The 57,671-nt window shown below is 72.4% G+C and carries 40 protein-coding genes (2 of these 40 cut by a window edge); 22 read left to right on the top strand and 18 right to left on the bottom strand.

What is annotated here, in order from left to right:
* Both uvrC and ACK8GG_RS07630 read left to right on the top strand, forming a co-directional pair.
* Nucleotides 1-1,353 carry the 3' portion of an excinuclease ABC subunit UvrC gene (uvrC, locus tag ACK8GG_RS07635; RefSeq protein ID WP_440349003.1) on the top strand. Its footprint begins 639 nt before the window's first position, so 1,353 of the gene's 1,992 nt are visible here — the last part of the coding sequence; its start codon lies off the left edge, out of view; its stop codon occupies nt 1,351-1,353.
* Between the two features lie 106 nt (nt 1,354-1,459).
* Complete coding sequence (locus tag ACK8GG_RS07630) at nt 1,460-2,125, top strand: class I SAM-dependent DNA methyltransferase (RefSeq protein WP_440349002.1); 666 nt, start codon at nt 1,460-1,462, stop codon at nt 2,123-2,125.
* Between the two features lie 70 nt (nt 2,126-2,195).
* Here ACK8GG_RS07630 and ACK8GG_RS07625 read toward each other — a convergent pair whose 3' ends face one another.
* The 9 genes from ACK8GG_RS07625 to ACK8GG_RS07585 all read right to left on the bottom strand — a co-directional run bounded on the left by ACK8GG_RS07625 (nt 2,196) and on the right by ACK8GG_RS07585 (nt 24,523).
* Complete coding sequence (locus ACK8GG_RS07625; RefSeq protein WP_440352808.1) at nt 2,196-3,251, bottom strand: methyltransferase; 1,056 nt, start codon at nt 3,249-3,251, stop codon at nt 2,196-2,198.
* Nucleotides 3,252-3,280: 29 nt separating this feature from the next.
* Nucleotides 3,281-4,735 (bottom strand): MFS transporter, encoded by a 1,455-nt coding sequence (locus ACK8GG_RS07620; protein ID WP_440352809.1) that lies wholly within the window; start codon nt 4,733-4,735, stop codon nt 3,281-3,283.
* Nucleotides 4,732-9,318, bottom strand: a complete 4,587-nt coding sequence (locus tag ACK8GG_RS07615; protein WP_440355920.1) for a non-ribosomal peptide synthetase — start codon at nt 9,316-9,318, stop codon at nt 4,732-4,734. Before ACK8GG_RS07615 ends, ACK8GG_RS07620 begins: the two co-directional genes overlap by 4 nt.
* Entirely contained in the window at nt 9,315-12,647 is a 3,333-nt protein-coding gene (locus ACK8GG_RS07610; RefSeq protein WP_440355919.1) for a non-ribosomal peptide synthetase, read from the bottom strand. The genes ACK8GG_RS07615 and ACK8GG_RS07610 overlap by 4 nt, the downstream gene beginning before the upstream one ends.
* Nucleotides 12,644-13,333 carry a DUF6875 domain-containing protein gene (locus ACK8GG_RS07605; RefSeq protein WP_440352812.1) on the bottom strand — a complete coding sequence of 230 codons (690 nt, stop codon included), beginning with the start codon at nt 13,331-13,333 and terminating at the stop codon, nt 12,644-12,646. Before ACK8GG_RS07605 ends, ACK8GG_RS07610 begins: the two co-directional genes overlap by 4 nt.
* Nucleotides 13,327-14,712, bottom strand: coding sequence for an FAD-dependent oxidoreductase (locus ACK8GG_RS07600; RefSeq protein WP_440352813.1), 1,386 nt, complete (start codon nt 14,710-14,712; stop codon nt 13,327-13,329). Before ACK8GG_RS07600 ends, ACK8GG_RS07605 begins: the two co-directional genes overlap by 7 nt.
* Nucleotides 14,709-18,020, bottom strand: coding sequence for a non-ribosomal peptide synthetase (locus tag ACK8GG_RS07595; protein WP_440355918.1), 3,312 nt, complete (start codon nt 18,018-18,020; stop codon nt 14,709-14,711). Before ACK8GG_RS07595 ends, ACK8GG_RS07600 begins: the two co-directional genes overlap by 4 nt.
* Nucleotides 18,021-23,846 (bottom strand): non-ribosomal peptide synthetase, encoded by a 5,826-nt coding sequence (locus tag ACK8GG_RS07590; RefSeq protein ID WP_440355917.1) that lies wholly within the window; start codon nt 23,844-23,846, stop codon nt 18,021-18,023.
* A gap of 467 nt (nt 23,847-24,313) precedes the next feature.
* Nucleotides 24,314-24,523: an MbtH family protein gene (locus ACK8GG_RS07585; RefSeq protein ID WP_440348993.1), complete on the bottom strand. Its 210-nt coding sequence runs from the start codon at nt 24,521-24,523 to the stop codon at nt 24,314-24,316.
* A gap of 360 nt (nt 24,524-24,883) precedes the next feature.
* Here ACK8GG_RS07585 and rapZ point away from each other — a divergent pair, with 360 nt between their 5' ends.
* The 7 genes from rapZ to secG all read left to right on the top strand — a co-directional run bounded on the left by rapZ (nt 24,884) and on the right by secG (nt 31,454).
* Nucleotides 24,884-25,801 (top strand): RNase adapter RapZ, encoded by a 918-nt coding sequence (rapZ, locus tag ACK8GG_RS07580; RefSeq protein WP_440348992.1) that lies wholly within the window; start codon nt 24,884-24,886, stop codon nt 25,799-25,801.
* Complete coding sequence (locus ACK8GG_RS07575) at nt 25,798-26,772, top strand: gluconeogenesis factor YvcK family protein (protein WP_440348991.1); 975 nt, start codon at nt 25,798-25,800, stop codon at nt 26,770-26,772. Before rapZ ends, ACK8GG_RS07575 begins: the two co-directional genes overlap by 4 nt.
* Before the next feature lie 54 nt (nt 26,773-26,826).
* Nucleotides 26,827-27,807 carry a DNA-binding protein WhiA gene (whiA, locus tag ACK8GG_RS07570; RefSeq protein WP_440348990.1) on the top strand — a complete coding sequence of 327 codons (981 nt, stop codon included), beginning with the start codon at nt 26,827-26,829 and terminating at the stop codon, nt 27,805-27,807.
* Between the two features lie 254 nt (nt 27,808-28,061).
* The gene (gene gap, locus ACK8GG_RS07565; protein WP_440348989.1) at nt 28,062-29,066 is read left to right on the top strand and encodes a type I glyceraldehyde-3-phosphate dehydrogenase; all 1,005 of its coding nucleotides are present in this window, start codon (nt 28,062-28,064) and stop codon (nt 29,064-29,066) included.
* A gap of 43 nt (nt 29,067-29,109) precedes the next feature.
* Entirely contained in the window at nt 29,110-30,309 is a 1,200-nt protein-coding gene (locus ACK8GG_RS07560) for a phosphoglycerate kinase (RefSeq protein WP_440348988.1), read from the top strand.
* Nucleotides 30,310-30,314: 5 nt separating this feature from the next.
* A complete protein-coding gene (gene tpiA, locus ACK8GG_RS07555; RefSeq protein ID WP_440348987.1) occupies nt 30,315-31,106 on the top strand; it encodes a triose-phosphate isomerase in 792 nt (263 codons plus the stop codon).
* A gap of 93 nt (nt 31,107-31,199) precedes the next feature.
* Nucleotides 31,200-31,454, top strand: coding sequence for a preprotein translocase subunit SecG (secG, locus tag ACK8GG_RS07550; protein ID WP_440348986.1), 255 nt, complete (start codon nt 31,200-31,202; stop codon nt 31,452-31,454).
* A 108-nt stretch (nt 31,455-31,562) separates the two neighbouring features.
* On the opposite strand, the gene pgl is transcribed toward secG, so the two are convergent.
* From pgl to tkt, 6 genes are read right to left on the bottom strand one after another with little or no spacing between them, the layout of a single operon-like run.
* The gene (gene pgl, locus ACK8GG_RS07545) at nt 31,563-32,333 is read right to left on the bottom strand and encodes a 6-phosphogluconolactonase (protein WP_440348985.1); all 771 of its coding nucleotides are present in this window, start codon (nt 32,331-32,333) and stop codon (nt 31,563-31,565) included.
* A gap of 31 nt (nt 32,334-32,364) precedes the next feature.
* The gene (locus ACK8GG_RS07540) at nt 32,365-33,381 is read right to left on the bottom strand and encodes a glucose-6-phosphate dehydrogenase assembly protein OpcA (RefSeq protein ID WP_440348984.1); all 1,017 of its coding nucleotides are present in this window, start codon (nt 33,379-33,381) and stop codon (nt 32,365-32,367) included.
* A gap of 22 nt (nt 33,382-33,403) precedes the next feature.
* Nucleotides 33,404-34,918, bottom strand: coding sequence for a glucose-6-phosphate dehydrogenase (gene zwf, locus ACK8GG_RS07535; RefSeq protein WP_440348983.1), 1,515 nt, complete (start codon nt 34,916-34,918; stop codon nt 33,404-33,406).
* A 36-nt stretch (nt 34,919-34,954) separates the two neighbouring features.
* Nucleotides 34,955-36,610 carry a phosphoglucose isomerase-related protein gene (locus tag ACK8GG_RS07530; protein ID WP_440355916.1) on the bottom strand — a complete coding sequence of 552 codons (1,656 nt, stop codon included), beginning with the start codon at nt 36,608-36,610 and terminating at the stop codon, nt 34,955-34,957.
* Nucleotides 36,607-37,785: a transaldolase gene (gene tal / locus ACK8GG_RS07525; protein WP_440355915.1), complete on the bottom strand. Its 1,179-nt coding sequence runs from the start codon at nt 37,783-37,785 to the stop codon at nt 36,607-36,609. The genes ACK8GG_RS07530 and tal overlap by 4 nt, the downstream gene beginning before the upstream one ends.
* A gap of 16 nt (nt 37,786-37,801) precedes the next feature.
* Complete coding sequence (tkt, locus tag ACK8GG_RS07520) at nt 37,802-39,940, bottom strand: transketolase (RefSeq protein WP_440348980.1); 2,139 nt, start codon at nt 39,938-39,940, stop codon at nt 37,802-37,804.
* A gap of 270 nt (nt 39,941-40,210) precedes the next feature.
* On the opposite strand from tkt, the gene ACK8GG_RS07515 reads away from it, so the two are divergent.
* Together ACK8GG_RS07515 and ACK8GG_RS07510 are read left to right on the top strand one after the other, a co-directional pair.
* Nucleotides 40,211-41,164 carry a heme o synthase gene (locus tag ACK8GG_RS07515; protein WP_440348979.1) on the top strand — a complete coding sequence of 318 codons (954 nt, stop codon included), beginning with the start codon at nt 40,211-40,213 and terminating at the stop codon, nt 41,162-41,164.
* A 260-nt stretch (nt 41,165-41,424) separates the two neighbouring features.
* On the top strand, nt 41,425-41,760 hold the full coding sequence (locus tag ACK8GG_RS07510) for a hypothetical protein (RefSeq protein ID WP_440348978.1): 336 nt from the start codon (nt 41,425-41,427) through the stop codon (nt 41,758-41,760).
* Between the two features lie 206 nt (nt 41,761-41,966).
* Here ACK8GG_RS07510 and ACK8GG_RS07505 read toward each other — a convergent pair whose 3' ends face one another.
* Nucleotides 41,967-42,899, bottom strand: coding sequence for a COX15/CtaA family protein (locus ACK8GG_RS07505; protein ID WP_440356083.1), 933 nt, complete (start codon nt 42,897-42,899; stop codon nt 41,967-41,969).
* Nucleotides 42,900-43,070: 171 nt separating this feature from the next.
* Between ACK8GG_RS07505 and ACK8GG_RS07500 the strand changes: the two genes are divergently transcribed.
* From ACK8GG_RS07500 to ACK8GG_RS07455, 10 genes are all read left to right on the top strand, one after another.
* The gene (locus ACK8GG_RS07500) at nt 43,071-43,853 is read left to right on the top strand and encodes a helix-turn-helix transcriptional regulator (protein WP_440348977.1); all 783 of its coding nucleotides are present in this window, start codon (nt 43,071-43,073) and stop codon (nt 43,851-43,853) included.
* Complete coding sequence (sufB, locus tag ACK8GG_RS07495) at nt 43,850-45,280, top strand: Fe-S cluster assembly protein SufB (RefSeq protein ID WP_440352818.1); 1,431 nt, start codon at nt 43,850-43,852, stop codon at nt 45,278-45,280. Before ACK8GG_RS07500 ends, sufB begins: the two co-directional genes overlap by 4 nt.
* Nucleotides 45,281-45,336: 56 nt before the next feature.
* Nucleotides 45,337-46,479, top strand: coding sequence for a Fe-S cluster assembly protein SufD (gene sufD, locus ACK8GG_RS07490; RefSeq protein ID WP_440352819.1), 1,143 nt, complete (start codon nt 45,337-45,339; stop codon nt 46,477-46,479).
* Nucleotides 46,479-46,808 carry a non-heme iron oxygenase ferredoxin subunit gene (locus ACK8GG_RS07485; RefSeq protein ID WP_440348974.1) on the top strand — a complete coding sequence of 110 codons (330 nt, stop codon included), beginning with the start codon at nt 46,479-46,481 and terminating at the stop codon, nt 46,806-46,808. Before sufD ends, ACK8GG_RS07485 begins: the two co-directional genes overlap by 1 nt.
* Nucleotides 46,805-47,569, top strand: a complete 765-nt coding sequence (gene sufC / locus ACK8GG_RS07480) for a Fe-S cluster assembly ATPase SufC (RefSeq protein WP_440348973.1) — start codon at nt 46,805-46,807, stop codon at nt 47,567-47,569. The genes ACK8GG_RS07485 and sufC overlap by 4 nt, the downstream gene beginning before the upstream one ends.
* Nucleotides 47,570-47,597: 28 nt before the next feature.
* Nucleotides 47,598-48,896 (top strand): cysteine desulfurase, encoded by a 1,299-nt coding sequence (locus ACK8GG_RS07475; protein ID WP_440355914.1) that lies wholly within the window; start codon nt 47,598-47,600, stop codon nt 48,894-48,896.
* A complete protein-coding gene (gene sufU, locus ACK8GG_RS07470) occupies nt 48,896-49,375 on the top strand; it encodes a Fe-S cluster assembly sulfur transfer protein SufU (protein WP_440348971.1) in 480 nt (159 codons plus the stop codon). The genes ACK8GG_RS07475 and sufU overlap by 1 nt, the downstream gene beginning before the upstream one ends.
* On the top strand, nt 49,372-49,737 hold the full coding sequence (locus ACK8GG_RS07465) for a metal-sulfur cluster assembly factor (RefSeq protein ID WP_440348970.1): 366 nt from the start codon (nt 49,372-49,374) through the stop codon (nt 49,735-49,737). Before sufU ends, ACK8GG_RS07465 begins: the two co-directional genes overlap by 4 nt.
* A 560-nt stretch (nt 49,738-50,297) precedes the next feature.
* The gene (locus ACK8GG_RS07460; RefSeq protein ID WP_440355913.1) at nt 50,298-53,912 is read left to right on the top strand and encodes a reprolysin-like metallopeptidase; all 3,615 of its coding nucleotides are present in this window, start codon (nt 50,298-50,300) and stop codon (nt 53,910-53,912) included.
* 417 nt (nt 53,913-54,329) lie between these two features.
* Entirely contained in the window at nt 54,330-55,199 is an 870-nt protein-coding gene (locus ACK8GG_RS07455; protein WP_440352822.1) for a sulfurtransferase, read from the top strand.
* On the opposite strand, the gene ACK8GG_RS07450 is transcribed toward ACK8GG_RS07455, so the two are convergent.
* Nucleotides 55,139-56,137 (bottom strand): DMT family transporter, encoded by a 999-nt coding sequence (locus ACK8GG_RS07450; protein ID WP_440352823.1) that lies wholly within the window; start codon nt 56,135-56,137, stop codon nt 55,139-55,141. The genes ACK8GG_RS07455 and ACK8GG_RS07450 overlap by 61 nt on opposite strands.
* 154 nt (nt 56,138-56,291) lie before the next feature.
* Here ACK8GG_RS07450 and ACK8GG_RS07445 point away from each other — a divergent pair, with 154 nt between their 5' ends.
* Nucleotides 56,292-57,194: a LysR family transcriptional regulator gene (locus ACK8GG_RS07445; RefSeq protein WP_440355912.1), complete on the top strand. Its 903-nt coding sequence runs from the start codon at nt 56,292-56,294 to the stop codon at nt 57,192-57,194.
* A gap of 35 nt (nt 57,195-57,229) precedes the next feature.
* On the opposite strand, the gene ACK8GG_RS07440 is transcribed toward ACK8GG_RS07445, so the two are convergent.
* A protein-coding gene (locus ACK8GG_RS07440; protein ID WP_440355911.1) for a penicillin acylase family protein crosses the window boundary here: on the bottom strand, nt 57,230-57,671 show its 3' end. 2,786 nt of this gene lie beyond the right edge of the window; the window shows 442 of its 3,228 coding nt (coding positions 2,787-3,228); the start codon falls outside the window, past its right edge; its stop codon occupies nt 57,230-57,232.

The raw sequence follows: 57,671 nt of genomic DNA, 5'->3' as shown, positions 1-57,671 counted from the left end.
ATGGAGCGGGAGATGGCCGAGGCCAGCGAGGCGCTGGAGTTCGAGCGGGCGGCCCGGCTGCGCGACGACATCGCCGCCCTGCGCCGCGCGATGGAGAAGCAGACGGTCGTTCTCGGCGACGGCACCGACGCCGACGTGGTCGCCTTCGCCGAGGACCCCCTCGAGGCCGCGGTGCAGGTGTTCCACGTTCGTGGTGGACGGGTCCGGGGCCAGCGCGGCTGGGTGGTCGAGAAGACCGAGGAGCTGGAGACCGGCGACCTGGTGCACCACTTCTGCACCCAGGTCTACGGCGACGAGAGCGGCGAACAGCACGTCCCCCGTGAGCTGCTGGTGCCGGCGCTGCCGGCCGACGCCGAGGCGCTCACCGACTGGCTCTCCGCGCGGCGGGGCAGCCGGGTGCACCTGCGGGTGCCGCAGCGTGGCGACAAGAAGTCCCTGATGGAGACGGTGGGACGCAACGCCGCCGAGGCGCTCAACCGGCACAAGCTACGCCGGGCCGGTGACCTCACCACCCGCAGCCAGGCCCTCGACGAGATCGCCGACGCGCTCGGCATGCCCACCGCGCCGCTGCGCATCGAGTGCTACGACATCTCGCAGAACCAGGGCACTGACGTGGTCGCCAGCATGGTGGTCTTCGAGGACGGGCTGCCGCGCAAGAGCGAGTACCGCCGCTTCATCATCCGCGGGGCCACGGACGACCTCTCCGCGATGTCGGAGGTGATGCGCCGCCGCTTCGCCCGCTACCGCAGCGGCGGCGACGACGCGCCGCCACAGCCGGCCAGCCCTGCCGCGGCGGACGCGTACTACACCACCGAGGCGGGGGAGCAGACCGCCGAGGAGCCACCGGCGGGCGAATTGCCCGGGATCGATCCCACCTCCGGCCGGCCGCGCCGGTTCGCCTACCCGCCGCAGCTGGTGGTCGTCGACGGTGGCCAGCCACAGGTCGCCGCGGCCGCCGCCGTCCTGGCCGAGCTCGGCATCACCGACGTGGCGCTCTGCGGGCTGGCCAAGCGGCTGGAAGAGGTCTGGCTGCCCGACGACGACTTCCCGGTGATCCTGCCACGCACCTCCGAGTCGCTCTACCTGCTGCAACGGGTACGCGACGAGGCGCACCGCTTCGCCATCACCTTCCACCGGCAGCGGCGGTCGAAGCGGATGACGGAATCCGCGCTGGACCACGTGCCGGGGCTCGGCGAGGTACGGCGCAAGGCGCTGCTGAAGCACTTCGGCTCCCTCAAGCGGCTCTCGGCGGCCACCGTCGAGGAGATCACCGAGGTGCCGGGGATCGGCCGGCGCACCGCTGAGGCGATCGTCGCCGCGCTCGGCGGCGGGTCACAGCCCGCCGCGTCCTGAGGCGGCGTCGACATCGGGCGTCGACCGGGCGGGGGAACAGCCGGGTAGCCGCAACTGTCGGGTTGAGGACGCCCCTGCCGGAGCGCCGTGGATAACGTGCTCGCTCATGGACGTCACCCTCGCCGCCGACGACGCCCGGTCGCGCCATCGCCACGAGCCGGCAGCAGCCTTCGACCTGATCGGTGCGCGGTACCAGGAGGCGTTCGCCCGCAACGACGGGCAGCAGGACGTTGTCGAGTTGCTGCTGGGGCGGCTGCCGGCCGGGGCCCGGGTTCTCGACGTCGGCTGCGGCAGCGGGCTGCCGACGGCCCGTGCTCTCGTTGACGCCGGCTGCGCGGTCACCGGCATCGACATCTCGCCGGTGATGCTCGAACTGGCACGCCGCAATGTTCCGGAGGCGACGTTCCTGCAGTGCGATGTGCGCGACGTCGACCCGCGGCTGGGGCCCTTCGATGCGGTCGTGGCGCTCTTCACCCTGCCGATGCTGCCCCGGGTGGAGATCCGGCGGGCCCTGGCCCGGCTCCGTGAGTGCCTGCGCCCCGACGGGCTGCTGGTCCTCGCGATGGTGGAGACCGACGCCGACGACGAGCCCTTTTCCTTTCTCGACGTGCCGGTACGGGTCAGCGGCTGGCCGCGTCAGCAGCTGCGCCGGGTGCTCGCCGACGCGGGCTTCACGGTCTGGGTCGAGGATGTGCGCCTCTACCAGCCGGCCGCCCCGACCCCCGGGGAGGTGCAGATCTTCCTCACCGCCGAGGTCACCCCCGACCCGTGAGCCGTGCCGGCCCACCTGTGCGGACCGGCTTCGTGGCCCCCGGCCGGGCCAGTCGCGGCATCGCCCCCGGTCAGTCGGCCCGGACGGCGAGGACGAGGTGGTCGGCCTCCGAACCGCGCAGCAGGTGCTGGGTCACCTGCGTGAAGCCCGCAGCGGTCAGCAGTTCCGACAGTTCGGTGAAGCTGTACGCGCGCCCGCCCTGGGTGTGGAAGAGGTTGAGGCTGAATGCCCGCACGAACGAGTCGGCCGTCCCCGCCGGCCGTTGCGGCACCTCGGCCAGTGGTTCCAGCAGCGCCACCCGGCCGCCCGGGCGCACCGCGGCCGCCACTCGCTTGAGCAGCGCGCCGACCTCGGTGTCCGGGTAGCCGTGCACGATGTTGAACAGCAGCGCCAGGTCGTGGTCGGCGCCGAGGTCGACGGTTGACAGGTCGCCCGGCAGGGCGGTGATCCGTTCGGTGAGTCCGGCTGCGGTGATCGCCGGGGCGCCCTGGGCCAGCGCGCCGGGCAGGTCCAGCACCGTTGCCCGCAGCTTCGGGTAGCGCCGGCAGAAGGCGATGCTGTAGCCGGCGTGCCCGCCCCCGATGTCCAGCAGTCGGCCCGCCGGCGGCGGCGCCGGGATCAGCTCGACGATCTCCGGGGCGAGCCAGGCCGCGAGTCGGCGCAGCATCGTCTGGAAGTCGGCGAGGGTTTCCGGCCGTTGCTCCAGCCACGGGTAGAAGTCCCGGCGCGGCAGGCCGCTGCGCATCGACTCCTCCAGGTCGGTCCAGCGTTCGGTGACGACCGCCCCCCAGAAGGCGAGCACCGGCGCGAAGCTCTCCGGCGCGTCGCGTAGCAGCCACCGGGTGGTGTTGGCGCTGTTGGCGTACCCCGTGGCGGAGCCGGTGAGGTAGCCGAAGCCGACCAGGGCGTCGGCGAGCAGCCGGAGGGCGTACGCGTCGGTGCCGGTGCGGCGGGCCAGGTCGGCCACGGGCAGCGGCCCGGCGGCCAGGGCCTCGAAGACCCCGAGCCGCAGCCCGGCGACGGCGCTGCGGAAGCCGAGGGCGTTGAGCAGGTCCAGGTGCGCGGCGGGCGCCTGGTCGGTGACGGTGAACTGGCGCAGCTCCTCGGGCTGGACCGGGACCGGCATGTCGGCTCCTTAGCAGTGGGGGCGAGGGATCAGCGGGCGCCGGCGTCGCCGCCGGGCACGCTCGCGGTCTCCGATGCGGCCGGGGCCGGTTCAACCGTGGGCTCGGCGGGGACCGGTTCAACCGTGGGATCGGCCGGGAGCGGTTCAACCGCGGGCTCGGCCGGGACGGGTTCGGCCGGGGCCGGCGGCACGGGCTCGGCGTCGGGCAGATCGTCGACGCGCCGCAGCGCCGGGCGGGTCAGGCCGATCGCCACGACCACCACCATCAGCACCCCGGTCACCGCGAAGACCAGCGCGGTGCCCCGCCCGTCGCCGGTGCCGATCACCGACCCCACGGTGGCGGCCAGCGCGCCGTCGGGGCGCATCAGTGGTTCGAAGATGCCGTCGGCGATCGGGCCGGCGAGCACGTACGCCAGTGGCACTGTCGACTCGCCGACCAGCCGGGCGGCGGCCAGCACCCGGCCGAGCACCTCGGGCTCGGTCTTGGTCTGCAGCAACGTCATGGTGGAGCTGTTGACAACCGGCAGGGTGGCGAGGAAGAGCGGCGCCACGACGGCGATCAGCCAGGGCGACGGGGCCAGCGAGTGCAGGGCGAGCGCGACACCGCCGAGCGCCAGACCACCGAAGACGGTGTGGATACGGCGGCGGGTTCCGCCCCAGGCCCCCATCACCAGGCTGCCGGCGAAGAGTCCCGCCCCGCCGGCGAACATCAGCACGCCGAGGGTGTCGGGCGAGGAGAAGGAGAGGATCAGCGGCTGCACCAGCACCCCGGCGATGCCGAAGAAGAAGTTGTAGCCGGCGAAGAGGACCATCAGCTGGAACAGGCCGCGGCGGCGGCGCAGGTGCTGCCAGCCGGCCAGGGCGTCGGGCAGCAGCGGCCGGCGCTCCCGCGGGGCGGCGGGCCGGGTGATGGTGTCGGGCAGCCGGACCAGCAGCAGGATCAGCCAGCCGACGGCGAAGGTGCCGAGGTCGATCGCCATCACGCCGGCGACGCCGATGGTGACGACCAGGGTGCCGGCGATCAGCGGCGCGGCGATCTGCACCGCACGCGATATCTGCATCAGCCCGTTGAACCGGGCCAGGTGCCTGCGCCCGACCAGGGCCGGGGTCATCGACTGGTAGCTGACCTGCTGCACCGTCGAGCAGGCGGTGCTGATCGCGGTGATCAGATAGATGTGCCAGACGGCGAGGTTCCCGGTGGCGACCAGCGCGGCGAGGATCGCGGTGCCGGTCGCCGCGCCGAAGTCGCTGACGAGCATCAGCCGCCGCCGGTCGTAGCGGTCGGCGAGCACCCCGGCGAGGGGGGCGGTGAGCAGCACCGGCAGCGACGACGCCAGGAAGATCAGCGAGAACTGGGTGACCGACCCGGTCCGCTGGTAGACCCAGACGCCGAGCACGAAGCCGGTCAGGCTGGACCCGATCAGCGAGACGAGCTGACCGAGCCAGACGGTGATCAGCAGGCGGAGGTGGACCGGCGGGGTCATCGGGGCTCCGGGGTTCGGGGACGGGGGACACGTGCCGGCGGGCGGTCGAGCAGTCCGGCCCGCACGCACCAGTCCAGATAGGTGTGGATCAGCCGGGCATCGGCGGGCGGGCAGACCAGGCCCGCCGGGGCCAGCGCCGCCTCGGTCGTCGTGCAGTCGAACGTGGGCTGGGTACGCGGTGGCGCCTGCGGCCCGAAGAGCGGGGTGAAGGGCGCCAGCGGCAGGTCCGGCCGGTTCAGCAGCGCCGCACGCCACTGTGGATAGGGCGACAGTCGCACCGGGAAGCCGTACGTGCGCAGCGCCTCCGCCAGCTCGGCGAAGGAAATGGTGCGGTTGTTGTAGAAGTGGAAGTCCCGCCCCCAGTGGCGCGGTGAACGGCTCAGGTGCCCGATCCCGGCGGCGACGTGATCGACGGGCGCGAGGTCCAGCGGGTCGTCGGTCAGTTCCGGTACCGCGCCGAGCCCCACGAAGCTGCGCAGCAGCCGGGTGAAGTAGTCGTCGGCGTTGCCGGCCCCTGTCACCGCGTGGCCGGTGATCCGGGCCGGCCGGTGGACGGTCACCGCCAGCCCGCGGTCGCGGGCCGCGCGGGCCAGCGCGTCGGCCGCCCACTTGGCGGCGTTGTAGCCGTCGCCGAGGCCGGTGCAGTCGTCCGGGGAATCGGTCTCGCGTACCACCGCGGCGGTGCGGTCCGGGGTGAGGAACACCCCGAGTGTGGAGATCAGGTGCAGCGCGGTGGGGCGACCGGCGCCGGCCAGTCGCAGCACCTCGAGGGTGCCCCCGACGTTCGCCGCGCGCAGCCGCTCGTAGGGCGCCAGGAAGTTGACCAGGCCGCCGTTGTGCACCACCGCGTCGACGGAGTCGGCCAGCTCTGCGAAGTCCCGGGCGCTCAGGCCCAGCCGAGGTGAGCCGAGGTCGCCGGGGACACCGACCAGGCGGTCGGCCCAGCGGTCGTCCCAACGGCCGTACCGGGTGAGGTTGGCCCGGACCCGGTCGAGGGCGGCCTGCGCGGAGCCGGCCCGGACCAGGCAGTGCAGCACCGCGTCGCTGTGGGTGAGCCAGTCGGCGAGCAGGTGTGCGCCGAGGAAACCGGTGGCGCCGGTCAGCAGCACCGACTGCGCCTCGGCGGCCGGTGCCGCGGCGGGCAGGGCGGCGCAGACGTCGTCGGGAAGCATGGCGTCGGCGCGTACGCCGGGGGCGGTGGAGGCTCCGCTGCGGGCGGGACCGGCCGCACCGGAACCGCCCGCAGCGCCGGCGGCGTCGATCGCGGCGGCCATGGTCGCGAGGTCGGGGGTGTCGAAGAGCGCCCGCACCGGCAGCCGTACCCCGAGTGCCTCGGTGATGCGGGTGGTCAGCGGTCCGGCGAGCAGTGAGTGTCCACCCAGGTCGAAGAAGCTGTCCCGGCGTCCGATCGCGGCGCCGTCGCGTGGCCCGCCGGGCAGCAGCGTGGCCCAGATCCCGGCCAGGACCCGTTCGGTGCCGGTGGCCGGCGGCAGGTGCTCGCCGCCGGCGTCGTACGCCGGTGGCGGCAGGGCCCGCTCGTCGACCTTGCCGTGCCGGTTGAGCGGCAGCTCCGGCAGGAGCGCGTAGCCGGCCGGCACCAGGTGGGCGGGGAGCCGGCGGCGCAGCGCGGCGCGCACCTCGGCCGCGCCGACGGTCGCCTCCGGGAGGGGGACCAGGTAGGCGACCAGCCGGGCTCCGCTGCCGTCGTCGTGGACGGTTACCAGCGCCCGGCTGATCTCCGGCTGCTCCAGGCAGGCCGCCTCGATCTCGCCGACCTCGATGCGGTGACCGCGGATCTTGACCTGCCGGTCGGTGCGGCCGAGGAAGTCGAGGGTGCCGTCGGAGCGCCGGCGGGCGAGGTCGCCGGTGCGGTAGAGGCGGGCTCCGGGCGCGCCGAACGGGTCGGGGACGAAGCGTTCAGCGGTGAGCGCGGCCGCGCCGAGGTACCCGCGGGCCGGTGCGGCGCCGCCGAGGTGGACCTCGCCGGTCGCGCCCACCGGTACCGGGCGCCCGGCGGAGTCGAGCAGGTGCACGGTGACGTTCGGCAGCGGCGTGCCGATTGGCAGCTGGTGCGCGCCGGCCGGCTCGGCGCCGTCGCGGGTGCGGTAGGTCGTGGCGCAGACGGTGCCCTCGGTCGGCCCGTAGTGGTTGTAGAGGGGCACCCGCCCGCCGGTGAGCCGCGCCCAGCCCCGGACGGTCGCCGTCGGCGCGGCCTCACCGCCGATCATGACCCCGCGCAGCCGGCCGGTGTCGACGCAGGTGCCGCCGTCCGTCGCCGCCGGGTCGAGGTGCCGGCCAGCGGACGCGGCGACGTGCTCGGCTTCCAGGTCGGCGGTCCAGCGGGCCCAGAGCGCCGCGGCGGTGTCCACCAGGGTGATCTGCTCGGCTGCGGCGAAGCGCAGCAGCTCCGGGCCGGTCAGCTCGGCGGGCCGGGGGTGCAGCACCAGCGTCGCCCCGCTCACCAGCGCCGGGAAGAGGTCGCCGACGGAGGCGTCGAAGCTCAGCGGCGGCAGCATCAGCAGCCGGTCGGCGGGGGTCAGGGTGTGCGCCTCGATGAAGGAACAGGTCAGGTTGACGGCGTTGCGGTGCGGCACCACCACGCCCTTCGGCCGGCCGGTGGAGCCCGAGGTGTAGACGACGTACGCCGCCTGCGCCGGATGGCAGGCCGGCAGCGGGACGGGCTCGACCTGCGCGCCGTCGGCACTGTGGCCGGCGGGGGTCAGCACGATCAGTTCACCCCGGTACGCGCCGAGCCGCCCGGCGTGTGCCGGGTCGGTCAGGACCAGCGGCGCGCCGGCGTCGGCGAGCAGTGCGGCCAGCCGCTGTGGCGGACTCCCCGGGTCCAGCGGCAGGTACGCGCCGCCGGCGTGGAGGACGGCGAGGATGCCGACCACAGCGGCGCGCCCGGACGGCAGCACCAGCCCGACCGGTACCTCGGGGCCGACGCCCGCGGCCCGCAGCCGGTACGCCAGCCGGCGGGCCCGCGCGTCGAGTTCCCGGTAGGTGAGCGCGCCCTGCTCGTCCCGGACGGCGGTGTGGTCCGGATGGGCGCGGGCGGTCGCGGAGACCAGTTCGTGCAGCCCTCGGTCGACCGGGTGGTCGCGGGCCGGCCCCTGCCAGCCGGCCAGCTCCGCGCGCTCGACTGGGCCGGTCAGCTCCAGTTCGGAGAGGCGCCGGTCGCGGTCGCCGGTCAGGGCCCGCAGGGCGTGGGTGAAGCGTTCGGCGAAGCGGGTGACGGTTGCCTCGTCGAAGAGGTCGGTGCGGTAGTCGATCCCCCCGACCAGCTCGGGGCGGGTCTCGAAGAGCACCAGGGTCAGGTCCAGCCGGGCGGTCCGGCGCCCGATTCCCACGGGAGTGGCCGTCAGCCCGTCCTGTACCCCACCTGCCTGTGGCGGGGCGACCACGCACATCACCTGGAAGAGCGGGTTGAGCCCCGGGTCGCGGGGGGCGTCGGCGAGCCCGACCAGCTGCTCCAGCGGCACGTCCACATTGCTCATCGCGTCGACGCAGGTGCGGCGTACCCGATCCAGGACGGTGGCGAGGGTCGGGTCGGCGGAGAGGTCGGTGCGCAGCGGGAGGCTGTTGACCATCAGCCCGACCACCGACTGCAGGGCGTCAGTGGCACGGGTGGTCACCGGCGAGCCGACACAGAGGTCGTCCTCTCCGGTCCAGTGCCGCAGCGCGATCTTCAAGGCGGCCATCGTGATCATGAACAGGGTGCAGCCGGTGCTGCGGGCGAGGGCCCCGACCGCCGCGCTCAGCTCGGCGTCGAGGCGGAAGGGGAGCGTCGCCCCCACGAAGGCCGGTGCCGCCGGCCGGGGCCGGTCCAGCGGGAGCGCCAGCAGCCCGGAGATGCCCGCGAGCTGCTGCTCCCAGTACGCGCGTTGCCGGTCCAGGCCGGCCGCGCTGCTCTCGTGGTGCCGCAGAACGTGGTCCGGGTACTGCACCGCCACCGGTGGCAGCGGCGCCTGCCCGGTGACCAGCCGGTGGTGGCTGTCGAGGATCTCGCCGAGCACGATCTGCAGGGACCGCTCGTCGGCGATGATGTGGTGCAGGACCAGCACGAAGAGGTGGCTGTCGGGCCCGAGCCGGATCAACCGGGCCCGCAGCAGCGGGGCGGCGCCGAGGTCGAAGCCGGTCTCGGCGTCACGGTCGCGCAGCAGCGCGGCGCGGCTTTGCGGGTCGGGATCGTCGCTCAGGTCGTCGAAGACGACCAACCCGCGGCAGGCGGGATCATCCGCCGGCAGCACCACCTGCTCGGCCCGGCCGTTCGCGTCCGCGACGATCGCGGTACGCAGCGCCTCATGCCGGGCGACCACCGTCTCCACGGCGGTGGCGAACACCGCCGCGTCGAGCGCGCCGGTGAGCCGTGCCGCGGTCGAGATGAGGTACGCCGCGCCGCCCGGCGCGAGGCGGTCGAGGAACCAGATCCCCTCCTGCAGCGACGAGAGCGGCACCCGGGCACCCGCCGGACGCACCGGCACCGCCGGGGTGCTCCGGGTGGTCCCGACACCGCGGCGGGCGAGCAGCTCGCGGATCAGCCGCTCCCGGTCCACCGCGCCGGCGCTGGTCGAGTCCGTCACCGCGGCGCCCCCTCTCCGCTCGTCGGTTCCGCGGACGCCAGCAGCGCCTGCAGTTCCTCGGTGGAGAGACCGGCCAGCTCACGCCGGAGCCGGGCGACGGACTCGACGTGCCCGGGCGTGGGTTCGGCCCGGGTCAGCGCGGCGGCGAGCCCGGCGACGGTCGGTGTCTCGAAGAGCAACCGGATCGGCACCTCCATCTCGAAGATCTCGGCGAGGCGGCCGAGCGCCCGGGTGGCGAGCAGGGAGTGGCCGCCCAGGGCGAAGAAGTTGTCGTCCGCGCCGACCCGCGCCACCCCGAGCACCTCCTGCCAGACCTCGGCGAGCACCTCCTCCGCCGGGGTGCGTGGCGCGACCGGCTCGGCGTCGGCCGCCGCGCGCCAGTCGGGCGGGGGCAGAGCGCCGCGGTCGGTCTTGCCGTTTGCGTTGAGCGGCAGCGCCGGCAGCAGCATCAGCACCGACGGGATCAGGTACGCCGGCAGGCGGGAGGCGAGCCAGTCCCGCAGCTGCTCGTGCAGCCCGTCGGCCGGCTCGTCACCGGCGGGCACCAGATAGCCGACGAGCCGTACGTCCTCCGGGCCGGCCGACCAGGTGGTGACAACCGCGTCGGCGACGCGCCCGTGGGCGCGCAGCGTCTCCTCGATCTCGCCGAGTTCGACCCGGAAGCCGCGCACCTTGACCTGGTGGTCGGCGCGCCCCAGGAACTCCAGCCGGCCGTCGGCGCGGCGCCGGGCCAGGTCGCCGGTGGCGTACAACCGGGCGCCCGGCCGGTCACCGAACGGGTCCGGCACGAAGACCCCGGCGGTACGCCCGGCGCTGCCGTGGTAGCCGCGGACCACGCCGTACCCGCCGATGTGGACCTCGCCCACGATCCCGGGCGGAACGGGCCGGCCGGCCGCGTCGAGCAGGTAGATCTCGGTGTTGGCGATCGGTGGGCCCAGGTCGACCAGCCCGGCGCCGGTGGTGCGGGTGGTGGTGGACCAGACCGTGGTCTCGGTCGGGCCGTAGCAGTTCCACAGCGCCGCGCCGTCGGCGGCGAGGGCGTCGGCCAGGTCGCGGGGGAGGGCCTCACCGCCGCAGAGGCGTACCCGCAGCGCCGCCGGTGTCCCGCCCGCCGCCAGCAGCAGCCGCCAGGTCGCCGGGGTGGCCTGCATGGCCGTGACGCCCTCTTCGGCCAGGAGCCGGCGCAGCGCGGCGCCGTCGGCCGCCACCGCGCTCGCCACGATGACCAGCTGGGCGCTGCTCACCAGCGGCAGCAGCAGTTCCAGCACCGAGATGTCGAAGGAGAGGGTGGTCACCGCCGCGAACCGGTCGGCCGGGGTGAGTCCCAGCTCATCGCCGAAGGCCGCCAGGAGGTTGACCACGCCCCGGTGTGGCACGGCGACCCCCTTGGGCCGCCCGGTCGAACCCGAGGTGTAGATCAGGTAGGCGAGCGAATCCGGATGCATCGGCTCGGCCGGGGTGTCGGCGGGCGCGGCGGCCAGCTCCGCGGCGTCGTCGTCCAGGCAGATGAGCACCGGCGCGGTCGCCAGCGTCCCGGCAAGCTTGTCGCGTACCGCCCGCCGGGTCACCACCACCCGCGCCCCGGAGTCCTGCAGCATGTACCGCAGGCGCTCGGCCGGCAGCGCCGGGTCCAGCGGCAGGTAGCCGGCACCGGCGTGCCAGCTGCCGAGTACGGCGCCGAGCATCTCCACACCCCGGTCCAGGCAGATCCCGACCGGGGTGTCCGGTGCTACGCCGCGGCGGCGCAGCAGCGTCGCCAGCCGGGCGGCGTCCTCCAGCAACCGGCGGCCGGTGACCTTCCCGTCCGGGCCGGTCACCGTCGAATCGCCCAGCTCCTGGGCCGCCTCGATGAGGTCCAGCGCCGTCGCCGCCGGTGGCAGCTCACATCCGGTGGCGTTCCAGTCGAGCACCGTCTGCCAGCGCTCGGCGTCACTGAGCAGGCCGATCTCGGCGACCCGCCGGCCCGGGTCGGCCACGGCCGCCTCCAGCAGGGTGCGCAGATGCCGTCCGAAGCGCTCGACCGTCGCGGCGTCGAACAGGGCGGTGTCGTACTCCATCGCGAGCCGCATCGCGTCCTCGCCGCCGACCTCGGCGACCAGCGACAGGTCGAACTTGGCGGTGCCGCTGTCGACGTGCAGCGAGGCGGCGCGGGTGCCCGCCAGGTCGAGCGCGCCCTGCGGGGTGTTGAGCACGATCAGCTGGGTCTGGAAGACCGGGGCGTGGCTCATGCTCCGCTCCGGCCGCAGCTGCTCCACCAGCTTCTCGAACGGCAGGTCCGCGTTGGCCAGACCGCCCAGGGCCGCCTCCTTCGCCCGGCCGAGGACGGTCCGGAAATCCGGTGCCCCGTCGGTGCGGATCCGCAGTGCGAGCGTGTTGACGAAGAACCCGATCAGCGGCTCCAGGTCCGGATGGGACCGGCCGGCGATCGGGGTGCCGACGACGACGTCGTCCTGACCGCTGTAACGCGACAGCAGCGCGGCGAAGCCCGCCAGCAGCGTCATGAACATGGTGACGCCCTGCTCCTGGCTGAAGCGGCGCAGTCGTCGTGCCAGCGGGGCGTCGAGGGTGAAGTAGTGCACCTGCCCCCGGTACGACGCGATCGCCGGCCGCGGTCGGTCGGTGGGGAGCGTCAGCAGCGCCGGGGCGCCGGTGAGCTGACCGCTCCAGTAGTCGAGCTGGCGGTGCAGCGTCTCATCGGAGAGCTTCTCCCGCTGCCAGCGGGCGAAGTCGGCGTACTGCGCCGGCAGTGGGTCCAGCGTGGGAGGAGTGCCTGCGCGCAGCGCCGCGTACGCGGCACGCAGTTCGGCGAAGAGCACGCTCAACGACCAGGCGTCGCAGATGCAGTGGTGCAGGCAGAGCGAGAGGTAGTGCTCCTCGGCGGCGACCCGGATCAGCCGGGCCCGCAGCAGCGGCCCCGCGGCCAGGTCGAAGGGCGCTCGCGCCTCCGCCCGCACCAGTTCGACCGCGCTGAGACGCCGGCCGGCCAGGTCCGGCCCGTCGGGCTCGACGAGGTCGAGTTCGCAGCTCAGGCCGGGATTGACCACCTGCACCGGCTCCCCGGCGACCTCGGCGAAGGTGGTGCGCAGCGTGTCGTGCCGGGCGACGACCAGCCGCAGCGCCTCCCGCAGTGCCGCCACGTCGAGCGGTCCGTCGACCCGGTAGGCGACCGGGATGTTGTACACCGGGTTGCCCGGCTGGAACCGGTCGAGGAACCAGAGCCGCTGCTGACCGTACGAGGGCGGGTAGCGCCGCGGGCGGGCGTTGCGGGTGGTCAGCAGCCGGGCCAGCCGGGCCCGCTTGGCGGCGGCGCTGTCGTCGGGCTCGCTCATCCGATCTCCTCCGGGGTGAGGCCCAGCCGGTGGGCGGCGGCAGCGGCGCGTTGCCGCAGGACGGCCGGGGTGCCGGTGCCGAAGCGCTGCAGGTAGCTGCGCAGCGCCGCGGCGTCGTCGGTCAGGAACGGCAGGTCGGTGGCGACCATGTGCCGGATCGCCAGCAGCGGCACCGGTGATCGCAGCGGACGGAAGTCCGGGTTCCACAGGCCGCCCTTGTCCGGCGGGCCGGCGTGGAACTCGCCGATCATCAGCCCTTCGGCGACGTACCGGGGCTTGAGCCGGGCCTGGGTCTCGTCGACCACCGCCTGCGCCCACTGCGGCGCCAGGTCCGGGAAGGTGAGCAGGACAGTCTTGAACTGGGCCGCCGGGCCGGTCACCGGCGGCAGCTCGCGGAACCAGTCCCGGTAGATCAGCAGAGTCTCCGCGAGCGTCTCCGGGGTGGGCGCCTCGCCACGGTGGACGGCGAGGAAAAAGGTGCCCCGCTCCAGTGACCCCTGCGCGAACGGGCAGACCGGGCCCTTGCGGCCCAGCTCCGGATGGGGGCCGCAGAGGTACTCGCGCGCCCACTCGAGTACCGCGCGCAGTTGCGCGGCGACGTCGGCCACCGGCGCGGGCACGTCGGCGGTGAGCAGATCCCGCTGCTCGACCAGGACGTGCTCCGGGTGGCGGGCATGGGTCAGCATCCCGGCCCCCGCGACCGTCGACGGGCCACCGCCCGCGCCGCGCCGGCGAGCGCCGTCACCCCGGCCGCGGCCGCGCCGGTCAGGGCGGCAGCCAGGAGCCGGTCCTGGCGTTTCGCCCGGGCCACCGCCTCGGCGTACGGCGTGGTGGTGTGCGCGACCATCGTGTACAGCGGGACCCACGCCTCGGGGGCGAGGCGGGTCAGCGTCTGGTCGGCGAGGCTCCGCAGGTGGTAGCCGGGCCGGTGCACCCGGTCGCGCAGCTCCACGAAGTTCCGGGTGGAGAGCTCGGCCAGGGTGTCGGTGTGCGGGCGGCGCGTGGCTTCGAAGGCGGCGAGCGCGCCCGCCGGGTCCGGCTCCCGCGCCAGGCAGCGGTCCAGCACCAGGCAGTCCTCGAACGCCGCGTTCATGCCCTGCCCGTAGAAGGGGTAGACGGCGTGGGCGGCGTCGCCGATCAGCACCACCCGTCCGGCGTGCTGCCAGGGCGTCGTCCGGACGGTCACCAGCTCGCCGGTGGGGTGGCTGGTGAATTCATCCACCAGGCGGGGCAGCAGCGCCGTCGCGTCCGGCATGTACCGGGCGATGAAGCCCCGGATCGCCGCAGGGGTGTCCAGGGCGGTGAAGCCGGTCGGCCCGTCGAACGGCAGGAAGAGCGAACAGGTCAGCGAGGCGTCCCGGTTGGGGTGGGCGACCATCAGCCCCTGTTCGGCGGGCCAGACGTGCAGCGCCTCCAGGCGTACCCGGGGGCGACCCTGCGGATCGGGCGGGATGGTCAGCTCCTTGTAACCCCAGTCCAGCACCGTCTGGGAGTGGCTGCCCCGCAGCCCGTGCTGCAGCATCCGGCGGGTGGCCGAGAAGGCCCCGTCGGCGCCCACGACGAGGTCCGCCGCGACCGTGACCGGGTCGCCGCCGTCGACCGGCCGTACGGTGACGGCGGGGGAGTCCCGGTCGAGCAGCTCCAGCCGCCGGCCGAAGTGGAACCGCACCCCGGGTTGCGCGTCGGCGGCGTCGACCAGCAGGGCGATCAGCTCGTCGCGCAGCACCGAGTGCAGGATGTGGTGCTCGGCCACCCCGTACGGCTGGAACCGGACCGTGCCGTCGGGACGGTGCACGACCCGGCCGCGCATCGGCACTGAGCGTTTGAGCACCTCGTCGAGGAGCCCCACGTCGCGCAGTGCCCGCATTCCGCGGGCGGAGAGCCCGAGGTTGATCGAACGTCCGGCCACCCCGGCCGGCGCCGCCCGTGGATCGGCACGCCGTTCGAAGACATCCACCTGGTAACCGCGCCGGGCCAGGAAGCAGGCCGCCAGTGACCCGGCCAGTCCCGCACCGACGACGACAGCCCGCTGCTGCTGCCCCCTTGGCGTACGGCCTGAGCTCATGACTCCTCCTCGGCGATCAGGGTGTCGAGCAGTTCGTCGATCTGCTGGTCGGAGAGGGTGTCGAGCGAGGCCAGCAGGTCCGGACCGGCTGGGCCCGCGATGCGCTCGGCCGGTCCGGTCGCGCCGGCGGCCGCCTCGGTGAGCAGGACGGCCAGTGCGGCGACGGTCGGTGCGGCGAAGAGTGAGCGCAGCGGCAGTTCCACGCCGAACTCGGTGCGGATCCGGGCGGTCAGCCGGGTGGCGGTGAGCGAGTGCCCGCCGAGGGCGAAGAAGTTGTCGTGCACACCGATGCGCTCCAGCCCGAGCACCTCCCGCCAGAGCTCCGCCACCGAGCGCTCCACGGGATCACGCGGGTTGACGTACCGGTCGTTGACCGCTTCCCGCCAGGTCGGCCGGGGCAGGGCCGCCCGGTCGACCTTTCCGCTCGCGGTGCGGGGCAGCTGCGGCAGCGCCACCACCGTCGCCGGGATCATGTACTCGGGCAGCCGGCGCGCCAGCGCCGTGCGGATGCCGGGCCAGAGCGCGGCGAGGTCGACCTCGGCGGAGAAGGCGTCGCCCGTGGACGTGGTGCCGGCTCCGGCGGGCACCACGTGCGCGGCCAGGCGGGCGTCGTCCTCGTCCTGCCAGAGCGTCACGACCGCGTCGGCGATCCCCGGCTGCTCGCGCAGGGCCGCCTCCACCTCGGCGGGCTCGATCCGGTATCCGCGCAACTTCACCTGGTGGTCGATGCGGCCCAGGTGCTCGAGGGTGCCCCCCGGCAGGCGGCGCGCCAGGTCGCCGGTGGCGTAGAGCCGGGCACCGGGCCTGCCGCCGAACGGGTCGGGACGGAACCGGTCGGCCGTCATGGCGGCCCGGCCGTGGTAGCCGCGGGCCAGGCCCGCGCCGCCGATGTGCAATTCACCGATCACCCCGGGAGGGACCGGCCGGCCGGCCGGGTCGAGCAGGTACAGCCGGGTGCCCTCGACCGGGTCGCCGAGGTCGACCGGACCGTTCGTGCCCACCGCGCCGATACTGGAGTAGACGGTGGTCTCGGTGGGGCCGTAACCGTTGAGCAGCACCGCATCCTCGGCTCGCAGCACATCGGCCAGGTCCCGTGGCAGCGCCTCGCCGCCGCTGATCCGGATCCGTACTGTCGGCGGCACCCCGCCGGCGGTCGCCAGCATCCGCCAACCGGTCGGGGTGGCCTGCACGGCGGTCACGCCGCGGGCCGCGAGCTCGGCGCGCAGCGCGGCGGCGTCCAGTTTGGTCGCCGCGTCGATGATCTCGATCCGGGCGCCCGCCAGCAGGGGGAGCACCAGCTCCACCACCGAGATGTCGAAGGCGGCAGTGGTGATCGCCGCGAACCGGTCGGCGGGGGTGAGCCCGAGCCGCCGGCCGGTCGCGGCGAGGAGATTGGCCACCGACCGGCGGGTGACCGCGACGCCCTTGGGCGTCCCGGTGGAGCCGGAGGTGTAGAGCAGATAGGCGAGCGCGGCGGGGTGGGCGGCGACCTGCGGCGCAGTGACCGGCCGCGCCGCCAGGTCCACCGAGTCGAGTCGCACCAGCCGGGTCCCGGCCGGCAGATCGTCCGGCAGGCTCGGCGCGGCGAAAGCGTCACTGACCACCACCGCCGGGCGGGCGTCGTCGAGCATCAGGGCGATCCGTGCCGCCGGCAGCCCCGGATCCAGCGGCAGGTAACCGGCCCCGGCCTTCCAGGTGGCGAGGATCGCGGTGACCAGGTCCGGACCCGCAGGCAGGCAGATCCCCACCACGACGTCCGGCCCCGCGCCGTCGGCCCGCAACAGCTGGGCAAGCTGGTTGCTGCGCACCTCCAACTGCCGGTACGTCAGCGCCGCCCCCGACGCGGTGCCCACCGCGACCGCGTCCGGGCCGGCCGGCGGCTCGGCGCCCGGCAGGTGCAGCCGCTCCGCGCCCGGCGCGAGGTCCACCTCGTCCCCGGCGTCGTCGCGGCGGCGCAGCAGCGACTCGATCGCCGCCGGGGCCAGCAACGGCAGCTCGGCGACCGGAGTGTCCGGCCGCTCGGTCGCCCCGGCCAGCAGTGCCCGGTACGCCTCGGCGAGGTCCCGCATCCGTGCGACGTCGAAGAGCTCCCGGCGGTAGGTCAGCCGTCCCCGCAGCCCTTCCGGCCGGTTCTCCACGGTGAGGGTCAGGTCGAACTTCACCGTGCCGTTCTCGCGCAGCCGCGGGGTCATCCGCACGTCGCCGGCCCGCATCGGCTCCGGCGGCTCCTCCAGCGCGAACATCACCTGCACCAGCGGCGCGTAGGCGAGGCTGCGCGGCGGGTTGAGGGCGTCGACGAGCTGTTCGAAGGGCGCCTCCTGCCGGGCGGTGGCGGCGATGGCCGACTCCCGGGCGGCGGCGAGCAGCGCCGCGAAGGTCGGCGCGGTGTCGAAGCGGGCCCGCAGCGCCAGCGTGTTGGCGAAGAAGCCGACGACCTGCTCGGTCTCCGGTCGGGTCCGCCCGGAGACGGGCACCGCGACCAGCAGATCCTCCTGGCCGGTGACCCGGTGCAGCAGCGCCTGGAAGCCGGCGAGCAGCACCGCGAAGACACTGGTGCCGGCGGCCTGGGCGGTGGCGCGTACCCGCGCGGTCAGGTCGGCGGGGAGCGCGAAGGTGACCAGCCCGCCTTCGGGGCTCTGCTCGGTCGGACGGGGACGGTCCGCGGGCAGCTCCAGCAGGGCCGGGGCGCCGGTCAGCTCCTGCCGCCAGTACTCCAGGTCGGCGGCGAAACCGCCGGCGGCGAGCTGTTCGCGTTGCCAGGCGGCGAAGTCGGCGTACTGGATCGGCGGGGGCGGCAGGTGCGGTGTCCGCCCGGCCACCAGCTCGCCGTACGCGTGGGCCAGCTCCGCGAAGAAGGTGCCGAAGGACCACCCGTCGGCGACGATGTGGTGCACCACCAGAATCAGCAGGTGCTCCTGCGCGCCGGTGCGGACCAGGTGGCAGCGCAGCAGCGGCCCGGTGGACAGGTCGAAGGGGCGGCGTCCCTCGTGGTCGGTGAGCTCGGTCAGGCGGCGGGCGCGGGCCGGTTCGGGCAGGTGGGTCAGGTCGGTCACCGCCGGGCGGACCGGCCGCGGCGGGTGGATGACCTGTGAGGGTTCGCCGTCGGTGGCGGTGAAGGTGGTCCGTAGCGTCTCGTGCCGCCCGGTGAGCCAGGTCAGCGCGTCGGTCAGCGCCGCCACGCGCAACGCTCCGGTCAGCCGCACCGACCAGGCGATGTTGTACTCGGGTGTGCCGGGGGAGAGCCGGTCGAGCATCCAGAGCCGGCGCTGCGTGGAGGAGGCGGGCAGCACGAAGGTCTCGCTGGTCATCTAGCGCGGTCCTTCCTCACCGGCTGGGCCGGTCGACGGGGTGCGGGTGTCCACCGCGACCATCCGGAGCTCGGCGGTGTGCCGGGCCCCGTCCGGTCCGGTCAGCCAGAGCTGGTCGGGGCCGGGCAGCATCTCGCTCAGCCGCAGGGTGGCGTCGGCGCCGGCCCCGTCGACGGTGCGCCGTACCGCGCGGGCGAACCCGTCCACCGCCGGCAGGCTGGCGAAGTCGAGCAGGAACGGCTTCTTCTCCACCGGGGTCTTGACGAAGACGTACCGGGGCAGGTCGGTCTCGCGCTGCCAGCGGCGCACCCGGCGGAACCGTTCGGCCTCGTCGGCGATGCGGGCGAAGTCGAGGTCGGCGGCGCGCAGCCGCCAGCTCTCCCGGGCGATGACGACCCGGCCGACGGTCACCCGGGGCTGGTGGGCCGCGCGCGGCAGGATGTCGAAGCGCTGGATCAGGTGCAGCATCACCGCCTCACCGACCACTTCGGCCAGTGGCAGGCTGTGCCGCCCGTCGGTGCTGCGCACCACGAGCGCACCGTCGTGCTCGGTCAGCACGCAGTCGCCGACGGCGAGCGCCGTACGCGGATCCAGGCCGCAGCTGTCGTGGCCGAAGACCAGTCGCAGGTCCCGATCGGTGACGAGCTTGTCGGTGAGCCGGGCGGGGGCGCCGCCCTCCTCGCCGGTGGCGGCGAGTGCGACGCGCGGGCCCGGCAGGTCGGCGGTCATCGCCGCGCGCAGCTGCTCCGGGTCGGGGTGCTCGGCGACGAAAAGCGCCGAGCGCAGCGTGTTCACCCCCGGGTGCACCTCGCCGACGACCCACTGGAACTCGCCGCGGTTGACCGCATCGAGGCTCTCGGCGACCAGCATGACGTCGGGGCTGTGCTGGTACGCCCCCACCCAGCCGGGCCGTGGTGCGGCGAATGCCTCGGCGGCGGCGGTGCCGACGGTGTCCGGGTCGAGCTGGACGCGCCGTTGGCCGGGCTCCGGCCGCAGGATGCGGGCCCAGCGCTCCTGCAGCCCTCGCTCCAGGGGCGCCAGCAGCTTCTCCGGCGCTTCGAAGAGGAGGTCGTTGGCCCAGAGCCAGAAGTCGGCGAAGGGCACTGTCGGTGAGCCGCTGCGTCGTACCAGCTCCCGGTAGCGTTCGGTGAAGGCCCGGCGGAACAGCGCGGCGCCGGCGAAGGTGAACCAGCGGGCGCTCTCCAGCAGCGGGGTCAGCCCCGGCCAGAGGGTGCCGGCGAGCTCGGGGGAGAGGCTCACCTGCGAGCCCGAACGGCAGTCCTCGTAGACCAGGGTGCGACCGGCGTAGACCTGGCCTGCGCGGCGTACCGCGGTGCGCCCGGTGAGCGCGGTGAAGGTCTGCTCCAGCGACTCCAGGGCGGTGTCCAGCCGTGCCGGGTCGCCGGCGGCGGCGGCGACGGCGGCGCGGGCGCCGAGCAGCTGCCGCAGCGCCGACAGGGCCGGCCCGCGGACGGCCGGGTCGTCGACCGCGCGAAGCCGCCGGACCAGCGCCCGTTCCGGGAACAGGTCCTCCTTCGGCACCTCCAGCGACCAGGTCACCCGCCGGTCGTCGCGCAGCCGGGCCAGCAGGTCGTAGACCTGCCCGGCGTCGCCGGCCGCGCCGTCGGCGACCAGCTCCGCGGCTATCTGACCGGCGGTACGGCTGCCGTCGCAGGCCCGCAGCAGCCGGGCGACCAGCGACGGCAGGGCGACCGGCTGGCTCAGCGGCAGCGCCAGGGCGCCGTCGCGGACCGTGAGGAAGGGCAGCCGGCGCGGTACGAGCCACGGCCGCAGCCCCGGTAGTTCGGCGGCGAGTGTCTCGGCGAGCTCGGCGATGGCCCAGTTCTCGAAGTAGACGGTCCGGCGGCTCAGCGGTTGTGCGTCGTGGCGTACCCGCAGCGCCTGCGACTGCGGTGTGACCTCGGCCCAGTTCACCGGGCCGAAGAAGCCGATGGTGTCGTTCTTGGCCCGGTAGCGCTGCAGGTAGGTGGCGACCAGGCTTTCGTGCTGGCGCTGTTTGGAGCTGCGTGGGCGGCCCGCGCCGGCGACCAGCGGGTCCAGCCCGGTGCGCAGCGCGTGCCGGTTCTGCCAGGTGACCGCCTCGCGCAGCAGCGGATCGGCGGCCTGCCGGCGCAGGGCTTCGCTGGCGCGCCCGACGGCGCGGTGATGCGACCCGGTGAATGCCGCCTCCGCGCCGGCGTGCCGGTCGCGGGCCTCGGCGAGCGCCGCCAGTGCCGTGTCAAGTGTGCCGTCGTGGCCCGGCACGGGCAGGGTCCGCGGCTGCCGTCCCTGCCGCACGTCGCGTTCGGCCCGGTTCCAGGCGCCACGGTCGCCGCGGTCGCCGGCCAGCCGGGCGCAGCGGAGCGCATCCAGGACCTCCTGCTCTGCCCGCAGCAGGAGGTCCTCGGCGGCGAGTAGCTCGTCGGTGACCGCCACGTGAGCCGGGTCGCCGAGCCGGGTCAGCTCCTCGATTCCGAAGCCGGCGGCGCGCAGCCCGACCCAGCGCCACATCGCCCACGGACCGGGGGCGGGCCGCACCAGGTGGGCGGGGGCGTGGCGGTAGGCCGTCCGGTCCCGGGCGGTGATCGGCGCCGCCGGGCGCCCGCCGGTGGAGATCCGCCGGTCGATCTCGGTGGCGAGGGCGGTCAGCCCGGGGTTGTCGTAGACCCGGCGCAGCGGCAACTCCACGCCGAACCGTTCGGTGACGAGGAAGGTCATCCTGGTGGCGAGCAGCGAGTTGCCGCCCAGGGCGAAGAAGTCCGCGTCGGCCTCCCGTGCGGGTGTGCCCAGCAGGTCGCCCCAGAGCCGGGCGAGCCCGGCGACGGTCGACTCGGCCGCCGGGGCGGCCCCGGCGGGCAGGGCGGCCGGCGGCGCATGCCGGGCGACGGCGGCGGGGTTCGCGGCGGTCAGGGCCGCCCGGTCCAGCTTGCCGTTGGCGGTCAGGGGCAGCACCGGCAGCAGGTGGTAGAGAGCCGGACGCAGATGCCCGGGCAGCCGCTCCTCGGCCCAGGCCCGCACCGCGGCGACATCGGTGCCGGCGTCCGCCCCGGCGTCGCCGTGGTCCGCCGGCGTGAGGTAGGCGACCAGCCGGCGCTGCTCGCCGGTGCCCGCCACGACGACGGCGACGGCGCCGACCTGCGGGCAGCCGCGCAGCACCGACTCCACTTCGGCCGGCTCCACCCGGAATCCCCGGATCTTGACCTGGCGGTCGGTGCGCCCGAGGAATTCGAGCGTTCCGTCGGGCCGCCAGCGGGCCCGGTCGCCGGTGCGGTACATCCGGGCACCCGCTTCGGCGGCGAACGGGTCGGGCAGGAAACGGTCGGCGGTCGCGGCGGCGGCGCCGTGGTAGCCGCGCGCCACCCCGTCGCCGCCGGTGTAGAGCTCGCCCGGTACACCGACCGGCACCGGGCGCAGGTCGGCGTCGAGCAGGTGCACGCTGCTGCCGCGCACCGGCCGCCCGATCGGCACCGGGTTGCGGACCTGCGCCGGTGTGGTCATCGGGTGGCAGGAGGTGAAGGTGGTGTTCTCCGTCGGGCCGTACCCGTTGATCACCGGGCGTCGGCCCCGCAGGTGCAGGGCGGCGCGTACGGAGTCGGGGTCCAGCACGTCACCGCCGGCCAGCAGCTGGCGGACCCCCGCCAGACCCGCCGGGTCGTGTTCGACCATCTGGTGGAAGAGCCCCGCGGTCAGCCAGAGGACGGTGATCCGTTCGGCGCGGACCAGGGCGACGATCTCCTTGGGACCGAGCGGTCCGGCGGGGGCGACGACCAGCCGGGAACCCGTCAGCAGCGCGCCCCAGATCTCCAGGGTGGCGGCGTCGAAGCCGGCCGGGGCGAGCTGCAGGACCCGCTGACGCGGCCCGAGGCGCAGGTAGCCGGGTCGGCGCACCAGCCGGGCGACCGCCCGGTGCGGCACCGCCACCGCCTTCGGCGCGCCGGTCGACCCGGAGGTGTAGCTGAGGTAGGCGAGGCTTTCGGGGGCGGCCGCTGGTGGGGGAGCGGTGGTCGGCTGTGCGGCGGTGTCGGCGGCGATCTCGTCGAGGTCGAGCACCGGATGCCCGGCGGGCACGCCGTCGCGGCCGGCGCCCGCCAGCAGGGTCAGGGCGGCGCCGCTGCGGGCGAGCAGGTCCCGGTTGCGGGCCGCCGGCGCCGCCGGGTCCAGCGCCAGGTACGCCCCGCCGGCCTTGACGATCGCCAGCAGGGCCACCACCAGGCGTACCGAGCGGGGCAACGCCACCGCGACCGGAGTGTCCGGGCGCAGGCCGTGGCGGATCAGCAGGTGCGCCAGCTGGTTGGCGCGGGCGTCGAGTTCGGCGTACGTCAGCGCGGCGTCCGGCCCGGTGACGGCGACCTTGCCGGGTCGGCGGCGGACCTGGTCGGCGAAGAGCGACCCGATGGTGGTGCCGGCCCCGTACGCCGGGCGTCGCCGTGACCAGGCGGCGAGCTGTGCGGTCTCGGCGGGGCCGGCCAGCGGCAGGTCGGCCACAGGGGCGTCGAGTCCGGCGGGCATCGCCCGCAGCAGCGCGGTGAACTGGCGCAGCAGGTGGTCGGCGGCGGTGTCGTCGAGCCGCCGCCGGTCGTGGTAGAGCTGGATGCGCATCCGGGTGTCACCGAAGACGCAGCAGGTGACCGCGCTGCTGGGATGCCGGTGGATGCGCACCCGCCCGTCCCAGTCCGGCACGGTCTCGGTGAGCAGGCTCTGCAGCTCCCGGTGGTCGTACATCAGCACGGTTTCGAAGAGCGGTTCCTGCACCGGCCGGCCGGCTGCGGCGGTGATCTCCGCCAGGGACGTGGCCTGGTGCGGCCGGATCCGCCCCACCTGTCGGCGGACGTCGCGCAGCCACTCGCGCAGCGGGCGGCGCGGGTCGACCGTCACCGGCAACGGCACGGTGTTGATCAGTAGGCCGATGCTGCTCTCGGCTCCCTCGACGCTGTCGCGCCGGCAGCTGCGGACGGTGCCGAAGCAGACGTCGTCGGCGGCGCTGTGGCGGTGCAGCAGCAGCGCCCAGGCGGCGGTCACGAGCGTCGCCGGTGAGACGCCGGCGTCGGCCGCGGCCTGGCGCAGTGCCGTGCCGGCCGCCGGGTCGAGCAGCGTGCCGGTTTCCCGGACGGTGGCGGTGGTCCGGGCCGGCAGGTCGCTGGCGGGGCGCAGGGGCAGATCGCTCCAGCCTCGCCCGCCGCCGAGCAGTTCCCGCCAGAACCGGCGGTCGCCGGCGGAGTCGCGCTGCGCGTACCAGCGGGTGAAGTCGGGGTAGGGGCGGCGCGTGGGCAGCAGGCAGGCGGCGCCGGTACGCCGGGCGGTGTACTCGGCGAAGACCTCGGTGAGCAGCAGGTGCAGCGAACGGCCGTCGAGGATCGCGTGGTGGAAGGTGATCACCAGGACCCGGGGACCCGCGGGGCCGTGCAGCACGGTCAGCCGCAGCAGCGGCGCTACCGAGAGGTTGAACTCGTCGGCGCGGTCGGCGGCGAGGAATCCCGTGGGCAGTTCCCCGTCGACCACCGGGCCGGGCTGTTCCTGCTGTCGCACGGTGATGGTGACCTCGGGGGCGACGCGCTGGACCAGCCGGTCGCCCTGCCAGTCGAAGCCGGTGCGGAGCACGTCGTGGCGGGTGGTGGCGTGCTGCCAGGCCTCCGAGAGCGCCGCGACGTCGACCGGTGCGGGGAAGTCGATCACGACCTGGATCAGGTCGACGCCCGCGCCGCTGTCGTAGCGGCTGTGGAAGAGGAACCCCTCCTGTAGTGGTACGGCCTCGTGGCACCGGGATCCGGCGGCGGGATCGTGAGTCCTGCTGCCGACGGCGGGGGTGTTCCCGGTATTGGAGAGCACAGTCTATTTCCTCCTGGCGGGGCCGCTGTGGCACATTGCGCCGATGCCGTCGGCCAATGCGTTGTTCATCGCATTGCGCCGGCGGCGGTGCCGTTGTTTTCTCCGGAGGGGGAGCCCGGTGAGTGCCCAGAAAATTACGAGACCGATCCATGCGTGTCAACGGTTCGGTGAGAATGTCGTCTACGTGGTCGGCATATTCATGATCTCGGGCGATTTCGGGCCTATGAGCCGGAGGTGCTGTTCTTGTCGGACCTGCGCTGGTTGTCGGTTGCGTCACTGTCGCCGCGCTTGCCGGATGGCCTTGCCGGCAGTGTCCGCATGAGGATCTCCGCGGCTGTGGCGGGCGGCAGGCCGATGGGTGCCGGCGCCGGTAGGGGATGCATATTCCCAGTTCACGCTAGTGGTCGCTGGGCAAGCGCGACGGGCGCCGCGAGTGATCGCGGCGCCCGTCGGGGGGTCGGTCAGGGTCAGTGCCGGTCTGCCAGCCACTCCCGCAGACTGCGCGGGCGAAGGTCGGTCCAGACCTCGTCGACGTGGGCCAGGCAGCTCGCCCGGTCGCCCGTCACGCCGACGCCGCGCCAGCCGGCCGGCGGCTGCGTCTCGGCCGGCCAGACCGAATACTGCTCTTCGTCGTTGATTACCACCTGGTATTGACGGTCGTCGTCCGTAATGCTCACTTTGCACGTCCGTTCGATCGTACGGAATTCCGGGTACGGCGGATGGCTGATGCTACGGCAGCCGATTTTCCTACATCAATATCGGATGCTCGGCTTTCGGTCACAGCACAGATCGGGCAGAGAAATTGGTCTGTTTTCGCGGGCGTATGGCCGAAAGGCGGATCGCTTCCGGGTCGCAGGTGCGCCCGTACCCGCCGGTAGCGGTCGTGGTGATCGCCCGGGCCGTGCCCGCCCGGCCGGACACCACGCGCCTTGGCCGGGGGTGGTGGCGCAGACGGCTAGAGTCGAAGATCGGCCGGTCACCCCGGCTCGGGGTCCCGCGACGGCGGGCGACAGGTCACACAGGGAGTGATGGAGCGGATGAGCCAGAGCGCCGAGTCCGAAGCGACACCCGCCGGCGGGGCGCAGGCGAACCGGGCGGACACCACCCTCGTCGTCGTCACCGGCCTCTCCGGCGGCGGCCGCAGCACTGTTGCCAGGGCACTGGAGAACGTCGGCTTCTACGTGGTCGACAACCTGCCCCAGGCTCTCATGATCGAAATGGCGGAACTCGTCTTCGCCGCCGGCGGCGCCGCCCGGCGGGCGGCGATGGTCCTGGACGTACGGTCCCGGGCCTTCTCCACCGACCTGGCCGGCGCGATCCGGGCGCTCAAGGAGCGCGGATTCCAGCCCCAGGTGGTCTTCGTCGAAGCCGACGACGACGTGCTGATCCGGCGCTTCGAGAGCGTCCGCCGCTCCCATCCACTGCAGGGAGAGGGCCGCCTCGCCGACGGCATCGCCGTGGAGCGCGGACTGCTGGAGGAGGCCCGTGACCTGGCCGATGTGATCATCGATACCAGTCAGCTCAACGTCAACCAGCTGCGTCGCCGGGTCGAGGAGCTCTTCGGCGGCGAGGACGCCCGCCGGCTGCGGGTCACCGTGCTCTCCTTCGGGTTCAAGTACGGCCTGCCGCCGGACGCGGACTTCGTCCTCGACGCCCGGTTCCTGCCCAACCCGTACTGGGTGCCCGAACTGCGCGAGCACACCGGCCGGGAATCCGACGTCAGCCGCTACGTGCTGGGCCAGGACGGCGCGGAGGCGTTCGTGGAGACGTACGCCCAGCTCATCGGCGACACCAGCCCGGGCTTCGAACGGGAAGGCAAGCGCTACCTCACCGTCGCCGTCGGCTGCACCGGCGGCAAGCACCGCAGCGTGGCGATCGCCGAGGAGCTCGCATCCCGGCTGCGCGCCGCCCGGCTCGCCGCGAACGCCCAGCACCGCGACCTGGGGCGGGAATGAGCCGGATCAAGGTGGTGGCCTTCGGTGGCGGCCGCGGCCTGGCCGCCTCCCTGGGTGCGTTGCGGGGCTGCGCCGCCGAGCTGGATCTGGAGCTGACAGCTGTTGTCACCGTCGGTGACGACGGCGGCTCCAGCGGCCGGCTGCGGGCCCAGCGGGGTGGACTGCCCCCCGGGGACCTGCGCAAGGCTCTGGTGGCGCTCGCCGGGGACCGGCCACTGCACCGGCACAGCGCCCGTCTCTTCGAGCACCGCTTCGCCGCCGCCGGCGTCGGACCCGGTCCCGACGAGCTCGCCGGCCACGCCGTGGGCAATCTGCTGCTCTGCGGTCTGATGGAGCTCCTCGGCGACCCGGTGGCCGCGCTCGACCACGCCGCGTCGATGCTCAACGCCGTCGGGCGGGTGCTGCCGATGTCCCGGGAACCCGTCGGCATCGAGGCCCGGGTCCGGGGCGTCGACCCGCTCCGGCCCGACGAGGTCAGCATCGTGCGCGGCCAGCACCAGGTCGCGAGCACCCCCGGACATGTCGAGTCGGTGCGGCTGACCCCCGCGGCGCCCGCCCCCTGCGCCGAGGCCGTCACCGCGATCGGGGAGGCGGACTGGCTCGTCTTCGGGCCCGGCAGCTGGTACACCAGCGTCCTGCCGCATCTGCTGGTGCCGGGACTCGCCGCCGCGATCGTCACCAGCCCGGCCCGCCGGCTCGTGACGCTCAACCTCGCCACCGACCAGGAGACACTCGGCCTCTCCGTCGCCGACCACCTCGCCGCCCTGCGCTGGTACCTGCCGGAGCTGAAGGTGGACCTCGTGCTCGCGGATGGAAAAATGGTAGGAGATCCCACACCGGTGCAGGGTGCGGCAGAATCGCTGGGTGCCCGACTCCTGCTCGCCCAGATCGCCCGCGCCGACGGCTCCGCCCGGCACGATCCGGCAGCTCTGGGTGCGGCCCTGGTGCCTGTCCTGGGCGCCGATCGTTGAACACGTACGAAATGACCGGCGCAGTGCCGGCCCGGGTCCGGTGAGGGGACGCACATGGCGATGACGGCAGCGGTCAAGGACGAGCTGAGCCGGGTCGACGTGCCCAAGCCCTGCTGTCGCAGGGCGGAGATGGCCGCCCTGCTGCGCTTTTCCGGCGGGCTGCACATCGTCTCGGGCCGGGTGGTGGTCGAGGCGGAGCTCGACACCGGGGCGGCCGCACGGCGGCTGCGCCGGGAGATCGCCGACGTCTACGGCTACTCCAGCGAGATCCACGTGCTCGCCTCCGGCGGGCTGCGCAAGGGCAGCCACTACATCGTGCGGGTGGTCAAGGACGGCGAGTCACTGGCCCGCCAGACCGGGTTGCTCGACGTCCGGGGCCGCCCGGTGCGGGGACTGCCCCCGCACGTCGTGGCGGCCGGGGTCTGCTGCGCGGTCGCCGCCTGGCGGGGCGCGTTCCTGGCACACGGCTCGCTGACCGAGCCCGGCCGCTCCTCGGCGCTGGAGATCACCTGTCCCGGTCCGGAGGCCGCGCTGGCCCTGGTCGGCGCTGCCCGGCGGCTCGGGGTCACCGCCAAGAACCGCGAGGTACGCCAGGTCGACCGGGTGGTGGTCAAGGACGGTGACGCGATCGCGGCGCTGCTCACCCGGATAGGAGCACACTCCAGCGTGCTGACGTGGGAGGAGCGGCGGGTCCGCCGCGAGGTGCGGGCGACGGCCAACCGGCTCGCCAACTTCGACGACGCCAACCTGCGCCGCTCCGCCCGCGCGGCGGTCGCCGCGGCCGCCCGGGTGACCCGGGCCCTGGAGATCCTCGCCGACGACGCGCCGGCCCACCTGACCTCCGCGGGCGAACTGCGACTGGCGCACCGTCAGGCGTCCTTGGAGGAGTTGGGGGCGCTCGCCGACCCACCGCTGACGAAGGACGCCATCGCGGGACGGATCCGGCGGCTGCTGGCGCTGGCCGACAAGAAGGCCCGGGATCTCGGCATCCCGGATACCGAAGCTGCCGTCACGCCGGACATGCTCGTGGTCTGATAGGACCGTGGCCAAGATGCGAGCGGCACTCCGCCCCGAGTCTGCGCAGGAGGTTCCGCTCGGATAAGGTCGCAGCGTGCGGCAGCGGGGCCGGTTGTCCGGTTTTCGCCCGTCGCCGCCCACAGCCTCGGGCGGTCCGCAAACCGCGGCGAGGTGGCCGATGACCTATGTCGGCCGGCTTCACTCGTTCGGCGTACACCTGACAAGCCGACCGCGGGCTGATGCCGGCGGACCTGAATGCGAGGAGATGGGCTGTGACCATCCGGGTTGGTATCAACGGCTTCGGCCGGATCGGCCGCAACTTCTTCCGGGCCGTGCTCGCCTCCGGCGCCGATGTGGAAATCGTCGCCGTCAACGACCTCACCAGCAACGCCACGCTCGCCCACCTGCTCAAGTACGACAGCATTCTCGGCCGGCTCGGCGAGGATGTGAAGGCGAGTGAGGACGAGATCGTCGTAGGTGGCCGGACCATCAAGGCCTTCGCCGAGAAGGACCCGGCGCAGCTGCCCTGGGGCGACCTCGGTGTCGACGTGGTGATCGAGTCGACCGGCTTCTTCACCGACGCGACCAAGGCCCGGGCGCACATCGACGGCGGGGCCAAGAAGGTCATCATCTCGGCGCCGGCCAAGAACGAGGACGTCACCATCGTGATGGGCGTCAACGACGGTGACTACGACCCGGCGAAGGACACCATCATCTCCAACGCCTCCTGCACCACCAACTGCCTGGCGCCGATGGCGAAGGTCATCAACGACACCTTCGGCATCAACCGTGGTCTGATGACGACGATCCACGCGTACACCCAGGACCAGAACCTGCAGGACGGTCCGCACAAGGACCTGCGCCGGGCCCGTGCCGCCGCCCTGAACATCGTCCCGACCTCGACCGGCGCCGCCAAGGCGATCGGCCTGGTGCTGCCGGCGCTCAAGGGCAAGCTCGACGGTTACGCGCTGCGGGTGCCGATCCCGACCGGCTCGGCCACCGACCTCACCATGGAGCTGGGCCGGGACACCACCGCCGAGGAGCTCAACGCTGCGGTCAAGGCCGCTGCCGAGGGCCCGCTCAAGGGCATCCTCAGCTACACCGAGGACCCGATCGTCTCCAGCGACATCGTCACCGACCCGGCGTCCTGCATCTTCGACGCCAAGCTCACCAAGGTCCAGGGCAACCAGGCCAAGGTCGTCGGCTGGTACGACAACGAGTGGGGCTACTCCAACCGTCTCGTCGATCTCGTCAAGCTGGTCGGCTCGTCCAAGTGAGCGCACGCAAGTCTCTTGCGGTTGCGAACGGAGGAACAGTCCGGTGACTATCCGTACCCTCGATGACCTGCTCGCCGAGGGTGTGTCGGGTCGGCGCGTACTGGTGCGCGCCGACCTGAACGTGCCCCTCGACAAGCAGACCGGCGAGATCACCGACGACGGGCGCATCCGCGCCGTCCTGCCGACCCTGCAGGCTCTGCGGGACGCCGGCGCGGAGATCATCGTGATGTCGCACCTCGGCCGCCCCAAGGGCGAGCCGAACCCGAAGTACAGCCTTGCGCCGGTGGCCGGGCGGCTGGAGGCGCTGGCGGAGACGCCGGTGATCTTCGCGACCGACACCGTTGGCGAGTCGGCCCGCCAGGCGCTGGCCGGGCTGGAGCCGGGTCAGATCGTGCTGCTGGAGAACCTGCGGTTCAACGCCGCCGAGACCAGCAAGGACGATGCCGAACGCGGTGCCTTCGCCGACCAGCTCGCGGGCTTCGCCGAGGCCTACGTCGACGACGCCTTCGGCGCGGTGCACCGCAAGCACGCCAGCGTCTTCGACGTGCCGGCCCGGCTGCCGCACTTCGCCGGCAAGCTGGTGCTGCGCGAGGTCGAGGTCCTCTCGAAGCTGACCGGGTCGCCGCAGCGACCGTACGTGGTGGTCCTCGGCGGCTCGAAGGTCTCCGACAAGCTCGCCGTGATCGAGGCGCTGCTGCCCAAGGTGGACAGGCTCCTCATCGGCGGTGGCATGTGCTTCACCTTCCTCGCCGCCCAGGGGCACGAGGTCGGCAAGTCGCTGCTCGAGTCGGAGATGATCGACACCTGCCGTGACCTGCTGGCGCGGGCCGAGGGACGCATCGTGCTCCCGGTCGACGTGGTGGCCGCTACCGAGTTCTCCGCCGACGCCGATCACGTCACCGTGCCGGCCGACGAGATCCCGGCCGACCGGCTCGGGCTGGACGTCGGCCCCCGGACCGTCGCCGAGTTCGCGCAGATCATCGCCGGGGCGAAGACGGTCTTCTGGAACGGCCCGATGGGCGTGTTCGAGCTGGCCCCGTTCGCCGCGGGCACCCGCGGGGTGGCCGAGGCGATCAGCAAGGTCGACGGCGTCACGGTGGTCGGCGGGGGTGACTCCGCCGCGGCGGTGCGCGCTCTCGGCCTCGACGAGGCCGCGTTCGGCCACATCTCGACCGGCGGGGGAGCCTCGTTGGAGTACCTGGAGGGCAAGACCCTCCCCGGCATCGCTGCCCTGGAGAGCTGAAGACGATGGCAACCCCGGCTCGCCGGCCGCTGATGGCCGGCAACTGGAAGATGAACCTGAACCACCTGGAAGCCATCGCACTGGTGCAGAAGCTGGCGTTCAGCCTGAACAAGGAGCAGCTGACCGCGGTCGAGACCGTCGTGCTGCCGCCCTTTGTCGATCTGCGCAGCGTGCAGACGCTGATCGACGGTGAGAAGCTGCTGCTCGGTTACGGCGCGCAGGACCTCTCGCCGCACGTCGCCGGCGCCTACACCGGCGAGGTCTCCGGCGCGATGCTCGCCAAGCTCGGCTGCCAGTACGTGGTGGTGGGCCACTCGGAGCGACGGGCTTACCACCACGAGGACGACGCCCTGGTCAACGCCAAGGTCAAGGCGGCCCTGGCGAACGGCCTGACCCCGATCCTCTGCGTCGGGGAGGGGCTGGAGATCCGCGAGGAGGGCCGGCAGGTGCCGTACTGCACCGGTCAGCTCGACGCGGCGCTGCAGGGGCTCGACGCCGAGCAGGTCGCCAAGGTCGTGATCGCCTACGAACCGGTGTGGGCCATCGGCACCGGCAAGACCGCCACCCCGGAGAACGCCCAGGAGGTCTGCGGCGCGCTGCGCAACCGGCTCTCCGAGTCCTTCGGCGGGGACCTGGCACAGCGGGTGCGGATCCTCTACGGTGGCTCGGTGAAGGCGGCGAACATCGCCGCGATCATGGCGCAGCCGGACGTTGACGGCGGCCTCATCGGCGGTGCCAGCCTGGACGCGGACGAGTTCGCAGCGATCTGTCGCTTCCCGGAGCACATCAGTCGCTGACGGCTCGCTATTCTTGACGGGCCCGCCCGCCGGTCGGTGCCGCTCGCCCGCGCTCAACCGGGCGGGGATCGTAAGGAGAGGACTACCCCCACCATGCCGATCTGGTTGACGTACACGTTGGTCGCGTTGCTGATCATCACGAGCCTTGTGCTCACCATGCTGATCCTGCTGCACCGCGGCAAGGGCGGTGGGCTCTCCAGCATGTTCGGCGGTGGCGTGAGCTCCAGCCTCGCCGGCTCCTCGGTGGCGGAGAAGAACCTGGACCGTTACACCGTTCTGGTGGGAATCGTCTGGTTCGCCTGCATCGTCGGACTGGGGCTCTGGATGCGCCTCGCCATGAACAGCTGACCAACCCGCAACGCGTACGGCAGCGCCCGGCTCGGTAATCCGAGCCGGGCGCTTTCGTTCAGCCGGCCGTCAGGGCGCCGGAGAGCCGGTACGTGACCTCGGCGGGCCTCAGCGCAGGCTGCGCAGCCGCGGCTTGACCTCGGCGGCTGCGGCCCGGTCGAGCAGCCAGAGCGTGCGGGAGACCCCGTGCACCCCGGCGGCCGGCAGCTGGAACGGACCGGCGCCGGCCAGCGCCATCCCCACCGCCTGCGCCTTGGCGGCGCCGGCGGCGACCAGCCAGACCTCCTCGGCCGTATTGATCGCCGGCAGGGTGAGGGTGAGCCGCACCGGCGGGGGCTTGGGGCTGCCCCGTACCGCGCTGACCGGCCGCGTCTCGTAGCCGACCGGGTGCTCCGGGAAGACCGATGCCACATGCCCGTCCTCGCCGAGCCCCAGCAGCAGCACGTCCAGGTGGGGGAGCAGGGCAGTGCCGGGCCGGGCCGCGGTGGCCAGCGCCTCGGCGTACCAGGCCGCTGCCCGCTCCGGGTCGTTGCCGGCCACCCCGTCGGAGGACGGCATCGGATGCACCCGGCGCGGGTCCAGCGGCAGGTGGTCCAGGAGCGCCGCCCGGGCCTGGGTCTCGTTGCGTTCCGGGTCCCCGGCCGGCAGGAAGCGCTCGTCGCCCCACCAGACGTCTACCCGTGACCAGTCCACCGCGTCGGCGGCGGGCAGTCGTCGCACCGCCTGGTAGACCGCGATGGCGATCCGGCCGCCGGTCAGCACGACCGAGGCCTGCCCTCGGTCGGCCTGGGCGTCCAGCAGCCGCACGATCAGCCGGGCGGCGACCGCCTCGGCCAGGAGATCAGGGTCGGCGTGGACGGCGACGCTCGCCTCACTCACGGTTGGTGCCTTTCGTTCACGCCCGCACGACTCACGCGTGGGTGCTCGTTCCGCTGTGCGCGCTGATTCCGGCCTCCGCGCGTTCGGCCGTGGCCGGGTCCTTCCAGACATGCACCCGTCGACCGGTGCGTGCCGCCAGGCCGGAGTACCCGGTCGCCGCCCCAAGCGCCTCGGCGTAGATCTCGTCGGAGTCGAGCCGCCGTAGCTCCTCGGCCAGCTCGTCACCGAGCGGCCGGCGGGTCAGCGGCATCGTCCGCTCGTCCTGGCCGCTGCGGCGGAACTGGGCGGTCCCGTCGTCCCGGACGATGCTCAGCTCGTCGCCGTTGGCGCAGCGCAGCGCCACCGAGCGCATCCGCGGCCACTGGTCGGTCGGGGAGAGCGTCGGCGCGATGCCGAGCCGGGAGGCGAGCCACCCGCTCATCAGCGCCGCGGTCGGGTCCTTGGCCGGGGCGACGACCGTCGCGTCGGTGACCGCCGCGACGGTGCTGTCGAACGCGCCGGCGACCAGGGTGCGCCAGGGGGTGATCCGGGTCCAGGCCAGGTCGGTGTCGCCGGGCACGTAGTCCTGGGCCCGCAGCCGCAGGGCGGCGATCGGGTCCGGCGCCTGTGCGGTGTCGGTGATCCGGCGATCGGCCACCACCCCGAGAAAATCGGTGGCGATCTCCGCCGGGGGTTCGCCGTGCCACCAGGCCACCACCGGCACGTCCGGCACCAGCAGTGGCATCACCACCGACTCCGCGTGCAGTGCCAGCCGGCCGTACATCCGCAGCACCACGGCCTCGCAGGGGCCGAGCCGGCCGCCGACGACGATCTCGGCGTCCAGCCGGCTGCGGTCGCGTTCGAACTCCGACCGGACCACCACCAGCAGCCGGCAGGGGTGGGTGGCGGCCGCTATGGTCGCCGCGGCCTCCGCCTCCCGGACCCGCCGCTCGTCGACCACGACGATCAGGGTGAGCGCCATGCCGCTGGCCACGCCGCCGGCGCTGCGCCGCTCCGCGGCGAGCGCCTTGACCACCTCGTTGCCGGTGGTGTCCCACAAGCCGATCATGTGTTCCTCCCCGTCGCTGCGCTCACGCCCGCCGCCAGGCCCGGCCGTCGCGCGTGAGCAGCTCGTCGGCGGCGCGCGGCCCCCACTCACCGGCCCGGTACGGCTCGGGCGCCGTGCCGGCCCAGGCCTGCTCCAGCGGGTCGATCACCCGCCAGCTCTGCTCGACCTCGGCGGCGTCCGGGAAGAGCGTCCGGTCGCCGATGAGCACGTCCAGCACCAGCCGCTCGTACGCCTCGGGGCTGGACTCGGTGAAGGCCTCGCCGTACTGGAAGTCCATCGCGATGTCGCGCACCTCCATGGTGGTGCCGGGGACCTTGGAACCGAACTTGATCACCACGCCCTCGTCGGGCTGGACCCGGATGACGAGCTGGTTGTTGCCGAGCATTTCCATGTCGGCGGCGCGGAACGGCAGGTGCGGCGCCTTCTTGAACATGATGGCGACCTCGGTGACCCGCCGCGGCAGCCGCTTGCCGGCGCGAATGTAGAAGGGCACCGAGGCCCAGCGCCGGTTCTGGATGCCCAGCTTCATCGCCACGTACGTCTCGGTGGTGGAGTCCGCCGGCACACCGGCCTCTTCCAGGTAGCCGACCGCCCGTTCGCCGGCCACCCACCCCGGCAGGTACTGCCCGCGTACGGTGTCGGCCTGCACGTCGGTCGGGAGCGTGATCGCCTTGAGCACCTTGAGCTTTTCGGCCCGGATCTCGTCGGCGTCGAAGCTGGTGGGCTCCTCCATCGCGACCAGGGCCAGGAGCTGGAGCAGGTGGTTCTGCACCACGTCCCGGGCGGCGCCGGCCGCGTCGTAGAAGGCGGCACGGGAGCCGATGCCCACGTCCTCGGCCATGGTGATCTGTACCGAGTCGACGTACTTGGTGTTCCAGAGCGGCTCGAACAGGTTGTTGGCGAAGCGCAGGGCGAGAATGTTCTGGACCGTCTCCTTGCCCAGGTAGTGGTCGATCCGGAAGACGTCGTTGCCGGTGAAGACGTCGTCGACGAGGTCGTTGAGCGCCTTGGCCGACGGCAGGTCGTGACCGAAGGGCTTCTCCACGACGACCCGTCGCCAGCCGTGGGACTTGGCGTTGTCCGCCATGCCCGTGCGGGCGAGTTGCTTGAGCACCACCGGGAACGCCGCCGGCGGGATGGAGAAGTAGAAGGCGGCGTTGCCCGGGATGCCGTGGGTGTCGCGCAGATGGTCCAGCGTCTCGGCGAGGTGGTCGAAGGCCTCGTCGTCGTCGAAGGAGCCGCCGACGAACTTGATGTTGCCGGCCAGCCGCGCCCAGACCTCCTCCCGCCAGGGGGTCCGGGCGTGCTTGCGGGCGGCGTTGTAGGCCAGCGACTCGAAGTCGCCGTCACCCCAGTCCCGGCGGGCGAACCCGAGCACGACGAAGCCGGGCGGCAGCAGACCGCGGTTGGCCAGGTCGTAGACCGCGGGCAGCAGCTTCTTGCGGGCCAGGTCGCCGGTCACCCCGAAGATCACGAGAGCGCAGGGCTCCGGGATCCGGGGCAGCCGCCGGTCCTGGGGGTCGCGCAGGGGGTTCACACCGGTTCTCCTAGTCGACGTCGTTCGGGCGGGGGATCAGCGTCCGGAGAGCAAGGCTTCGACCGCCTCCCGCAGCTGGGCCAGGCCGGCGGCGCGATCGGTCAGGTGCAGTCGGACCAGCGGGCGGTCCCGCTCGGTCAGCGCCTGCCGGTCACCGGCGGCCTGGGCAGCCTGCAGCTCGCCGAAACTGTACGACTGCCCCGGCACGGGCAGATCCGCGGCCGGTGTCCCGGTGATCTGGAGGAAGGACCCGTTGGCCGGACCGCCCTTGTGGTACTGCCCGGTGGAGTGCAGGAAGCGCGGGCCCCAGCCGAAGGTCACCGGCCGGGAGGTCGCGGCGGCGAGCAGCGGACGCAGTCCGGCCGCGTCGGCGTCGCCGAACCGGTCGAGGTAGGCCATCACCGCCAGATAGCCCCGCGGAGCGGCCGAGTCCAGCAGCAGACGCAGCACCTCCGTCAGTTCCTGCGGCGCGTCTGCCGGGGCGTACACCTGCACGGCGCCGTCGGTGAAGCTCGGTGTCTCGGCCGCCACCCCCGAGGCGAGCAGCCGCCTGGTGTTCTCCTTCGATTCGGTGACGTTCGGCTGGTCGAAGGGGTCGATGCCGAGCACCACCCCGGCCACCGCGGTGGCGTACTCCCAGGCGAGGAACTGGGCGCCGAGCGGGCCGTTGACGGCGATGTCGGGGGAGATCCCGCCGCCCGGCACCGCGCCGGGGCCCAGCGCGCCGCCGTAGGTGACGGTGAGCACGTCCTCCCCGGTGGCGCCCGGCGCGCCCGGCGACTCCACCACGACCGGCAGGATGCCGCGTCCGTGTTTGCCGGTGGACTCGGCCACGAGCTGCTCGGCCCAGTCGCCGAAGCCTTCGATGCCGGTGCCGTCGGAGATCAGCGCCAGCTTGTCGCGGCCGCCGGCGGCGGCCGAGCCGAGAGCGGCGCCGAGGGCGAGGGCCGGGTTGCCGGTGTCGCGGGCGAGGCTGTCGGAGAGCGCCTCGGCCTGGTCGAGCAGTTCCGCGACGTCGACCCCGGCCAGCGCGGTCGGCACCAGGCCGAAGGCGGTCAGCGCCGAGAAGCGGCCGCCGACCTCGGGGTCGGCGAGGATGAGGTGAGCGCCCATCTCGGCGGCGGTCTCGCTCATCGCCGACCCGGGATCGGTGACGATCACGAATCGACTGCCGGCTTCGGCCGGGCTCAGCCCGGCGTCCAGGAACGCCTGCAGCGCGGCCCGCCGGTGGCTCTCGGTCTCCACCGTCGAACCGGACTTGCTCGCCACCACCACGACGGTGCGTTCCAGCCGGTCGCCCAGTGCGGCGCGTACCTGCTGCGGATCGGTGGTGTCCAGCACGGTGAGCGGGCGGCCCAGGGTCCGGGCGATCACCTCGGGGGCGAGCGAGGAGCCGCCCATCCCGGCGAGCACCACGTGGTCCAGCCCGGTCAGCTCCTGGCGCAGCTGCGCCAGGCGGGGGAGCAGTTCGCGGCTGCGCCGGAAGGTGTCGACCCAGCCGAGCCGGATCCGGGCCTCGCCCTCGGCCTGCGGACCCCAGAGCGTCGGGTCCCGGTCGGCCAGCCGACGCGCCACCCGGTCGGAGATCAGTTTCGGCAGGGCGGGGGCGGCGGCGCTCTCGTCGACCGCCACCGCCCCGTGCACAGTCAGTCCGCCGGCGGTCTGCACCGGCCTGTCGAGCAGTTCACTCACGCGTTACCTCCAGCTTGCTGGGCGGCTCGGGCGTTCTGCTCGGCGGCTCGGTTGGGCCGGTCCACCCCCTCGGCGGCGGCATCCAGCGACTTGCGGACCCCGTCGAGGAGTTCGGTCCAACTCGCCTCGAACTTCTCCACGCCCTCCCGCTCAAGCGTGGCGATCACGTCATCGAAGTCAATCCCGACGCGGTCGAGGTCGGCGAAAACCTGCCGGGCCGCGTCGTAGGACCCGGTGATCGTGTCGCCGCGGGTCTCGCCGTGCTCGGCGTAAGCGTGGATCACCGGCTCCGGCATGGTGTTGACCGTGCCGGGTGCGATGAGCTCCTCAACGTAGATGACGTCGCGGTAGTCCGGGTTCTTGGTGGAGGTGGAGGCCCAGAGCGGCCGCTGCGGATGTGCGCCCGCGTCGGCCAGCGCCTGCCACCGCGGCGAGGAGAAGACCTCGGCGTACCGCTCGTACGCCAGCTGGGCGTTCGCCACCGCGGCCTTGCCGCGCAGCTGGAGCGCCGCCGGGGAGCCGATCGCGTCCAGCCGCTTGTCGACCTCGCTGTCGACGCGGGAGACGAAGAACGAGGCGACCGAGGCGATCTTCGTCAGGTCGTGACCGTTCGCCTTGGCCTGCTCGAGACCGGCGAGGAACGCCTCCATCACCGCCGAGTAGCGGTCCAGGCCGAAGATCAGGGTCACGTTGACGCTGATCCCCTCGGCGAGGGTGGCGGTGATGGCGCCGAGCCCCGCCTCGGTCGCGGGGATCTTGATGAAGAGGTTCGGCCGGTCCACCAGCCACCAGAGCGCCTTCGCCTCGGCGACGGTCCGGTCGGTGTCGTGCGCCAGCCGCGGGTCCACCTCGATGGAGACCCGGCCGTCGACGCCGGCGCTGGCGTCGTAGGCCGGGCGCATCACGTCGCAGGCCCAGCGCACGTCGTACGTCGTCAGCAGACGGACACTCTCCTCCACGCCGACACCGCGCAGCGCGAGGTCACGCAGCTGCCAGTTGTACTCGTCGGCGTCGCTGAGCGCCTTGGCGAAGATGGTGGGGTTGGTGGTCACCCCGACCATGTGCTTCTCCCGCCGCAGCTGGTCCAGGCCCCCGGAGGTGATCCTGGTCCGTGAGAGATCATCGAGCCAGATCGCGACACCCGCCGCGCTGAGCTCCTGCAACCTGTCCGTCATGCCGACCACGCTCCTCTTAGTTTCCGGTGGTGAAACCGGTGATCTCCCCGGCCCGGGCCAGCGTGGCGTGGGCCGCCGCGACGATCCGGTCGGGGGTGAACCCGAACTGCTCGAAGAGCACGGTGTGCGGGGCGCTCGCGCCGTAGTGCTCCAGGCTGACGCTCTCGCCGCAGTCGCCGACCAGGTCGCGCCACGACATGCCGATGCCCGCCTCCACGCTCACCCGTGCCTTTACCCCGCGCGGGAGCACCGACTCCCGGTACGCCTCGTCCTGTGCCCGGAACCACTCCTGGCAGGGCATCGAGACCACCCGGGTGGTCGTGCCCTCGGCCTCCAGCCGTTCCCGGGCGGTCAGCGCGAGCTGCACCTCGGACCCGGTGGCGATCAGGATGACCTGCGGTGCGGCGTCGGAGGCGTCGGCCAGGACGTAGCCGCCCTTGGCCACACCCTCGGCGCCGGCCAGGGTGGTGCGGTCCAGCACCGGCAGCGCCTGACGGCTGAGCGCCATCGCGGTCGGCCGGTCGGTGTGCAGCAGCGCCTGCCGCCACGCCCAGACGGTCTCGTTGGCGTCGGCCGGGCGTACCACGTCCAGGCCGGGGATCGCCCGCAGCGAGGTGAGGTGCTCCACCGGCTGGTGGGTGGGGCCGTCCTCGCCCAGACCGATCGAGTCGTGGGTCCAGACGTAGACCACCGGCAGCTTCATCAGCGCGGCCAGCCGCACCGAGGGACGCATGTAGTCGCTGAAGACCAGGAAGGTGCCGCCGTACGGGCGGGTGCCGCCGTGCAGCGCGATGCCGTTCAGGATCGCGCCCATGGCGTGCTCGCGGATGCCGAAGTGCAGGGTGCGGCCGTACTCGTGGCCGGGGAAGGACTTGGTGGCGTACTCGCTCGGGATGAACGAGGGCTCGCCCTTCATCGTGGTGTTGTTGCTCTCCGCGAGGTCGGCGGAGCCGCCCCAGAGCTCGGGCAGGACCGGGGCGAGCGCCTCGAGGACCTTGCCGCTGGCGGCGCGGGTGGCGATGCCCTTGGGGTCGGCGTCCCACTGCGGCAGTGCCTCGGTCCAGCCGTCGGGCAGCGTGCGGGTGCGGAGCCGGTCCAGCAGCGCCTTGCGCTCCGGATTGGCGGTGGCCCACTCGTCGAAGGAGGCGGTCCAGCGCTCCTGGTCCGCGCGACCGCGCTGCAGCACCTCGCGCGTGTGCGCGAGCACCTCGTCGGCGACGGCGAAGTCCTGGGCCGGGTCGAAGCCGAGCAGCTTCTTGGTCGCGGCGACCTCGTCGGCGCCGAGCGCCGAACCGTGGATCTTGCCGGTGTTCTGTTTGTTCGGCGCCGGCCAGCCGATGATCGTGCGCAGCGCGATGAAGGAGGGACGGTCGGTCTCGGCACGGGCGGCGACCAGCGCCTCGTAGAGCGCCTCGACGTCCTCGTGGTAGTCGCCGCTCTCGGCGTGGCCGGCACGCCAGTCGACGGTCTGCACATGCCAGCCGTACGCGGTGTATCGGGCCGCGACGTCCTCGCTCTGCGCGATGCGGGTGTCGTCCTCGATCGAGATCTCGTTGTCGTCGTAGATGACGCAGAGGTTGCCGAGCTTCTGGTGTCCGGCCAGCGAGCTCGCCTCGTGGGTGATGCCCTCTTCGATGTCGCCGTCGGAGGCGATGCACCAGACGTTGTGGTCGAAGACCGAGGCGCCGGCGTCGGCGTCCGGGTCGAGCAGGCCGCGCTCGCGGCGGGCGGCCATCGCCATGCCCACCGCGTTGCCCAGTCCCTGGCCGAGCGGCCCGGTGGTGGTCTCCACACCGGGGGTGTGGCCGTGCTCGGGGTGGCCGGGCGTGAGGGAGCCCCACTGCCGCAGCGACTTGAGGTCGGCCAGGCTCAGCGGGTACCCGGCGAGGAAGAGCTGGATGTAAAGCGTCAGGCTCGAGTGGCCCGCCGAGAGCACGAACCGGTCCCGGGCCACCCAGTCCGGGTCGGCGGGGTTGTGGCGCATCACCCGGTTGAAGAGCAGGTACGCCGCGGGCGCCAGGCTCATCGCCGTGCCGGGGTGTCCGTTGCCGGACTTCTCCACGGCGTCCATAGCCAGCACGCGGATGGTGTCGACGGCCCGACGGTCGAGGTCGGACCAGTTCAGTGTGTCTTGCTCGGGACGGTTGGCAGCCACGATCGTTGATGCTCCTTGACAGCTGGGCGGAAACCCTCGCGTTGACCCTATCGACCGTTCCGGCGCGCCCGCTTGGGGATCTCCCCATGTGGGTGGGGTGCGGCCGGACCGCGCCGCCGGTACCGGTCCGGGCGGACGGATGTGACCGTCTGCACCCTTGACGGGTCGCCCGGGCAGCGGGAATGGCGGCGCGTAGGCTGTCGTTCGGTGCGCCGACCGGCAGGTCGCCGCCGACTCAGACCGCCGCGCCGATGCCGGAAGGTGCAATTCGTGACCATGATCACCGACCGCTCCGCCACTCCGCCCGCTGGGTCCGCCGCGGCGGACGTGGCCGGTGACGGGCGTGCTCGGCGGGATGTGCGGGCGATGGTCGCGGCGTATGTCTCCCTCACCAAGCCGCGGATCGTCGAGCTGCTGCTGGTCACCACCGTGCCGGCGATGATGCTGGCCGCCGGCGGGATGCCGTCGCTCTGGCTGGTCGCCGCCGTGCTGGTCGGCGGGTCACTCGCGGCCGGTGCCGCGAGCGTCATCAACTGCTACATCGACCGCGACATCGACCAGTTGATGCGCCGGACCAAACGCCGCCCGCTCCCCACCCACGTGGTCGCCCCCCGTAACGCTCTGATCTTCGGGCTGGTGCTGGCGGCGATCTCGGTCGTGCTGATGGCGGTGGCCACCAACTGGCTGGCGACGGGGCTGACGCTGGCGGCGATCCTCTACTACGACCTCGTCTACACCCTCTGGCTCAAGCGCACGACGGTGCTCAACACCTTCTGGGGTGGCATCTGCGGGGCCGCGCCGGTGCTGATCGGCTGGGCGGCGGTCACCAACTCGCTGCCGCCGGTGGCCTGGGGCCTGTTCGCGGTGGTCTTCTTCTGGCAGCTGCCGCACTTCTACGCACTGGCGATCAAGTACCGGGCGGACTACGCCCGGGCGGGGATCCCGATGCTGCCGGTGCACGCCTCGACCCGGCGGGTCAACGCCGAGATCGTGGGCTTCACCTGGCTGACCGTGCTCACTTCGCTGGCGGTCTGGCCGCTGGGGATGAGCCTGATCTACGGCGTACCGGCCGTGGTGGTGGGGGCCATCTTCCTGGTGGAGGCCCACAAGCTCGCCCGGCGCAACGCGCGGGGCGACGCGGTGAAGCCGATGCGGCTGTTCCACTGGTCGACGACGTACCTGACGATCCTCTTCGCCGCCGTGGCGTTGGACGCGCTGATCTGACCGCGGCCGGAAGCGCCGCGGGCTTCCGGTGGTTTGGTGGCTTTTGGTCGGACTTGCGCAATTAGTCCGTTGTTTCGGTATTTGCGCAGGTGGCGCCAGTCTATTGCTTTCTGCCAGCGGATGGCCGCGCTTCAAATCCCGACAAACCGGACTAATGACGCAAAACGGTACGCCGTTTTGTCAAACACTCAGGTAACAGTTATCACAAAAGCTCGATCGTGTTGCCACGCGCCACGCCGCCCTTGCCTAGAGTCCGAGGTATGGCAGATGGTTCCGATACGACGTTGACGGCTGAGAAGGCTGTCCCGACGCAGGGCGCAGGCAGCCTGGTGGCCGGCATCAAGTCGTTCGCCGCCGGACACGGCGGCGCCAAGGCGGTCATCGAGTATGTCGGCAAGCGGGGTGCCCGCATCGTCCTCGTGGGGGAGGACGGTGAGTGGGCCGACCAGTTCGCCGCGGGCACGGATATCGCCCGCAAGGCGTGCGCGGAGGCGGGTGTCACCGTGGAGAACGCCTGGGAGCGTGAGCTCATGGACCAGATGCGTCCGAGCAACGACCTCTGGCGCTCCATGGCACGACGCACGCTGGCCCGCTGACCCTCGAAACGTCAGGCAGACAGACTTTCCACCTATCCACCCACTACGACGAAGCGGCCCGGGGATCCCCTCCCCGGGCCGCTCACTTGTCGTGTCTCATCCCGGCTGCTCGCCGCTCTCACCGGCGGGCGGCGCTTCCCGCTCGCTGCCAGGCCCGCGTCCGAGCCCGCCGTGCGCCCGCCTGATCAGCGCCGGACGTCCCCGGCTCAGCGTGTGGCGACCGCGGCCAGCGGCTGCGGCCTCGCCGGCTGGGCGGCGCCGGCCTCCGTGCCGGCCTCGCGCTGCCGGGTGGACCACTGCACCGCCAGGGTGGCGGTCCAGAACACGCAGGAGCCGAGCATGTGCAGGCCGACCAGCACCTCGGGCAGGCCGGTGAAGTACTGCACGAAGCCGATGACGCCCTGGCCGACCGCGACGGCGAGGAGCACCAGCGTCGCGCGGGCCGGGGCGGTGGCGCCGACGGCCCGGAAGGCGAACCAGAGCGCGATCGACAGGCCGAGCATCAGGAAGACCAGGTCGACGTGGGCCTGGGAGATCGATTCCGGGTCCAGGCCGTTGCGGGCGGCGCCGTGGTCACCGGCGTGCGGGCCGCTGCCGGTGACCCAGGTGCCGATCACCACGACGGCGAAGCCGACGGCGGTGGTGAGGGCGGTCAGGGTCCGCAGCGGGGCGGGGACCGTGGCGACCTTGCGGCCGTCCGGCTCGTCCACCCGGCGCCAGAGCGCGTAGGCGGCGGCGATCACCCCGATCGAGGCCAGGAAGTGCAGGCCCACCACCCACGGGTTCAGGTCGGTCAGCACGGTGATGCCGCCGATGACCGCCTGCGCGGGAATGCCGAGGAATACCAGCGCGGCCAGCCGGATCAGGCTGCGCCGGCGTGGGCTCTGCAGCAGCGCCGAGATCAGGGCGGCCAGGGCCAGGAAACCGACGACGAAGGTGAGCAGGCGGTTGCCGAACTCGATCGTGCCGTTGATGCCCATCTCGGGGGTGTTGACGTACGAGTCGTCGGTGCACCGGGGCCAGGTCGGGCAGCCGAGCCCGGAGGCGGTCAGCCGCACCGCGCCGCCGGTGACGACGATGCCGATGTTGGCGACCAGCGAGGCCAGGGAGATGCGGCGCAGGACGATCGGCGATCCCAGCCAGTTGTTGGCCGCCGAGAGGACAGAGGTACTGGTAGGAGCGTCGGGTCTGCTCACCGCCTCATCGTACGCAGAGATATGATCTTCACCGGCGCGGATCGGACATGCGGTGGCAGGTATCACCGGGCACGCGGTTTGCCTCCGTCGGTGGATATACGTAACGTTGGCGTTGTGAAAAACGTGGCGGCGCTTCCTGCGTGCGAACCGGCGGCCTCACCGGCCGCCGATGTCGCCGTACCCGCACCGCCGACGCGGGCCCCCGCCGGAGGCGAGTCCTCCACCCGGGACCGCGTCACCCGGCTGCTCTTCGAGCGTGGCGCCGCGACCGCGGCCCAGCTCGGCGCCGAACTCGGACTGGGCCCCGCCGCGATCCGCCGGCACCTGGACGCGATGCTCGCCGACGGCGACGTCGTCTCCCGGGACCAGCCGGTACGCGGACACCGCCGGCGTGGACGCCCCGCCAAGGTCTTCCTGCTGACCGACGTGGCCCGGGTGCGGGCCGGCACCCACACCTACGACGGCATGGCGACCGCGGCGCTGCGTTTCCTCGCCCGGCAGTGCGGCTCCGAAGCCGTGGACGCCTTCGCCCAGGAGCAGGTCGTGGCGCTGGAGGACCGCTGCCGCGCGGCCCTGGAGGGCACCGACGACGACCCGTTGGCGCGGGCCCAGGCACTCGCCGACGCGCTCACCGCCGAGGGTTACGCCGCGAATGCGTCGGCTATTGCCTCGGGCGGGCAACTTTGTCAATACCATTGCCCGGTGGCGCACGTCGCCGCCGAGTTTCCCCAGCTGTGCGAGGCCGAGACCGCGGTGATCTCCCGCCTGATCGGCACCCATGTGCAGCGCCTGGCCACCATCGCGCACGGCGACGGGGTGTGCACGACGTACATCCCGGCCCAGTCGAAGCGTGCTCAGACCGGTAGAACCGTCTCCACTGTGAGGACAGATAAATGACCGAGCAGATCGCTGCGCCCCTTTCCCAGGAAGAGCAGCTCGCCGCCCTGGGTCGTTACGAGTACGGCTGGGCCGATGCCGACATCGCCGGCGCCACCGCCCAGCGCGGGCTCAACGAGGCGGTGGTACGGGACATCTCGGCGAAGAAGAATGAACCCGCCTGGATGCTCGAGCTGCGCCTGAAGGGGCTGCGTCTCTTCGAGCGTAAGCCGATGCCGGCGTGGGGCGCCGACCTCACCGGGATCGACTTCGACAACATCAAGTACTTCGTCCGCTCCACCGAGAAGCAGGCCACCAGCTGGGAGGAGCTGCCGGAGGAGATCAAGAACACCTACGACCGGCTCGGCATCCCGGAGGCGGAGAAGCAGCGCCTGGTCGCCGGTGTCGCCGCGCAGTACGAGTCCGAGGTCGTCTACCACCAGATCCGTGAGGACCTGGAGGAGCAGGGCGTTCTCTTCCTCGACACGGACACCGCGCTCAAGGAGCACGAGGACGTCTTCAAGGAGTACTTCGGCACGGTGATCCCGGTCGGCGACAACAAGTTCGCGGCCCTGAACACCTCCGTCTGGTCCGGCGGCTCGTTCATCTACGTGCCCAAGGGCGTGCAGGTCGACATCCCGCTGCAGGCCTACTTCCGGATCAACACCGAGAACATGGGCCAGTTCGAGCGGACCCTGATCATCGTCGACGAGGGCGCGTACGTGCACTACGTCGAGGGCTGCACCGCGCCGATCTACTCCTCCGACTCGCTGCACAGCGCGGTCGTCGAGATCATCGTGAAGAAGAACGCCCGGTGCCGTTACACGACCATCCAGAACTGGTCGAACAACGTCTACAACCTGGTCACCAAGCGCGCCGTCTGCCACGAGGGCGCGACCATGGAGTGGGTCGACGGCAACATCGGCTCCAAGGTGACGATGAAGTACCCGGCGGTCTACATGACCGGCGCGCACGCCAAGGGCGAGGTGCTCTCGGTCGCCATGGCCGGCGAGGGCCAGCACCAGGACGCCGGCGCCAAGATGGTGCACGCCGCGCCGCACACCTCCAGCACGATCATCTCGAAGTCCATCGCCCGCGGTGGCGGCCGGACCTCGTACCGCGGTCTGGTCCAGGTGATGGAGGGGTCGCACAACAGCCGCAGCACGGTCAAGTGCGACGCGCTGCTGGTCGACGCCATCTCCCGGTCGGACACCTACCCCTACGTCGACATCCGTGAGGACGACGTGTCGATGGGGCACGAGGCGACCGTCTCCAAGGTCAGCGACGACCAGCTCTTCTACCTGATGAGCCGGGGCCTGAGCGAGGACGAGGCGATGGCGATGATCGTGCGCGGCTTCATCGAGCCGATCGCCAAGGAGCTCCCGATGGAGTACGCGCTGGAGCTGAACCGGCTGATCGAGCTGCAGATGGAGGGCGCGGTCGGCTGACGCCGGTCCGTCCCCCGTCACCCTGAACGGATCACGTAGAGCAGACCAAGGAAGAGATGACTACCCAGGCTTCCGCGCCGCCCAGCACCAAATCGCAGGCGCTCCGTTCGTTCGACGTCGCCGACTTTCCGGCCCTGACCGGGCAGGAGGAGGAGTGGCGTTTCACCCCGCTCAAGCGGATGCGGGGGCTCGAGACCGGCACTCCCGCCGCAGCCGCGACGGTCACCTATGACCTCGCCGCGCTGCCGGCCGGGGTGACCGCCACCAAGGTGCCGCACTCCGACCCGCGCGTCGGCAGCGTGCTGACCCCCTTCGACCGGGTCAGCGCGCTGGCGTACGGCAACGCCGCGGAGGCCCTGGTGGTCTCGGTGGCGCCGGACGCGGTGGTCTCCGAGCCGGCGATCATCCGGGTGGTCGGCAACGGCGCCGCCGAGGTCGCCTACGGGCACACCTTCATCGAGGTGGGCTCCTTCGCCGAGGTCACCCTGGTGCTGGAGCAGGTCGGTTCGGCGACGCTGGCCGACAACGTCGAGGTCACCGTCGCCGACGGCGGCAAGCTCTCGCTGGTGACCGTGGCCGACTGGGCCGCCGACACCGTGCAGGCGCAGCACCTCAAGGTCCGCCTCGGGCGCAACTCCTCGGTCAACCACGTGCAGGTGACCATCGGTGGTGAACTGGTCCGCCAGTACACCAGCGTCGAGTACACCCAGCGCGGCGGTGAGGCGGAGCTCTACGGGCTCTACTTCGCCGACTCGGGCCAGCACCTGGAGCACCGGCAGATGGTGGACCACACCGTGCCGGACTGCCGCAGCTACGTCGGCTACCGGGGAGCGCTGCAGGGCGAGAAGGCGCACACCGTCTGGGTGGGCGACGTGCTGATCCAGGCCGAGGCGACCGGCACCGACACGTACGAGATCAACCGGAACCTGCTGCTCACCGACGGCGCTCGCGCCGACTCGATCCCGAACCTGGAGATCGAGACCGGCGAGGTGGCCGGCGCCGGGCACGCCAGCGCGACGGGCCGCTTCGACGAGGAGCAGCTCTTCTACCTGATGGCGCGCGGTATCCCGGCGGAGGAGGCCCGCCGCCTGGTGGTGCGCGGCTTCTTCGCCGAGCTGCTCAACAAGATCCCGGTCGAGGGGCTGCGCGACCGGCTCGGCGACGCGATCGAGGACCGGCTGGTCAAGGCGGGCGCCTGATGATCAAGATCTGCTCGGCCGAGGACATCCCCAAGGGGACCGTGATCAGCGCCAACGTCGACGGCGTCCAGCTGGCGCTCGTGCACGGCGAGGACGACAACTTCTACGCCGCCCACGACGCCTGCTCGCATGCCGAGGTCGCCCTCTCCGAGGGCGAGGTCTCCGGCTGCAGCCTCGAGTGCTGGCTGCACGGCTCCCGGTTCGATCTGCGTACCGGTGAGCCGAGCGGACCGCCCGCCACCGAACCCGTACCCGTCTATCCCGTCGAGATCCGCGACGGCGACATCTACGTCAGCCTGACGCCGAGTAATGGAGTGACCGCATCATGAGCACCCTGGAGATCCGCGACCTGCAGGTGTCGGTAAAGCTGCCCGAGGGTGAGTTCAAGCCGATCCTGCACGGTGTCGACCTGACCGTGCGGTCGGGGGAGACCCACGCGATCATGGGTCCGAACGGCTCCGGCAAGTCCACCCTGGCCTACTCGATCGCCGGGCACCCGAAGTACGAGATCACCGGTGGCTCGGTGACGCTCGACGGCGTCGACGTGCTGGAGATGTCGGTCGACGAGCGGGCCCGGGCCGGCCTCTTCCTGGCCATGCAGTACCCGGTCGAGGTGCCGGGCGTGTCGGTGGCGAACTTCCTGCGTACCGCCAAGACCGCCATCGACGGCGAGGCGCCGAAGCTGCGTACCTGGGGCGCGGAGCTGCGCGGCGCGATGGAGCGGCTGCAGATGGACCCGGCGTTCGCCCAGCGCAACGTCAACGAGGGCTTCTCCGGCGGTGAGAAGAAGCGCCACGAGATCGTCCAGATGGAGCTGCTCAAGCCCAAGATGGCGATCCTCGACGAGACCGACTCCGGGCTCGACATCGACGCGCTGCGCGTGGTCAGCGAGGGTGTCAACCGCATCCGCGAGGCCGGCCAGTCCGGCGTGCTGCTGATCACCCACTACACCCGGATCCTGCGCTACATCAAGCCGGACTTCGTGCACGTCTTCGTCGCGGGCAAGATCGTCGAAGAGGGCGGTCCGGAGCTTGCCGACAAGCTCGAGGCCGAGGGCTACGAGCGCTACATCGCCGCCGGCCGCGCCTGAGCCGGTACGACGAGAGGACGCTGTCGAGATGACCACGATCGCCATTCCCCGGGGCATGCCCCAGTACGACGGGGTGCCGCGGTTCGACGTGGCGAAGGTGCGGGCCGACTTCCCGATCCTGGACCGCGAGATCAACGGGCACCGGATGGTCTATCTCGACAGCGCCAACACCTCGCACAAGCCGCGGCAGGTGCTGGAGGTGCTCGACGATCACTACCGCCGGCACAACGCGAACGTCTCGCGCTCGGTGCACACGCTGGGCACCGAGGCGACCGAGGCGTACGAGGGCGCGCGGGCCAGGATCGCCGCGTTCATCAACGCGCCGAGCGCCGACGAGATCGTCTTCACCAAGAACTCCACCGAGGCGATCAACCTGGTGGCGTACGCCTTCTCGAACGCCTCGCCCACGGGTGACCCGCGGCTGCGGCTCGGCCCCGGTGACGAGGTGGTGATCTCCGAGATGGAGCACCACTCCAACATCGTGCCGTGGCAGCTGCTCTGTGAGCGGACCGGCGCTACGCTGCGCTGGTTCAAGGTCACCGACGGCGGGCGGCTGGACGAGTCCGACCTCGACGACCTGGTCAACGAGCGGACGAAGATCGTCTCGCTGGTGCACATGTCGAACATCCTCGGCACGGTCAACGCCACCGCCCGGATCACCGAGCGGGTGCGTCAGGTCGGGGCGCTGCTGCTGCTGGACTGCTCGCAGTCGGTGCCGCACATGCCGATCGACGTGGTAGCCCTCGATGCCGACTTCATCGTCTTCACCGGGCACAAGATGTGCGGCCCGACCGGCATCGGCGTCCTCTGGGGACGGTACGACCTGCTCGCCGCGATGCCGCCGGTCTTCGGTGGCGGCTCGATGATCGAGACCGTTTCGATGAGCGGCTCGACCTTCGCGGCGCCGCCGGCCCGCTTCGAGGCGGGCACCCCGCCGATCGCCGAGGCGGTCGCGCTCGGCGCCGCGGTCGACTACCTCTCGGCGATCGGGATGCCGGCCATCGCCTGGCACGAGAAGGAACTGACCGCGTACGCCCTGGACGCGCTCCTGTCCGTGCCCGGCCTGCGGATCTTCGGTCCGACCGTGCCGGTCGGGCGGGGCGGCACGATTTCCTTCGCGCTGGCGGGGATCCACCCGCACGACTTGGGGCAGATCCTCGACGCCCAGGGTGTGCAGGTGCGGGTCGGTCACCACTGTGCCCGGCCGACCTGCGTGCGCTTCGGCGTGCCGGCGACCACGCGGGCGTCGTTCTACCTCTACAACACCACCGAGGAGGTCGACGCCCTGGTGCGCGGTCTCGAGCAGGTGCGGAAGGTGTTCGCCTGATGGAGTTGAACCAGCTCTACCAGGACATCATCCTGGATCACTACAAGCATCCCCAGGGACGCGGGCTGCGCGAGCCGTACGCGGCCGAGGCGCATCACGTCAACCCGACCTGCGGCGACGAGGTGACCCTGCGGGTGACCCTCGACGGCGATGTCGTGCGCGACGTGTCGTACGACGGGATGGGCTGTTCGATCAGCCAGGCCTCGGCGAGCGTGCTGCACGAGCTGCTGCGGGGGCGTACGGTCGGCGATGCCTTCGCCGTGCACGCGGCCTTCGTCGAGCTGATGGCCGGCCGTGGGCAGGTCGAGCCGGACGAGGAGCTGTTGGGGGACGGGGTCGCCTTCGCGGGCGTGGCCCGTTACCCGGCCCGGGTCAAGTGCGCCCTGTTGCCGTGGATGGCGTTCAAGGACGCCGCGGCACGCGCCGGAGTGGGCACCGGTCCAGAGGGTACGAGCGAGCGTAGCGAGGTACAAGCATGAACTCCGAAGAGACCGCCACCCAGGACGCGCCGGCCGGGCGCGCCCCCGTCGCCGAGATCGAGGAGGCGATGAAGGATGTCGTCGACCCCGAGCTGGGCATCAACGTCGTCGACCTCGGCCTGGTCTACGGCGTGCACGTCGACGATCAGAATGTCGCCACTCTCGACATGACGCTCACGTCGGCGGCCTGCCCGCTGACCGACGTCATCGAGGACCAGACGCGCCAGGCGCTGACCACCGGTCCCGGTGGGGGCCTGGTCAACGACGTACGGATCAACTGGGTCTGGCTGCCGCCGTGGGGCCCGGACAAGATCACCGACGAGGGGCGCGACCAGCTTCGTTCCCTCGGTTTCAACGTCTGAGCCGGACGACACCGAAATTTTCTCGGGCGGGGCACCCATCGCGGGTGTCCCGCCCGAGGCGTCTGCGTGCCCGGATCCGGCGCGGCAGCACCTCGGTGCCTCCCCGGTGCCGGTGGGACAGGGTGGGGCGCGAGCGCATGATCGACCAGTACTTGGGACATCGCCCTCGTCTGGTCGGCCGCATTCCGCAGCCCATGCGGGTAGTTCGCGGTGGGCCCTTCGCGCGCGGTGATCTCCGGTCCACTGCGGAATCAGCGCTCAACTGAGCGCGTGAATGTGTGCTCCGAGGGTGTGCAGTCGTCGACTCCGGCCAACCTGCCAGCGACACCTCCCCCTTCCGGATGATGCCGGCCACCATTCGTCCATCTAGGGTCCTGGGCAAATCTGTAGATCATCCGCGTACGCCGGGCCGACCCGGGACTCGCGGCCGGTCTCGCCCTCACCAACAGGGAGACGAATTGAGGATCAACCTCACCCGTCCGCCACGCGGGCGGTCAGGGTCGCGCCGCGGGGGACTGGTCGCAGTCCTGGCCGCCGCGTTGACCGCAACGATGCTTCCCGTGCTGACAGTGGCCACCACGGCCAGTGCGGCTCCCGCCGCCGAGGGGCCGTGGCAGAAGATCGACGGCGCGCCGGCGCCGGAGACCCCGGCCGGCGAGGAAGCCGCGATCGCGGCGAAGCGGCTGGCGGCGTACAAGCTGGACCGTGACGACCTGGCGAGCCTGCTGGAGCAGGCGCCCCTGGAGCCGGCTCCCGCCGCGCGCCAGCGGACCTTCGCCCGCCAGCAGTCGCTGGTGATCTCGCTGCCCGCGCCGGATGGCAGCTTCGAGCGCTTCGAGCTGTTCGAGTCGCCGGTGATGGAGGCCGGCCTCGCCGCCGCCCACCCGGAGATCAGCACCTACGCCGGCAAGGGGCTCGACGACCCCACGGCGACGATCCGTGCCGACCTCACCCCGCTCGGCTTCCACGCCTCGATCCGCTCCGCCGAGGGCTCGTGGTACATCGACCCGTTCTACGAGCGCGATCAGAGCGTCTACGCCAGCTACTTCGCCAGTGACCTGGAGAACCGCAACGGCGACTTCGTCGAGCGCGAGGACGTCGAGACGGCCGCCCACGCCCTCGAACACGACATCCACGAGGCCCACGACGACGAGCTCGTCGCCGGTCCGCTGGTGACGCTGCGCACCTACCGGCTCGCCTTCGTCACCGACCCGTCGTACGCGAACTACTTCGGCGCGGAGAACGTGACCGCGGCGAAGGTGACGCTGATCAACCGGGTCAACCAGATCTACGAGGACGAGACCGCCATCCGGCTCATCCTCGTCGACGACACCGAGAAGACGAACCTGAACACCGCGGAGCTGGCGACCGGGGCGAACGGCCCCTGCGGCTCGGCGCCCTGCTACACCGAGGCGCAGATCTCCTCCTGCACCGGTGGGCTGCTCAACCGCAACCGGATCGTCCTCGGCCAGCTCGTCGGCGCCTCCAACTACGACGTCGGCCACATCGGTCTCGGCCTCGCCGGCGGCGGTGTCGCCGGTCTCGGTGTCGTCGGCGGCGACGGCAAGGCCCGTGGCTGCACCGGCCTGCCGAACCCGGTCGGCGACTACTTCGCCGTCGACTACGTGGCCCACGAGATCGGCCACCAGTTCGCCGGCAACCACACCTTCAACGGCAACCAGTGGAACTGCTCCGGCGGCAACCGCAGCGCGGCCAACTCGTACGAGCCGGGCAGCGGATCGTCGATCATGGCGTACGCGGGTATCTGCCAGCAGGACAACCTGCAGCCGCACACCGACCCGTACTGGTCGCACCGCACCTTCACCGAGATCACCACCTTCGTGACCGCCACCCGGCCGGCGATCAACGAGGTGCAGACGGTGTCGCTGCGCGACTTCGACACCGACGGTGACTCCTTCACCCTGACCTACGCCGGCGGCGAGTCCGCGCCGATCGTGCGCGGGCAGAACTACACGACCGCCGGCATCAAGGCCGCCATCGAGGCGATCCCGGGCTGGCCGGCGGACGCGACCGTCAACGTCGCCGCCTTCGGTGGCAGCGGGGCGCTCAACGACACCGGCTTCCAGGTGACCTTCACCGGTGCTCTCGCCAGGACCAATGTCGACTCGATCGTGCTCACCGCCACCTCCGGGGTGAGCGGCTTCGTCGGCGAGACCGCCAAGGGTGGCGACATCGACAACGGCGGCCACATCGTCACGCAGACCAGCAATCACGCCCCGGTGGTCACCGTGCCGGAAAGCGTGACCATCCCCGTGCGCACCCCGTTCTCCCTCACCGGTAGCGCCACCGACGTCGACGGCGACGCGCTTACCTACCTCTGGGAGCAGAACGACCGCGGCGGGCGCGCCGGCATCTCGCTTACCAACAACACCAAGACCGAAGGACCGCTCTTCCGGGTCTTCGGTGAGCCGGCGTGGGTGTCTCCCGAGGACGCCCTGAAGTACCACTCGCCGGGCCAGAACGCGGTCACCACCTCCACGACCCGGGTCTTCCCGGACATGCGTCAGATCCTGGTGGGCAACACCAACGCCAAGACGGGTGCCTGCCCCGCCGCCCCGGCCCCGCCGGCCAGCGGCAGCGCCTCGAACGTCCCGGCGGAGCTCGTCGACTGCTACTCGGAGTTCCTGCCGACCGCTGACTGGGTGGGCTTCAACAACGACCGGACGATGAACTTCAAGCTGACCGCCCGCGACAGCCGCCTCGGCGGCGGTGGTGTCGGCAGCGCCAGCGTCGCGGTCGTCCTCGCTCCGGAGGCCGGGCCGTTCCTGGTCACCTCGCAGGACTCGGCCACCGTCCTCGACGGCGGTTCGACGCAGACGGTGAGCTGGGATGTCGCCGGCACCGACGCGGCTCCGGTCAACGCCGGCCAGGTGCGGATCACCCTCTCCACCGACGGCGGGAAGACCTTCCCGCACGTGCTCGCCGAGCGGACCGCCAACAACGGCAGCGCGACGGTGACGGTGCCGAACGTGGCCACCGACAAGGCGCGGATCAAGATCGAAGCGGTCGGCAACGTCTTCTTCGACGTCAACGACGCCGACTTCACCATCCAGGCCACGCCGGAGGTCTCCTCCGACGCTCCGGCCGGCGGAGTCGCCGTCCAGTACAGCGACGCCCTCGCCCCGACGGTGACCATCACCGCTTCGGACGCGGACAGCGCCGCTGCGGACCTCACCGCGGTCGCCACCGGCCTGCCCGCGGGTCTGTCGCTGACCGCGGCCGACACCTCGGCTCCGGACGCCCGTCCGGGCACCCGGAGCTGGACGGTCACCGGCGCCACCACCGCGGCGCCGGGGAACTACCCGGTGACGGTGGCCGTCTCCGACGGCACCGAGCTGACCGGGCGTACCACGTTCACCGTGCGGGTGACCGCCGAGGACGCGAAGGCGACCTGGGCCGGCGACACGCAGGTGAGCACCGTGGGCCGCAACGATGCCGGCGCCGCTGAGCTGCGCGTCGTCCTGCGGGACAGCTCGCTGCTGCCGGGCGACACCACCGCCGGTGATCTCCGCGACGCCACGGTGACCTTCGCCGCGGGTGGTGCGACCATCTGCACCGCTCCGGTGCAGCTGCTGGGCACGGCGACCACGACCGCCTCGGCGGCGTGCGAGGCCACCCTGCCGGCCGGCCGGCACACGGTCACCGCCACCGTCGGTGGCCACTACACCGGCAGCACCACCGCCACGGTGACCGTCGGCGCCTCCGACGGTGGCTTCCTGACCGGCGGCGGCGGGATCACCGTCACCGACTCGGCGGGTGCCTACCCGGCGGACCGCGGCTCGAAGGTCGAGGTGGAACTGAACGCCAAGCCGGCGACGGCCAAGAAGGCGGCTTCCGGCAAGGCCGAGATCGAGTTCCGCTCCGGCGGCGGCACGTACAAGATCAAGGCGACCAAGGTCGAGGGCCTCGGAATCAGCTCGGCGGCGAAGACCGCCGAGGTGCGCTACCGGGCTGACCTGTACGACAGCCGGGGCAAGCTGGTGGCCCGTGACCTGACGCTGACCGTGACGGTGACCGACCGGGGCGCCCCCGGCCGCAACGACACCGTCGGCGTCACCCTCTGGCAGGGCGGCACGCTGCTCTTCTCATCCGACTGGACGGGCCAGGGGACCGGTCAGGTCAAGCTGACCAACGGCAACCTGACGGTGCACTGATCGTCATAGCGCCCTGAGCGCGGGAGGGGACCGGGCCGGTTCCCTCCCGCGCTCTGTTCTGCGCAGGTGGCGAGCATCCTCGGTGGGCGCCCGGCGCTGCCGCCGGCAATTTAGCGCTGGTCGGGATATGAGTCGCGTAGCTGGCCACATCATCGACGTAGTAGCCACCACAACCGCGTTGTACGCGAGTCCTCGACGCTGACTTCCTCTGGGTCCACGACCTTCCTCTGGGTCCACGACCCGTACCGCTCGCCGGGAGGGCCTTCCCGGGAGCCGACGACGTGGCCGCAGTTGCAGCGAGATCGCCAAGGGTGAGCCAGGCCATGTGGAAGGCGTCCGCGCTGGTAGGAGCGGTGCAGGGTAGTCCATAATTCCGATCAGAGAAGTAGGAATTTTGACCGCTTTCTGGAGGAGCCCGTGACGCTCGACCTGCCCACCCCGCTCGTGGCGACCGATTGGCTGGCCCGGCACCTCGACGACCCGGCCCTGCGGATCTTCGACGCCACGGTGCACCTGGCCGCGCCGGCGCAGGCCGGCGAGGAGTGGACCCAGACCTCCGGCCGCCCCGAGTACCGGGCCGCCCACATTCCCGGTGCGGCCTTCGCCGACATCATCGACGAGCTTTCCGAGCCCGACGGCGGCTGGTTCACCAAACCCTCGCCGGAGCGGTTCGCCGCCGCGGCCGGCCGGCTGGGCATCGGACCGGAGACCGCCGTCGTGGTGTACGCCGCCGACGTCTTCTGGGCGACCCGGCTCTGGTGGCTGCTGCTCGCCAACGGCTTCGACAACGTGGCGGTGCTCGACGGCGGCATCGGCAAGTGGACCGCCGAGGGACGGCCGACCCGCTCCGGCGACGAGAGCTACCCGCCCGCGGACTTCGTCGGCACCCCCCGACCGGAGCTCTTCGCCGAGCTCGACGAGGTCAAGCAGGTCGTCGAGCAGGGCAGCGGGGCCTGCCTGATCAACTCGCTCTCGCCGCAGGACTTCCATGCCACCGAGTCGATCAGCTATGCCCGTCCCGGCCGCATCCCGGGCAGCCGGCACGTCTTCGTGGCGTCCCTGCTCAACCCGGCCGACGGCACCTTCCGGCCGGTGCCGGAGCTGCGGGAGATCTTCGCGCAGGTGCAGGCCGAGCCGGGCCGCAAGGTCACCTACTGCGGCGGCGGCATCGCCGCCACCGGTGACGCCCTGGCGCTGCGCCTGCTCGGCGAGACCGACGTGGCGATCTACGACGGCTCGCTGCGCGAGTGGACGTCCGACCCGTCCCTGCCACTCGAGGTGGGCTGAGCGCCGCGTCCCACCCGCCGAGCGGGGTCCCGGCCGACGGGCTGCGCGCCGCCGAGGGTGCCGTCCTTTTCCGGGGCGGCGCCCTCGACTGCTTTCGCTGTGCTGCGACGCCGGGTGATTACCACTCCCACCAGACAGATCGCGCCACCGACGAGGGTGAGAACGGTGGGCGCCTCGTCCAGCAGCGCCCAGGACATGAGCACCGAGACCACGGTGGCGAGATAGCCGACGGCACCGAGGCGGCCGGCCGGCACGTGACGCATCGCGTAGGCGTAGGTGGTGAAGGCGATGGCGGTCGGGAAGATTCCCAGGTAGACAGTGCCGAGCAGGGCGGCGGTGGACGCGGAGGGGGCTTGGGTGGCGAGCGCCGGAGTGAAGGGCAGCAGCGTGACGGTCCCGGCCAGGCAGCCGAGCCAGGTTGCCCGCAGCGCGTCCACGTCACGCAGGATGAGCTTCTGGATCAGCACGGAGACGGCGTAGAGGACGGCCGCGAGCAGCGCCAGGGTCAGGCCCCGGGCGTCGCCGCCGGTGGCGCCCATGCCGGTGGACATCAGCGCCACACCGCCGAAGGCGACCACGCAGCCGATGATGACGGGGGCCGGGAATCCCTCCTTGAGAAAGGCGCCGGCGCCGAGCGCGATGAGGACCGGCGCGGCGTTGACCAGCATTGCGGCCGTCCCCGCGTCGATGCTCCGCTCCGCGGCGTTGAGTGCCACGTTGTACGCGGCGAACCACATGGCGCCGTAGGCGGCGACGAGGGGCAGCACGCGCCGGGGCAGACGTCGGAGGCCACCCGCGCGCAGGGCGAGCGGCGTGAGCACGAGGGCGGCCACGGCGACCCGGGCCAGGGCCATCGGCCCGGGGGAGAGGTCCGTGCCGGCAGCCCGGATGACGACGAACGCGGAGCCCCAGAGCAGCGCCGTGACTGCGGCGGCCACCAGTGCGGACGGAGGTGTCCCGGGAGCGCGGTGGGGGACGGCAGGAGCGGTGCGAAGCGAATCGAGTGTCACACGTCCATCGTCGGCAGCCCTGCGCGTAAGGACAAGCGATGATTTCTACGCAACCGTTAAGCCTGACTGTATAGTCGTCGCCATGATCGACCTGCACCGCCTTCGGGTCCTGCGTTCGGTGGCCGCCACCGGATCCGTCAACCGCGCGGCGACGACTCTCGGCTACAGCCCCTCCGCGATCAGCCAGCAGCTGACCGCGCTGCAGCGCGAGACGGGGCTGCGCCTGGTCGAGCGCCAGGGCCGGGGCATCTCGATCACCGCGGCGGGACGGGCGCTGGCCGCCGAGGCCGAGCGGGTGCTGGACGTGGTCGGCGGCATCGACTCTCTCGTGGGGGACCTGCGCTCCGGGCGGGTCGGCAGTCTCTCCATCGGATACTTCGCCAGCGCCGGTACGGCCTGGATCCCTGCGATCGTCGGCACCCTCGTCGAGGAGTACCCCGACCTCCGCCTCGATCTGCGGCTCAACGACATCGGTGCCGGCGGCAGCGCGACGGCGGACGTCGAGGTGCTCGTGGGCGGGACGCGCGACCCGGCGATCGAGGGTTACCGGCTGTGGCACCTGTTGGACGACCCGTACGTGGCGGTGCTGCCCGCGGGCCACGCCGCGGCCGGCGCGGCAACGCTGGCCCTGGGCAGCCTCGCCGCCGAACGCTGGGTGAACAGCGACCCGCACGAGGGGTATTGCCGCCAGGTCATGCTCGACGCCTGCGCGCAGGCGGGGTTCGTGCCGCAGTTCCGCGTCGAGGCGCCCGAGTACGCCACCGCGATCGCCTTCGTCGCCGCCGGGGTGGGCGTCACCGTCATCCCCGCGCTGGGTGTCGGTGTCCTGCCCGCCGGCGTGGTGACCGTCCCGGTCGTCGAGCCGGCGCCGGTGCGCCGCATCCTGGTCGGGGTGCGGCCGGCCGCGGAGCGGCACCCCGCCGCGCAGCGTGCCGTCGAACTGCTCCGCACCCAGGTAGCGGCCGGCGCCGGCTCCGCCGACTGAACTCGGGAGCCGCCGCCGGCCTCGCCTGCCCGCGCTCAGCGGGCGTAGATCTCGAACTCCCAGAGCGAGAATCCGTACGTCGTGCCGCGGGTCAGCCCGGTCATCCGCACGTAGCGGGCGGTGACCGGGGTGAAGGCGATGGTGTCCTTGCCTCCGTCACCGGCGGTGCTGGACCAGACCGTGCGCCAGCTGCTGCCGTCGCCGGAGACCTCGATCCGGTACGACCGCCCGTACGCGGCCTCCCAGTCCAGCACCACCCGCCCCACCGGCTGCGCCGAGCCGAGGTCGACCCGCAGCGACTGGTTGTCCGACGAGGAGCTGGACCAGCGGGTGCCGGGGTTGCCGTCGACAGCCCTGGTGGCCGGGTACATCAGCTGGTTGCTGGTCGCGGTCACCGGCCGCCCGGCCGCCAGGTTCGGCGTGGCGGTGCCGCGCCGGGCCGGGAAGGAGACGACCTGCTGGTACGTCGGCCGGTTC

The sequence above is a fragment of the Melissospora conviva genome (assembly GCF_049523535.1).
Taxonomy (GTDB): Bacteria; Actinomycetota; Actinomycetes; order Mycobacteriales; family Micromonosporaceae; genus Melissospora; species Melissospora conviva.
The sequence above is the reverse complement of the archived record's forward strand: the minus strand, read 5'-3'. Positions and strand labels throughout refer to the sequence as shown.

Coding starts and splice junctions, on each gene's coding strand:
- ACK8GG_RS07575 (WP_440348991.1), top strand. CDS start 25,798: ATGAGCCGGATCAAGGTGGTGGCCTTCGGTGGCGGCCGCGGCCTGGCC.
- ACK8GG_RS07605 (WP_440352812.1), bottom strand. CDS start 13,333: ATGCTGACCCATGCCCGCCACCCGGAGCACGTCCTGGTCGAGCAGCGG.
- secG (WP_440348986.1), top strand. CDS start 31,200: ATGCCGATCTGGTTGACGTACACGTTGGTCGCGTTGCTGATCATCACG.
- ACK8GG_RS07485 (WP_440348974.1), top strand. CDS start 46,479: ATGATCAAGATCTGCTCGGCCGAGGACATCCCCAAGGGGACCGTGATC.
- sufU (WP_440348971.1), top strand. CDS start 48,896: ATGGAGTTGAACCAGCTCTACCAGGACATCATCCTGGATCACTACAAG.
- tpiA (WP_440348987.1), top strand. CDS start 30,315: ATGGCAACCCCGGCTCGCCGGCCGCTGATGGCCGGCAACTGGAAGATG.
- sufD (WP_440352819.1), top strand. CDS start 45,337: ATGACTACCCAGGCTTCCGCGCCGCCCAGCACCAAATCGCAGGCGCTC.
- whiA (WP_440348990.1), top strand. CDS start 26,827: ATGGCGATGACGGCAGCGGTCAAGGACGAGCTGAGCCGGGTCGACGTG.
- ACK8GG_RS07630 (WP_440349002.1), top strand. CDS start 1,460: ATGGACGTCACCCTCGCCGCCGACGACGCCCGGTCGCGCCATCGCCAC.
- ACK8GG_RS07595 (WP_440355918.1), bottom strand. CDS start 18,020: ATGACCAGCGAGACCTTCGTGCTGCCCGCCTCCTCCACGCAGCGCCGG.
- rapZ (WP_440348992.1), top strand. CDS start 24,884: ATGAGCCAGAGCGCCGAGTCCGAAGCGACACCCGCCGGCGGGGCGCAG.
- ACK8GG_RS07465 (WP_440348970.1), top strand. CDS start 49,372: ATGAACTCCGAAGAGACCGCCACCCAGGACGCGCCGGCCGGGCGCGCC.
- ACK8GG_RS07620 (WP_440352809.1), bottom strand. CDS start 4,735: ATGACCCCGCCGGTCCACCTCCGCCTGCTGATCACCGTCTGGCTCGGT.
- ACK8GG_RS07475 (WP_440355914.1), top strand. CDS start 47,598: ATGACCACGATCGCCATTCCCCGGGGCATGCCCCAGTACGACGGGGTG.
- ACK8GG_RS07510 (WP_440348978.1), top strand. CDS start 41,425: ATGGCAGATGGTTCCGATACGACGTTGACGGCTGAGAAGGCTGTCCCG.
- ACK8GG_RS07625 (WP_440352808.1), bottom strand. CDS start 3,251: ATGCCGGTCCCGGTCCAGCCCGAGGAGCTGCGCCAGTTCACCGTCACC.
- sufB (WP_440352818.1), top strand. CDS start 43,850: ATGACCGAGCAGATCGCTGCGCCCCTTTCCCAGGAAGAGCAGCTCGCC.
- ACK8GG_RS07445 (WP_440355912.1), top strand. CDS start 56,292: ATGATCGACCTGCACCGCCTTCGGGTCCTGCGTTCGGTGGCCGCCACC.
- ACK8GG_RS07600 (WP_440352813.1), bottom strand. CDS start 14,712: ATGAGCTCAGGCCGTACGCCAAGGGGGCAGCAGCAGCGGGCTGTCGTC.
- sufC (WP_440348973.1), top strand. CDS start 46,805: ATGAGCACCCTGGAGATCCGCGACCTGCAGGTGTCGGTAAAGCTGCCC.
- tal (WP_440355915.1), bottom strand. CDS start 37,785: ATGACGGACAGGTTGCAGGAGCTCAGCGCGGCGGGTGTCGCGATCTGG.
- ACK8GG_RS07540 (WP_440348984.1), bottom strand. CDS start 33,381: ATGATCGGCTTGTGGGACACCACCGGCAACGAGGTGGTCAAGGCGCTC.
- ACK8GG_RS07610 (WP_440355919.1), bottom strand. CDS start 12,647: ATGAGCGAGCCCGACGACAGCGCCGCCGCCAAGCGGGCCCGGCTGGCC.